This window comes from Saprospiraceae bacterium (assembly GCA_016712145.1).
GTDB lineage: Bacteria > Bacteroidota > Bacteroidia > Chitinophagales > Saprospiraceae > Vicinibacter.
In genome coordinates, this window is the sequence record JADJRO010000003.1 from 1 (window position 1) to 57671 (window position 57671).

At 36.6% G+C, this 57671-nt stretch carries 48 protein-coding genes (1 of these 48 running past the window's edge); 34 read left to right on the plus strand and 14 right to left on the minus strand.

Annotation, left to right across the window (positions count from 1 at the left end):
* Positions 1-64 precede the first annotated feature (64 nt).
* The 10 genes from IPK91_12530 to IPK91_12575 all read left to right on the plus strand — a co-directional run bounded on the left by IPK91_12530 (position 65) and on the right by IPK91_12575 (position 9017).
* Positions 65-421, plus strand: coding sequence for a hypothetical protein (locus IPK91_12530; GenBank protein ID MBK8298076.1), 357 nt, complete (start codon positions 65-67; stop codon positions 419-421).
* A 28-nt stretch (positions 422-449) separates the two neighbouring features.
* Positions 450-608, plus strand: coding sequence for a hypothetical protein (locus tag IPK91_12535; GenBank protein ID MBK8298077.1), 159 nt, complete (start codon positions 450-452; stop codon positions 606-608).
* Between the two features lie 571 nt (positions 609-1179).
* On the plus strand, positions 1180-2034 hold the full coding sequence (locus tag IPK91_12540; protein MBK8298078.1) for a hypothetical protein: 855 nt from the start codon (positions 1180-1182) through the stop codon (positions 2032-2034).
* Positions 2035-2044: 10 nt separating this feature from the next.
* A complete protein-coding gene (locus IPK91_12545; GenBank protein ID MBK8298079.1) occupies positions 2045-2311 on the plus strand; it encodes a T9SS type A sorting domain-containing protein in 267 nt (88 codons plus the stop codon).
* A 184-nt stretch (positions 2312-2495) separates the two neighbouring features.
* Positions 2496-4286, plus strand: a complete 1791-nt coding sequence (locus tag IPK91_12550; protein MBK8298080.1) for a sensor histidine kinase — start codon at positions 2496-2498, stop codon at positions 4284-4286.
* A gap of 1 nt (position 4287) precedes the next feature.
* Positions 4288-4995: a response regulator transcription factor gene (locus IPK91_12555; GenBank protein MBK8298081.1), complete on the plus strand. Its 708-nt coding sequence runs from the start codon at positions 4288-4290 to the stop codon at positions 4993-4995.
* 153 nt (positions 4996-5148) lie between these two features.
* The gene (locus tag IPK91_12560) at positions 5149-5580 is read left to right on the plus strand and encodes an SRPBCC domain-containing protein (protein MBK8298082.1); all 432 of its coding nucleotides are present in this window, start codon (positions 5149-5151) and stop codon (positions 5578-5580) included.
* A gap of 327 nt (positions 5581-5907) precedes the next feature.
* A complete protein-coding gene (locus IPK91_12565; GenBank protein MBK8298083.1) occupies positions 5908-6498 on the plus strand; it encodes a hypothetical protein in 591 nt (196 codons plus the stop codon).
* An 825-nt stretch (positions 6499-7323) separates the two neighbouring features.
* Positions 7324-8301 (plus strand): pirin family protein, encoded by a 978-nt coding sequence (locus tag IPK91_12570; GenBank protein MBK8298084.1) that lies wholly within the window; start codon positions 7324-7326, stop codon positions 8299-8301.
* A 236-nt stretch (positions 8302-8537) separates the two neighbouring features.
* On the plus strand, positions 8538-9017 hold the full coding sequence (locus IPK91_12575; protein MBK8298085.1) for a nuclear transport factor 2 family protein: 480 nt from the start codon (positions 8538-8540) through the stop codon (positions 9015-9017).
* 558 nt (positions 9018-9575) lie between these two features.
* On the opposite strand, the gene IPK91_12580 is transcribed toward IPK91_12575, so the two are convergent.
* Together IPK91_12580 and mqnC are read right to left on the minus strand one after the other, a co-directional pair.
* On the minus strand, positions 9576-10406 hold the full coding sequence (locus IPK91_12580; protein MBK8298086.1) for a purine-nucleoside phosphorylase: 831 nt from the start codon (positions 10404-10406) through the stop codon (positions 9576-9578).
* 11 nt (positions 10407-10417) lie between these two features.
* Positions 10418-11560 carry a dehypoxanthine futalosine cyclase gene (gene mqnC, locus IPK91_12585; protein MBK8298087.1) on the minus strand — a complete coding sequence of 381 codons (1143 nt, stop codon included), beginning with the start codon at positions 11558-11560 and terminating at the stop codon, positions 10418-10420.
* Between mqnC and IPK91_12590 the strand changes: the two genes are divergently transcribed.
* The 5 genes from IPK91_12590 (at position 11442) to IPK91_12610 (ending at position 16419) form a co-directional block, all read left to right on the plus strand.
* Positions 11442-11930, plus strand: a complete 489-nt coding sequence (locus tag IPK91_12590; GenBank protein ID MBK8298088.1) for a ribosome maturation factor — start codon at positions 11442-11444, stop codon at positions 11928-11930. The two genes, mqnC and IPK91_12590, sit on opposite strands and share 119 nt — an antisense overlap.
* A gap of 5 nt (positions 11931-11935) precedes the next feature.
* Complete coding sequence (gene nusA / locus IPK91_12595; GenBank protein ID MBK8298089.1) at positions 11936-13171, plus strand: transcription termination/antitermination protein NusA; 1236 nt, start codon at positions 11936-11938, stop codon at positions 13169-13171.
* A gap of 37 nt (positions 13172-13208) precedes the next feature.
* Positions 13209-13421, plus strand: a complete 213-nt coding sequence (locus tag IPK91_12600) for a hypothetical protein (protein MBK8298090.1) — start codon at positions 13209-13211, stop codon at positions 13419-13421.
* Between the two features lie 346 nt (positions 13422-13767).
* Positions 13768-15906, plus strand: coding sequence for a translation initiation factor IF-2 (gene infB, locus IPK91_12605; protein ID MBK8298091.1), 2139 nt, complete (start codon positions 13768-13770; stop codon positions 15904-15906).
* Positions 15907-16053: 147 nt separating this feature from the next.
* Positions 16054-16419 (plus strand): hypothetical protein, encoded by a 366-nt coding sequence (locus tag IPK91_12610; protein MBK8298092.1) that lies wholly within the window; start codon positions 16054-16056, stop codon positions 16417-16419.
* Positions 16420-16445: 26 nt separating this feature from the next.
* Here IPK91_12610 and IPK91_12615 read toward each other — a convergent pair whose 3' ends face one another.
* Both IPK91_12615 and IPK91_12620 read right to left on the minus strand, forming a co-directional pair.
* Positions 16446-17519: a class I fructose-bisphosphate aldolase gene (locus IPK91_12615; GenBank protein ID MBK8298093.1), complete on the minus strand. Its 1074-nt coding sequence runs from the start codon at positions 17517-17519 to the stop codon at positions 16446-16448.
* A gap of 27 nt (positions 17520-17546) precedes the next feature.
* Entirely contained in the window at positions 17547-17957 is a 411-nt protein-coding gene (locus IPK91_12620; protein MBK8298094.1) for a DUF4920 domain-containing protein, read from the minus strand.
* A gap of 281 nt (positions 17958-18238) precedes the next feature.
* Here IPK91_12620 and IPK91_12625 point away from each other — a divergent pair, with 281 nt between their 5' ends.
* The 15 genes from IPK91_12625 (at position 18239) to IPK91_12695 (ending at position 41352) form a co-directional block, all read left to right on the plus strand.
* The gene (locus IPK91_12625) at positions 18239-20041 is read left to right on the plus strand and encodes a caspase family protein (protein MBK8298095.1); all 1803 of its coding nucleotides are present in this window, start codon (positions 18239-18241) and stop codon (positions 20039-20041) included.
* Positions 20038-20229 carry a hypothetical protein gene (locus IPK91_12630; protein MBK8298096.1) on the plus strand — a complete coding sequence of 64 codons (192 nt, stop codon included), beginning with the start codon at positions 20038-20040 and terminating at the stop codon, positions 20227-20229. The genes IPK91_12625 and IPK91_12630 overlap by 4 nt, the downstream gene beginning before the upstream one ends.
* A gap of 173 nt (positions 20230-20402) precedes the next feature.
* A complete protein-coding gene (locus IPK91_12635; protein ID MBK8298097.1) occupies positions 20403-20759 on the plus strand; it encodes a four helix bundle protein in 357 nt (118 codons plus the stop codon).
* Positions 20760-21274: 515 nt separating this feature from the next.
* Complete coding sequence (gene rplM / locus IPK91_12640; GenBank protein MBK8298098.1) at positions 21275-21718, plus strand: 50S ribosomal protein L13; 444 nt, start codon at positions 21275-21277, stop codon at positions 21716-21718.
* A gap of 5 nt (positions 21719-21723) precedes the next feature.
* Entirely contained in the window at positions 21724-22113 is a 390-nt protein-coding gene (rpsI, locus tag IPK91_12645; GenBank protein MBK8298099.1) for a 30S ribosomal protein S9, read from the plus strand.
* Between the two features lie 27 nt (positions 22114-22140).
* Positions 22141-22854, plus strand: coding sequence for a 30S ribosomal protein S2 (rpsB, locus tag IPK91_12650; protein MBK8298100.1), 714 nt, complete (start codon positions 22141-22143; stop codon positions 22852-22854).
* Between the two features lie 28 nt (positions 22855-22882).
* A complete protein-coding gene (locus tag IPK91_12655) occupies positions 22883-23719 on the plus strand; it encodes an elongation factor Ts (protein ID MBK8298101.1) in 837 nt (278 codons plus the stop codon).
* A 322-nt stretch (positions 23720-24041) separates the two neighbouring features.
* Positions 24042-24749 (plus strand): UMP kinase, encoded by a 708-nt coding sequence (locus IPK91_12660; protein ID MBK8298102.1) that lies wholly within the window; start codon positions 24042-24044, stop codon positions 24747-24749.
* 149 nt (positions 24750-24898) lie between these two features.
* On the plus strand, positions 24899-25489 hold the full coding sequence (ruvA, locus tag IPK91_12665) for a Holliday junction branch migration protein RuvA (protein MBK8298103.1): 591 nt from the start codon (positions 24899-24901) through the stop codon (positions 25487-25489).
* 67 nt (positions 25490-25556) lie between these two features.
* Entirely contained in the window at positions 25557-32939 is a 7383-nt protein-coding gene (gene sprA / locus IPK91_12670) for a cell surface protein SprA (GenBank protein ID MBK8298104.1), read from the plus strand.
* A gap of 108 nt (positions 32940-33047) precedes the next feature.
* Positions 33048-33467, plus strand: coding sequence for a T9SS type A sorting domain-containing protein (locus tag IPK91_12675; protein ID MBK8298105.1), 420 nt, complete (start codon positions 33048-33050; stop codon positions 33465-33467).
* A gap of 304 nt (positions 33468-33771) precedes the next feature.
* A complete protein-coding gene (metH, locus tag IPK91_12680; protein ID MBK8298106.1) occupies positions 33772-37452 on the plus strand; it encodes a methionine synthase in 3681 nt (1226 codons plus the stop codon).
* Between the two features lie 45 nt (positions 37453-37497).
* Positions 37498-39063: a bifunctional metallophosphatase/5'-nucleotidase gene (locus IPK91_12685; protein MBK8298107.1), complete on the plus strand. Its 1566-nt coding sequence runs from the start codon at positions 37498-37500 to the stop codon at positions 39061-39063.
* A gap of 51 nt (positions 39064-39114) precedes the next feature.
* A complete protein-coding gene (locus tag IPK91_12690; protein ID MBK8298108.1) occupies positions 39115-39771 on the plus strand; it encodes a hypothetical protein in 657 nt (218 codons plus the stop codon).
* Positions 39772-39903: 132 nt separating this feature from the next.
* Positions 39904-41352: a hypothetical protein gene (locus IPK91_12695; GenBank protein ID MBK8298109.1), complete on the plus strand. Its 1449-nt coding sequence runs from the start codon at positions 39904-39906 to the stop codon at positions 41350-41352.
* 135 nt (positions 41353-41487) lie between these two features.
* Here the strand turns inward: IPK91_12695 and IPK91_12700 are convergent, their stop codons facing one another.
* From IPK91_12700 to IPK91_12745, 10 genes are all read right to left on the minus strand, one after another.
* A complete protein-coding gene (locus IPK91_12700; GenBank protein ID MBK8298110.1) occupies positions 41488-41964 on the minus strand; it encodes a nuclear transport factor 2 family protein in 477 nt (158 codons plus the stop codon).
* A gap of 81 nt (positions 41965-42045) precedes the next feature.
* Entirely contained in the window at positions 42046-42285 is a 240-nt protein-coding gene (locus IPK91_12705) for a hypothetical protein (GenBank protein MBK8298111.1), read from the minus strand.
* Between the two features lie 69 nt (positions 42286-42354).
* Positions 42355-43443 (minus strand): ketoacyl-ACP synthase III, encoded by a 1089-nt coding sequence (locus tag IPK91_12710; protein ID MBK8298112.1) that lies wholly within the window; start codon positions 43441-43443, stop codon positions 42355-42357.
* A 259-nt stretch (positions 43444-43702) separates the two neighbouring features.
* Positions 43703-44752, minus strand: a complete 1050-nt coding sequence (locus IPK91_12715) for an MBL fold metallo-hydrolase (GenBank protein ID MBK8298113.1) — start codon at positions 44750-44752, stop codon at positions 43703-43705.
* Positions 44753-44859: 107 nt separating this feature from the next.
* Entirely contained in the window at positions 44860-46566 is a 1707-nt protein-coding gene (locus IPK91_12720) for a serine hydrolase (GenBank protein MBK8298114.1), read from the minus strand.
* Positions 46567-46698: 132 nt separating this feature from the next.
* The gene (locus IPK91_12725) at positions 46699-48240 is read right to left on the minus strand and encodes a T9SS type A sorting domain-containing protein (GenBank protein MBK8298115.1); all 1542 of its coding nucleotides are present in this window, start codon (positions 48238-48240) and stop codon (positions 46699-46701) included.
* A 40-nt stretch (positions 48241-48280) separates the two neighbouring features.
* A complete protein-coding gene (locus IPK91_12730; GenBank protein ID MBK8298116.1) occupies positions 48281-49156 on the minus strand; it encodes a T9SS type A sorting domain-containing protein in 876 nt (291 codons plus the stop codon).
* A gap of 168 nt (positions 49157-49324) precedes the next feature.
* Entirely contained in the window at positions 49325-49996 is a 672-nt protein-coding gene (locus IPK91_12735) for a PorT family protein (protein MBK8298117.1), read from the minus strand.
* A gap of 48 nt (positions 49997-50044) precedes the next feature.
* Positions 50045-50380, minus strand: coding sequence for an SET domain-containing protein-lysine N-methyltransferase (locus IPK91_12740; GenBank protein MBK8298118.1), 336 nt, complete (start codon positions 50378-50380; stop codon positions 50045-50047).
* A 500-nt stretch (positions 50381-50880) separates the two neighbouring features.
* Positions 50881-54225: a gliding motility-associated C-terminal domain-containing protein gene (locus tag IPK91_12745; protein ID MBK8298119.1), complete on the minus strand. Its 3345-nt coding sequence runs from the start codon at positions 54223-54225 to the stop codon at positions 50881-50883.
* A 476-nt stretch (positions 54226-54701) separates the two neighbouring features.
* Between IPK91_12745 and IPK91_12750 the strand changes: the two genes are divergently transcribed.
* The 4 genes from IPK91_12750 to IPK91_12765 form a co-directional block, all read left to right on the plus strand.
* Positions 54702-55343, plus strand: a complete 642-nt coding sequence (locus tag IPK91_12750; protein ID MBK8298120.1) for a DUF2306 domain-containing protein — start codon at positions 54702-54704, stop codon at positions 55341-55343.
* A 22-nt stretch (positions 55344-55365) separates the two neighbouring features.
* Positions 55366-55845 (plus strand): retropepsin-like domain-containing protein, encoded by a 480-nt coding sequence (locus IPK91_12755; GenBank protein ID MBK8298121.1) that lies wholly within the window; start codon positions 55366-55368, stop codon positions 55843-55845.
* A gap of 257 nt (positions 55846-56102) precedes the next feature.
* The gene (locus IPK91_12760; protein ID MBK8298122.1) at positions 56103-57224 is read left to right on the plus strand and encodes a hypothetical protein; all 1122 of its coding nucleotides are present in this window, start codon (positions 56103-56105) and stop codon (positions 57222-57224) included.
* A gap of 268 nt (positions 57225-57492) precedes the next feature.
* Positions 57493-57671: the 5' end (the start) of a dihydrofolate reductase gene (locus IPK91_12765; protein ID MBK8298123.1), read on the plus strand. Its footprint extends 361 nt past the window's final position; only the first 179 of its 540 coding nucleotides appear in the window; the start codon lies at positions 57493-57495; its stop codon lies off the right edge, out of view.

The window sequence follows — 57671 nt, forward strand, 5'->3', positions numbered from 1 at the left end:
TAGTCCCAATAGCAATACCATTTCCGTGTCATTTGCACAATGTCCTCTGGAGATGTAACCGTTTATACGCAAGCAAGTAGATAATTTTAAGATCCTTTATCCAAATTGTATCCAAATCACAGGAAATCTAAATATCACCGATAATTCAAATATCACCAACTTGAATGGTTTTAGCAATCTGGAAAATGTCACTGGTCAGATCAATATTGTGAGAAACAGCCCTAGTGAATTTGGATGGCTTGCAAAATTTAAAAATCGGTGGGAGGTAATTTTTTGGATTGTGGATAATTCAACAATTACTAAAATTAATTCATTCAATAAATTAACTTCTGCTGGTCAAATGTACATTGGAGATCATAAAGAATTAACTGAAATATCAGGATATACTTCCATGAACTCTCTGCCAACCATCCGGTATTGAAAATAATCCCAAGTTAAATCTAATCAATTTGACAAATACCTTGACCCAAATTAATGGAATCGTAAACGTGATCAATAATCCAATATTGCAAACCATCACAGCATTTGGAAATGTGCCCATCATCAACGGGGCATTAACCATTGAGAATAATGCCTTGCTTTCCAATCTTCTTGCTTTTCTCAACTAAGCAGTGTAAGCGAAATTCTTATTAAAAACAATGCTTCCCTTACATGTGGATGCATTGAATAAATTAACTGCTTTGAACGGCAGCCTGAATCATAGGAAATAAATAAATTGAACTCCATTTCAGGGCTTTCAAACATTCCCTTCAGTAATATTAAAGGCAGTGGACTCATTGTTCAAAACAATCCTTTGCTCGCGGTTTGCAACCTCCCTAATATCTGCACCTACCTGGACAGTCCTGGACTGAGATCTATTTCAGGGAATGCAGCGGGTTGTAATTCTGAGCAAGCTGTCCAAAGCGCATGCGATGCATCGGAAGCTCCGGAGATTCCTGTTGCCTTACCAGCCACGAACATAAACGCTTCAGGCTTTACAGCCAATTGGCAGAGCTCAGCAAGGGCGACATCTTGCCATAGATGTTTCTGCCAGCGCTTCATGCAGCACCATATTGACGGCGTACAACAACCTGAATGTTGAAATAATGTGAATGCCTTGATTACTGGTTTGACCAATAATCAGACCTATTATTACCGCATAAGGCCGTCAACATCAATGGTGCCAGTGCCAACAGCAATGTGATTGCCGTCACACTATCTTCCACCTGTTATGTCACCATTCCGGATGTAAATTTTAAAACGTATTTGCTAAGTAATCCTTTGATCAATACAAATGGCAATCAGGAAATTGAATGTTCAGAGGCCGAAGTTTTTTCACAAGGGATCACTTGTCGAAATTTGCAAATTTCTGATATGACTGGATTGGAGGCATTTGTTAATATCAAAAGTTTAGACTGTAGCAAGAACCTAATTAAGAATTTAGATCAATTGGATAAAAACCCTAAATTGTTGTATTTATTTTGCAGCGAAAATAATTTGGATCGTTTGATAATTTCATCCAATCCAGATCTTGAATCACTTGACTGTAGCAACAATCCTATATTGTCGCTGGATATAAGCAGAAATAAAAAACTATTAGCACTTTGGTCATATTCTGCAAAACTTAAATCTCTTAACCTAGCCAATGGAATAAATCTTGATATGGAGGTGATCGAAGTTCAAAATAATCCAGATTTAGTTTGTATTCAAGTCGATGATGAAAACTATAGTCAGGTTAATTGGAGAAGTGACCCCTTTAATTTTGACTCGCAACATATTTTTAGTGAAAATTGCGCCCCATGCTCTGATCCAATGATCTCGTTTATTTCCAATTTTTTGGTATCAGGAACGGCTTGTACAGATGATAGTATCCGATTAATTGAATACGGTGCTTTCCAGGATTCCATTCAAGACATTGAATTTTTATGGGATTTTGGAAACAATCGCAGTTCAACTGAACGAGACCCAATTATTATTTACACACAACCAGGAAAATATTCAATTGTACTTAAATTAAAAGTTCAAACTGTGAAGCCACTATCAATAAACAAATAGAAATTCTGAATTGTGCTGTTCTGATGGATCCAAGGCAAGGTATTCAAATGTCTTTCCAAACCCAAGTTTTGGCCCGGTACAATGGAATATAAATTTGCCCTGGGAAAGTAATCTTTCTTTTAAGTTGCTGGATTTAAATGGCAAGGTACTTTTTACCAGTTTTTATCCTCAAATTAAATTAGTTGCCGATGAAATTCCACAGCTAAAGACGGGTATTTATTTGGTAGAACTAATATATCATGGGGGTACTGAAAGACATAAAATCATCATTTATTAATCATACTATAATAAAGAGTGGTTTAATTCAATAAATCGACTTTTGAAATCAATTCGTTTAAAAATATATAAAATTGATAGTATATTGTTTCTATTTAGTAGAAAACATGATGCATGCCATGCATTTTCATCAGTATTATCTTGTTATGAATACAATTTACTTCGCTTAGCAATTTGCAAACCAAGTGAAACTAATTAAACATTGGAGCATAAGTATTTTTATTTTAGGGTGGCTATTGATAGGTCAGACTAAAATATGGGGAAGAAATTGCGACATTTCATGGCTCCATAGTGCCAATGTGGAATTAAACAAAATGTTGCTTTCCTATTCGCCAATAAGTGCTTTAAACTATGCAGATTCAATAAATAAAATAATCAAAAATCAAAATTTAGAGGATTGTCCAGATGCACTTTGGATTTTGTATAACCGGAGTGAAGTATTGGAATTACATAATCGATTTCAAGAGGCACTGAAGGAATATTATTTTTTAAGTACACAAGCCAAATTGCTAAAAGACTTTGAATTAATGGCCAGTTGCCATATTTCAATTGCCAGATGCATGGAGACCATAGGAAGGAAAACGGATTGTCTAAGGCATCTCCAAATTTCTAAAAATATAATTGAGAGCAATAAACTGTGGTCGTTAAATAGTTTTCTCTGGGTTAGATATTCTAGCTACCATAGAATTTATGAGTCTTTAGATTCGAGTTTCTATTATGCCAACTTAGCAGCGCAGAATAGTGAAATCTACAAGAACATTCGCCAGGCTGCCGATGCAAATATGTTAATTGGCATGGTGACTCCTAAAAAAGATAGTGCTGCACAATATTTTTGGAAAGCCAAGAACTATTTTATATCAAACAATAATTATGATGGAGCATCGTATATGGCTATGAGTATTTACAATTGTCAGCAAAAGTATCACTTACAGCAACCTTCAGGTAATTGGTTAGATACAATGGCTAATTATTTAAGCAAAATCCAAGAATACAATCCTTCATACCACATGCTGATGTCGATTTTTTATGAAGCGAAGAGTGCTATCTTTGAAAACAATCATCAGTCAGATTCAGCTTACTCAAATTCTAAATTAGCAAATAAGTATTTAAAATTATCCAAAACAGATATAAATCATGCTGAAATTTCTCAATCCGAAATCGATTTTTTGGTAAGTGAGGAAAAGAAAAAAGCAGATAGTCTATTAAGGCAATCCAACTTGCAAAAAATTGCTATCGCTATATTGGGATTATGTTTACTGATTATTGCAGGAATGTTTTATAGCAATCATTTAAAAAGAAGGAAGATCGAACAGCAAAAACATTTCATTCAAAATCAAAACCATGAACTAAATAGATCATTGGAACGCCAAAACATGTTGCTTTCAGAAGTCCATCATCGTGTTAAAAATAACCTTCAATTAGTTATAAGCCTGCTTGCCTTGCATTATAATAAAATAAAAAATAACAGCGAATTTCAATTTCTCGAAGAAATTGCAAACAAAATACGTAGCATTGCCTTAATACATGAACACTTATATAATTCCGGTGAATTTGAAAGGATCGAGTTAGGCTCTTATATTAAAGAGCTTCTTGAACACTATTTGGCATTGCATACCAGCGCGCATAAATTTGAGTATCATTTGGAAACAGATGCCCCTATCTATCTTAATTTAGAAACGACGATGCCTATTGGAATTATTTGTACAGAACTTATTAGCAATTCTCTAAAATATGCCCGAAGAGAAGACGTAACTTTGCTACTTGAATTTAAACTTAATGCTTTTGAAAATAAATTTATTTTGAAGTATCAGGACAATGGAGTAGTTCCTTCTGTAAAGAGCAGTAATAAAGAGGGAATGGGGACCATGTTAATCGAAAGTATGGTTAGACAATTGCAAGCACAAAGTTCTTCCTCTGCTTTTGGAACTTCATCATTTAATTTAATTTTTCAAGAGAAAAAAGTCTCCATAGTTTAATATGAAGCGGTTAAATATACTGATCGTTGAGGATGAGATTCTAATTGCAGAAACTATCAAATTGTACTTGCAGGAGATGAATCATAGCGTCTGTGCTATTTGCATTTCTTATGAAGAGGCTTTAGCTGCTTTTCACTTGCATTCACCCGATTTGGTATTGTTAGACATAAGATTGTTTGGCGATAAATCCGGAATCGATGTGGCAAATTATCTGAAGTCCGTTGAACCAAAATCACCTTATATATTTCTTACCTCCCAGCACGACAAAAGAATATTGGAATTAGCATTAAATACAATCCCTTACGGTTACATTGCAAAACCACTTCAAAAGGAAACGCTTTGGACAAGCATTGAAACGGCTTATCAATTATTTCAAGTTCATCATGCAGATCTTGAAAAATTGGAGATTTCAGATGGAAAGGAAAATTATAAGATAAATGTAAATGAAATACTATTTATACAAGCTGACCATGTTTATACACACATCTTTCTAGTAAAAGATAAGAAAATAATTATTCGAAAAGGGATTCAATATTTACAGGACTCATTAAGTTCTATTCTATTTGTCAGATGCCATCGAAGTTTTTTGGTGAACACTAAATTTATAAAAAAATGGAATCGAGAACTTATTGAAATGAACAATGGTGCCATTATACCAATTAGCAGAACCTATAGAGAGTTTATAGTTCGCAAACTTAAAGAGGATTAGGGTATTCTATTTCCTGTTAGCCCTCTGCAGGAAATCCTAAAGGATAAATTCGTACAGATGCAGTTTTTTCTATTGGATTTCAATTTATTTTGTAGAATTGCTGCCAATCTCAAAATTGTTAATTGAAATTTCATCGGTATTTTAGCATTTATTATGGCGAGCATTTATCATAATTTTCCCATCCTTGCAACTCCTGAGCTTGTGTTTGAAGCCATTTCAACGCCAAAAGGCTTGGATGCCTGGTGGAGTAAACATTGTATTGGAAATCCATCAATCGGAGCAAGCTATTCATTTGACTTTGGTCCCGAGTATCAGTGGATTGCAGTGGTTACAAGTTACACATTTATCAAAGCATTTGAATTGGAGTTTGTGCAATCTGATTTGGATTGGAATGGGAGCAAGGTCGGTTTTTTGATTGAGCCAGATGGCAATTATACCCAATTAAAATTTTACCACACGGGATGGCCAACAGCAAATGAGCATTTTAAGATATCAAATTATTGCTGGGCCATGTATCTGAGACTTTTAAAGCGCTATTTGGAATTTGGAGAGCGCGTAGCTTATGAAGAACGACTTAATGTTTAATGCAAGCGATCTGAAATTAGTGCAGGGCGGATCCCTGGTTTAAAAGTTATCAGCTGGTTCTTGACCATGTTAATTATTAAATATATTGGATATTAAAGTGCCGGAAGCCATTTAAACTTAATTTTTCTTGCCGGTGAATTCAACCTTTGAAAAATCACATGGAGTATTTCAAACAAGCCGTTCTGGTAAGAATCCGATCATACGTCATTACACTTTGAGTGTAAAGCTGCATAGATTGACATCTATCATTTTTGTTGTTGATTGAAATCCATATCAGGAAACAAGTATTATCATACTTTTCAATATTGTTAAACATAAAATAGTAGCATGAAAAGTTTGTTTTTATTACTGGCGGTATTTATAGTTGTTGCATGCAATAAGGATACGACGAATCAAGAAGTAGATACTGAATATTGGGAAATTGTGAGTACCAGAGTTTATGATACCCTTCCCCCTGGATCAGAGAATTACGGTGTCATTATTGAGGAAGGTGCAATAAAAGCACGATATGCATTAAATAATGATGAATGGGAGTTTTTATGTAACTATACCAGCCCACCTAAAAAGATTCGGCCAACGGATAAAATTCCAATCAATATGGAAGTTACCATATTGGTAAATTCCGGAGATCAATACTCGGCAAATGGTGAATTTTCACTTTTATTCGACCGTCCGGAAGTAGAACCATGCTTCGTAATTGCTGCATCGTTTTTAAAAACAGCAGATGGAGTCAATAGCAGGATTGGACTCACACACAGATTGGGAGTTCCACCTTCTCCAAGTTCAAAAATGATTGTGTATTTAGATGGAAAAGCATTGCCTACAGGTACGCCAGGTGCGCAAATTGCATTTTTAGCTTCTGTGTACAATGGCCGGTGTAGTTTGTATAAGTATATTTATGAATGGAAAGGTAAATAGCCGGAGCAGTGTTTTTATTTAGCAATTCAGGGTTTTATCTTTTCCATTAAATTTAGGAAAGAAATTTCACGCAGAGACGCAAAGTAATAAAGCAAGTTTTTTGCTTGTGAATTTTTTCATTTAGCAATTTCGATTCACTTTCAATTTCAATCGAAGCGAACAGTTTCCGAAGGCGTCCTCACCGAAGGCAAAGGGATTTAAATTTTAGAGTAATGATTTTTAAACTAAAATGGAGATGAAATATTGATTAAAATCAACTTAGTGTTTCACAAATCCTCGGCGAGGACGCCTTCGAAAATTGTGTTAGATATCCTCTGCGAAGCCGCCTTCAGAAACCGGAGTTTAAAATTATTACTTAATGTTGCCAATTGTGGAAGCATCGGGATTGTCTATTGACTAATTTTAACAATTTTTATTAGCAAAAGTTATCCTAATAAGTATAGAGAAAAATTAAGTTGCAAGGCTTAGAGAAAATGTCTTTTAAAATTACATTAATTCAGAATATGCTTGAATGTAGGTTATTTTTAGTATGCCTAACTTGTAATAGCGCTTCCGATGACACGAAATGAATGCGATACACAATGAAAAGGATACTTGCCTTTATAAATTAATTTGTAATCAAATGTATTTCTGAAGGATCTAAACTAAATGAAAATATTACAATAATTGATACAATAAAATTAATAAAAGACCTATTTTATTTTAACAATATGGGATTAATTTGGATGCCAAAATGGATTTGACACCATAAAAAATATTTATTGTAAATTTGCTTAGAAAGTACCACAAGTCTTTAAGGCTTTATTTAATAATAAAAATGAAATTATGGATCGCAAAGACTTTCTCAGGAAGGGAATTTTAGGCAGCATTGTAGCTTATTTTACGCTTTCATGCAACAATATACTTAGCGCCAATAAGAAAGTTGCAAGCAGCAAATATCGAGGCGTGGAAGGAGTTTTGTCTCCTACAAATACACACATGGTGGGCAATGGATTTAAAGTAATGAACTACTTTCCGAATGGAAAGGGATTTGAAGAGCGTATGAGCCCTTTTTTTCTATTGGATTTTAATGCCGAAGTAAATTTTCCGCCTTCTGAAATCTCAAAAGGAGTGGGAGTACATCCACACAGGGGCATAGAAACGATAACCTTTGCATATAAAGGCTCCGTGGAACACCATGACAGCAAAGGAAATCATGGAATAATAAATCCGGGCGATGTCCAATGGATGACTGCAGGAGGTGGTGTATTGCATAAAGAATATCACGAACAAACGTTTAATCGCACAGGTGGTGCATTCGAAATGCTTCAGTTATGGATCAACCTGCCCAAAATGCATAAAATGACCCCGGCAAAATACCAAAGTATTTTGCATGAGAACAAGCCTAAGAAGGATTTACCCAATGAAATGGGATCCATTCATATCGTTGCCGGAGAATTTGATAATTTAAAAGGCATAGCCAGTGTATTTTCGCCCGTACATCTTTATGATATTCATTTGAAAAAAGGAGGAGATTTTTCGTTCAATTTACCTGAAAATTTCAATTCCGGGGTTTTAGTTGTTGACGGTTCGATTGTGATAAACGATTTTGAAGCCCCTGAAAATCACTATGTCCAGTTAAAAAACGAATCCGGTGAAATAAATATTAAAGCATCCAAGGATTCCATTTTATTGGTTTTAAGCGGTGAGCCTTTAAATGAACCCTATGTAAGTTATGGTCCATTTGTGATGAACACCGAAGAAGAAATAAAACAAGCTATTGAAGATTATAACAATGGAAAATTTGGTTTTTTAGCGGATTGAATTTTATCCAAATAGGCCAACAGAGTTACTATTTATAATATAATTATGTATAGGCTTACTTTGCGCGATTCCTTTTTTAAGGGAGTATTTACAAATTGATAATGTCAATTCAAGAAAGCACCTGCATATTTTTTTTTGTAATCTTTCTAAAAGCTAATCTTGATAAAAGGAAAAGTAAAGCTTATTTTTAGTAAGTCATTTTGGTTTTTTTATTTTTTTATAAAAAATTTTACGTTATGACAGAAAACCATGAACTGATCAAAGTATTTTATCAGGCTTTTCAAAATCGGGATTTTCAAACGATGCAAAATTGTTATTCAGATCATGCAGTATTTAATGACGAAGTGTTTGTAGACCTTGATGCGAAACACGTAAGAGCAATGTGGGAAATGTTTTGTGTGCAAGGAAGGAATTTGCAAATTGAATTTTCAGATATTATTGCCGATGAACAAAAAGGGAGTGCATCATGGAAAGCCAACTATACCTTTTCAAAAACTGGCCAAAACGTTACAAATCATATTCAAGCTAATTTTTGCTTTTCAAACGGAAAAATTGTAAAACATACTGACAGGTTTAATTTTTACAATTGGACAAAGCAGGCATTAGGTATTACAGGATTTTTATTAGGCTGGACTTCCTTCTTGAAGAACAAAGTAAGAAAAGAAGGTTTAAATAGTCTCACGAATTATATGAATACCAATCACACAAAAATATGAAGTTTTATAGCAAGTTATTTTCTTTGGTTTATTCCTAGAGTGCTTAATTTAATTTTAGAATAGAGATTTTTTAACTATAAATGGAGTTGAAATATTGGTTAAAATCGACTTCGTATTCCACAAATCCTCGGCGAGGACGCCTTCGGAAACTTGTGTTATTTTAAATTAAATTAGGAAATGAATTATTGGTAAAATCAACTTAATGCTCCACAAATCCTCGGCGAGGACGCCTTCGGAAACTTGTGTTATTTTAAATTAAATTAGGAAATGAATTATTGGTAAAATCAACTTAATGCTCCACAAATCCTCGGCGAGGACGCCTTCGGAAACTTGTGTTATTTTAAACTAAATCAGGAAATGAACTATTGGTAAAATCAACTTAATACTCCAAGAATCCTCGGCGAGGACGCTTTCGGAAACTTGTTTTAGAAATCCTCGGTATGGATACCCTCTGACACTTGTAACATAAATCTTTGATGGGATGTTTTTGGAATCGTGTAACACAAATTTTCGCTGAGGGCGACACGGAAACTGGAGTTTAAACGTTAATCCATCAACTTATCCGCTCTTTTCTTCCAGCAACTTCTCCAACACTTCAAACAAACTCACCGAGGCATTTTGAATAGCTTCTATCACGGATTCCATGGTCGTTTTAACAAAATGTCCCACTTCAGGAGTCGAATTGGTTACTACAGAAACTGCGAGTATTTGCATTTGACATTGATGTGCCACGATGACTTCGGGGACCGTTGACATGCCAACGATGTCGGCACCTAAAATACGGATCATGCGGTATTCTGCGGGCGTTTCAAGACTGGGTCCTTGCAAGCCAAAATAGATGCCGGTTTTAAAAGGAATGCCCGATTGGATGCATGCTTGTTCGGCATTTTTTAATAAGGTTTTATCATAGACGCTGGATAAATCCGGAAATCGATCCCCAAAACGAGGATCATGCAATCCGCGCAAAGGATTGGATGGATGAAAATTAATATGATCTTCTATAAAAACGATGTCACCAGATTGAAAATTGGGATTTACAGTACCGGAAGCATTGGTGATCCATAATTTTTTTACTCCTAAATGATGGAGCACACGAATTGGAAATGTAATTTCTTGAGCACTATACCCTTCATAATAATGCAATCGACCTGATAAAATAAAAATCAGTTTCCCTTTCCATTTGGCTAATATTAATTTTCCAATATGTGTTTCAACGGTGGTTGGAACAAAAAACGGAATGACTTTATAAGATAATTCCCGGATGATTTCTATTCGGTCGGTCAGAGAACCCAAACCAGTACCAAGTATGATGGCATGATCCGGAAACTGATCAAACTTTTTTGAAATAAAAGCAGCACTCTGCTCAACCTGTTGAAATAATTCAGTCATGGGTTTCGAAATTAATCCACCAACATTTTTTGATGATCCAATTGCTGATCCTGGATTGCTTCAGGGACTGCAATAAAGTCGTATTGTTGGTTGCGAAGTTTAGGAATAAAGCCAGCTTCACGAATTGCATGTTGAATGCCACTTGCAGTAAAACGATGGGCAGCTCCGGCTGCTGAAACTACATTTTCTTCGATCATTATACTTCCAAAATCATTGGCACCGGCATGCAGACAGACTTGTGCGGTTTGTTTGCCAACGGTAAGCCAGGAGGCTTGAATATTAATAATATTGGGTAGCATGATCCTTGACAAAGCAAGCATCCGGATGTATTCATCCGAGGTACAGGCATTGTAAGCCCGTTTAAGTCGCTTGAGCATCGTCCCTTCATCCTGAAATGGCCAGGGAATAAAAGCCAGAAAACCTTTTGATCCGGCGGGGCGTTGCTCCTGGACATTGCGAATGGAGACCAGGTGTTCCATACGTTCGAGCAAGGTTTCAACGTGACCAAACATCATCGTTGCAGAGGTAGTGAGATCCAGTTTATGGGCTGTGCGCATGATTTCCAACCATTCCTCCGCTCCACATTTGCCCTTGCTCACCAATCGTCTGACCCGATCCGATAAAATTTCTGCACCGGCTCCCGGAAGCGAATCCAAACCTGCTTCTTTTAAGGATTTAAGCACTTCGAAATGTGTGGATTTTTCCAGTTTTGTAATATGAGCTACTTCAGGTGGACCGAGTGCGTGTAATTTTAAATTTGGGTATAAGGACTTTAATTCCCGGAATAAATTGCAATAATATTCGAGTCCCAGTTGCGGGTGGTGACCCCCTTGTAATAAAAGCTGTTCTCCCCCAAACCGGAAGGTTTCTTCTATTTTTTGCTTGTATTCTTCAATCGTAGTGATATAGGATTCGGCATGACCCGGAGGCCTGTAAAAATTGCAAAATTTGCAATTAGCCACACAGACATTGGTGGTATTTGAGTTTCGATCAATGATCCAGGAGACCGTATTTCCGGGAACTTTTTTAAACCGGATGGCGTTTGCAACGTACATCAATTCACCCAAACCTGCCTCTTTAAACAGGTACAAACCCTCCTCGGCATTCAGAAATTCGAGTTTTTTAGTTGGCATAGAGCAAACAAAAAAATCCATCCGGATATTTATAGATTCGGATAGTGGAATTAATTTTGAAAAATGTCAAAAAATCAGCCGTTATCTGGAATCCCATTTCGACGAAAAAAACTGGTTTGGGATTGATTACTTGTTGGAAGTTTCTTCTCCAGGTATCGACAGACCCCTGCTCTTTCCTAGACAATACAAAAAAAATATTGGTAGAGAATTGCAGTTGATTTTAAAAGACGGAACAGAAAGCCAGGCAACCATTAAAGAAGTTGCAGACGATCATGTGATTGTGACGCGCGAAGAAATTCGCAAAGAAGGAAAGAAGAAAGTAAAGGAAACTATTGAAACGCATTTACCTTACGATATCATTAAAGAAGCAAAAATTGTAATCAAAATTTAAGCAAGATGAAACTTGTAGAAACTTTTGCAGAATTTAAAGCCGGAAAAAATATAGACCGCCCTACACTCATGCGGGTGTTGGAAGATGTATTCCGCTCCCTAATCCGGAAAAAATACGGTTCAGATGAAAATTTCAATGTCATCGTAAATACTCAAAAAGGGGATTTGGAAATTTGGCGTATTCGCAAAATTGTACCCGATGGCGAGGTAACCGATGATCTCAAAGAAATTGCTATTTCTGAAGCGCTTTCAATTGATGAGGATTATGAAGTAGGCCTTGAATGTTACGAGCAGTTGGAACTGGATGATTTTGGCAGACGGGCCATCATGGCAGCACGACAAACGCTTGTTTCACGAGTCATGGAATTGGAAAAAGACGATGTATACAAGCGATACAGTGAACGGGAAGGTGAAATGGTTATTGGTGAAGTCAACCAGGTATTGAAAAAAGAATTTTTAATAATTGACGACGCAACCAGTAACGAATTAATCTTACCTAAAACGGAAACCATCCGTGGAGATCATTTTAGAAAAGGAGATATCGTACGTTCTGTAATTAAAAAAGTAGAATTGCGCAACAGCTTACCCGTAATTACACTTTCCAGAACAGACAGTAATTTCTTGCAGCGATTGATGGAACAGGAAGTACCAGAAATTGAAGATGGCTTGATTGTTATTCGAAAAATCGTTCGGATCCCTGGTGAACGCGCAAAAGTTGCCGTTGAATCATTTGATGACCGAATTGATCCGGTTGGAGCTTGTGTTGGTATGAAAGGAAGCAGAATCCACGGTATCGTGCGAGAATTGAGAAATGAAAACATTGACATTGTCAATTTTACCAATAATCAAACGCTGTATATCCAACGTTCGTTGACTCCTGCTAAAATCACGACCATAGAACTGGATGACGCTACGAAAAAAGCAAATGTATATTTGAAAGCAGATCAACTTTCACTGGCCATTGGTAAAGGAGGCGCAAATATTAAATTGGCATCTAAATTAACCGGCTATGAAATTGATGTATATCGGGATCAGGAAGAAGGGGAATTGGATGATGTGGATCTGGATGAATTTACAGATGAAATTGAAGAATGGGTTATTGAAGCATTTAAAAAGATTGGATGCGATACGGCCAGAAGTGTATTAAATTTAAGTATTGAAGAATTGGTACGTAGAACTGATTTGGAAGAAGAAACCGTACAGGAGGTAATTAAAATTCTGGACGAGGAATTTAAAGATTGATTTTTATATTAAGCCTGAGGGCTTGCAACTATATTGAATGAAGTTATTAGTTAAAGTAGCAACGGAGTTAAACGTCGGACTGCATACAGTCGTTGAACACTTGCAGAAAAAGGGGTTTGAGATTGATCAAAAACGTACTGCAAAAGTTACCGATGAAATGTATGCCGAGCTGTTAAAGGAATTTCAAGGATCTATAAAGAGAAGGAAGCTGCTGACCTTCTTCAAAAAACAATGCCGGCTGCTCCTGTAGTAACTAAGGATAAGCCAAAAATAAATTTATTTGGAGAACCAACACCAGCACCTCCACCTCCTGCACCAAAGGAGAAAGTTGAAACTAAAAAAGAAGTCGTTCCGGAAGTAAAACCGGAAGAAGTTATCAGTGCAAAAGTTGATGAAGAAAATAAACCTAAAATAAAGGTTGTTGGAAAAATTGACCTGGAAAAACCGGAGTCCAAGACTAAGAAAAAAACTAAAAAGGAAGAAGTTGTCGAAGCCCCACCTGTAAAAGTGGAGCCCGCTGCACCAGAAGTTCCGGCCGAAGAAGAAATTACCCGAATTGAAGCTCCTCAGTTAAAAGGGCTAAAAATTTTGGTAAAATTGATACCAATAAATTTAAAGAACCCTCTAAGAAAAAAGAAGAAGCTAAAAAACCAGCGGCTTCGTCCACACCCGGATCTTCCCAACCTAAAACAACGGCTGAATCAGAAGCTGATAAAAAGAAACGCAAACGCAAACGCAAAAAAGTTAATACCAACGAGTTTCAATCTGATGATCGTCGGGGAGGAGTGCGTCGTCCGGAGGAAACTGTAAAAGAGGTTACACAAAAAGAAATTGAAGATCAAATTAAGGCTACCATGGCCCGCCTTAATTTAGGAGGTAAAAACAGGCGTTCTAAAATCAGAAGAGACAAGCGTGTGGTGATGCGTGAAAAAGAAGAATTGAAACAATCTGCTGAAGATCATGCCGTATTGCAATTAACCGAGTTTGTCACTGTTTCTGAATTGGCAAGCTTGATGAATATTCCAGTAACGGATATTATCATGACCTGCATGAACATGGGCATTATCGTTTCTATAAACCAACGATTGGATGCTGAAGTAATTGAAATACTTTCAGAAGAATTTGGACATAAAATAGAATTTATCAGTGCAGAAGAAATTGATGAAGACACGGAAGAGGAAGAAGAAGATCCAAATGCATTGGTAGAACGAGCACCCATCGTTACAGTAATGGGTCACGTGGATCATGGGAAAACATCTTTATTAGATTACATCCGAAGTGCAAATGTAGCATCCGGTGAAGCGGGCGGAATTACCCAACACATCGGTGCATACGAAGTCGTTGTCGGTAAGGATAAAAAACACATCACATTTTTAGATACACCAGGTCACGAAGCGTTTACTGCGATGCGTGCGCGGGGTGCGAAAGTGACAGACGTTGCTGTGATTATTGTAGCAGCAGATGACCGGATCATGCCACAAACCAAGGAAGCAATCAGCCATGCACAAGCAGCGAATGTTCCAATGGTTTTTGCTATCAACAAGGTAGACAAAGCAGGTGCCGATGCAGAGCGAATTAAAAATGAATTGTCTCAAATGAATTTATTGGTTGAAGAATGGGGCGGTAAATACCAGTCTCAGGATATTTCAGCTAAAACCGGACAAGGCATCGAACAATTACTTGAAAAAATATTGCTGGAAGCGGAAGTACTCAATTTAAAAGCCAATCCAAGTCGGATGGCAACTGGAACTGTTATCGAAGCATCCTTAGATAAAGGACGTGGTTATGTAACCAAATTATTAGTCCAAAACGGTAGTTTAAATAATGGTGATATTATCCTTGCAGGTGATCATGCCGGTAGAGTAAAAGCCATGTTTAATGAACGCGGACAAAAATTAAAAACGGCAGGCCCTTCCACACCGGTTATGGTATTGGGTTTGCAAGGTGCACCAACCGCCGGGGAAAAGTTTAAGGAGATGGAGGATGAGGCAGAAGCACGCTTGTTGGCGAGCAAACGCTCTCAGATCAATCGTGAACAAACCAACAGAGCCTCTAAACGGATTTCTTTGGATGAGGTTGGAAGACGTTTGGCTTTAGGTAATTTCAAAGAACTCAAATTAATTATCAAAGGGGATGTCGATGGTTCTGTTGAAGCCCTTGCAGATAGTTTGATTAAACTTTCTGTAGAATCCATTAAGGTAAGTGTAATCCATAAAGCGGTCGGACAAATTGTAGATTCTGATATTTTATTGGCTTCTGCATCCGATGCCATTATCATAGGCTTTCAGGTTCGACCTTCACCCAGTGCCCGGGCATTGGCAGAGAAAGAAGGCGTTGAAATTAAAATGTATTCCATCATCTATGAAGCCATCGATGAAATTCGTGCTGCTATGGAAGGCATGTTAGAACCTACCAAAGTGGAAAAAATTGTTGGTCAGGCAGAAATCCGGGAAGTTTTCAAGGTATCAAAAATTGGAACCATTGCAGGATGTATGGTCATTGATGGAAAAATTGCTCGTAACAATCCAATTCGGGTCATACGCAATGGCATCGTCGTGTTTCCTAATCGCGAAGGCGCAACCGGAGAGTTGGCCTCACTCAAACGATTTAAGGATGATGCCAAAGATGTTAAAGAGAATATGGAATGCGGTATCTCCGTTAAAAACTTTAATGACATTAAAGTCGGAGATATCATTGAAGCCATCGAGATCACAGAAGTTAAGCAAAAATTATAGGAAGAGTCTATAGACTATAGCTTAATAGTTTTTAGTTTAATTGTATTACAACAAAATAATATAAAGCTCTAACAGCCTAACAGCCTAAAAGTCTAAAAGCCTAAAAGTCTAACAGTCTAACAGCCTAACTGCATAATACGCTCTAACATGACAAAATATTTAAATCTTGTGGCATGTTTTCTGATTTTATTCTTTTGTGCATGCATCCCTACCTTTAAACCCCATCAGGTAATTATTCAGGATGATTTTGTTGAAATTAAATTTGGCAGAAAGATGTCCCGGGAATTGTTGGACTCTATACGAAATGCTGTATCAGCAAAAGGGATTGATTTAAGTTATCAGGACATCATTTACGATGGCAATAAATTGACACGATTGGAAATACAAGTAATTGCTGGTAATAAGGTAGGACATGGTACTACCAATTTTGTTTTTAAAGGCAAACCCTTTGGATTTCGAGTTGACAACAGACCTACCGCCCAAGTTTTTTTAAAGGTTGGGGAGTTGGAATAAAGGGCTTTCTAAAATTATATCAAGATTTAGGCAACAGTCACACCACCATCCAAATACACATTCTGAATTGCATTCAGAATTTCTACTCCTTCGCTCATAGGTTTTTGAAATGCTTTACGACCGGAAATCAATCCCATGCCACCGGCGCGTTTATTGATAACTGCAGTGGTTACTGCTTCTTGTAGATCTGAACTTCCCTTGGATTCTCCCCCGCTGTTGATTAAACCAACCCGGCCCATATAACAATTGGCTACCTGGTATCGACATAAATCTATGGGGTGGTCGCTGCTTAATTCGGTGTACATTTTTGGATTGAGCTTACCATAAGAGGATCCTCCCATATTTAAGGCAGTATATCCTCCATTGTTGGTAGGTAATTTTTGTTTAATAATATCTGCCTGGATCGTAACTCCCAAATGATTTGCTTGTCCGGTGAGATCCGCGGCATTGTGATAGTCTACCCCATCTTTTTTGAAAGATGCATTGCGCAGGTAACACCAAAGAACGGTTACCATGCCCAATTGATGGGCTTCTTCAAATGCATTGGCTATTTCAACAAGTTGACGTGTACTTTGATCGGAGCCAAAATAAATCGTGGCACCGATGCCTACAGCTCCCATGTTCCAGGCATCCCGTACATTCCCAAATAAAATCTGGTCCGCTTTATTTGGATACGTCAGCAATTCGTTGTGATTTGCTTTTACTATAAATGGAATTTTATGTGCGTATTTTCTGGAAACGGATGCCAGAACGCCAAAAGTGGATGCAACTGCATTGCAGCCTCCTTCAATAGCCAGTTTGACAATATTTTCCGGATCAAAATACATGGGATTTGGAGCAAACGAAGCACCGGCACTGTGCTCGATGCCCTGATCTACAGGTAGGATGGAAACATATCCACTGGATCCCAAACGACCCTGGTTTAAAATCGATTGCATGCTTTTCAATACCTGGTTGCTGCGATTGCTTACAGTCCATACCTGGTCCAGATGCTGCTTGGATGGTAGATGCAATTGTTCTTTAGAAATAGTCTTGCATTGGTGATCTAAATAAAAGGACGCTTTATCACCTAAAATTTCTGCAGTGGATTTATTTGACATAAATTTAAAAACGTTGGTACGGTCAAATTATTTTTTACGTTCGATAACGGCAACCCCATTCGCCATAAATTTCATTTCTTCTTTAGGGGCTGTGATTTTTGCAATTTCTGCTGCGGATTTGCCTTCATCTTCGGCATAATGTTTTAATTCATCGACCCCTGTAATTTCTTTATAGGCTTTGCCTTGAATGGTCACTTTGGAACCACTTAGATCTTTAGGCACAAAAAATCCATAGTCTCTGAATTTTACAAAAAATCCCGTCGTATCATCTGGATTTTGACTTAAAATCATCCAGCATCCTTTCATTTGACAAACTCCGGTAACATAACCGGTCACAGAAGTGATTGTACTGTCCGTAGTTTTTAAACCCATCAGGGTTTCATCAACCGATTTTGCGTCAGCTGTTTGAATCGTATCCCCATAATACTCCATGCTCATGGCTGGATTCACTGCAGCTGGAGTTTCTGTTGGTTTGTTTTCTGTTTTACAAGCCGTTAAACCCAAGATGGCCGTGGCTAATACATAATATTTCATATTAACATTTATTTTGATGTGCAAAGATACTAATCCCTGGTGCTTTCCAGTTTGGAATTGATAGCCCATTCACCTTACATTTGGAAATACGGCCATTATAGTATATATTTGTTTAATGCGTTATTTAAATTTGACCAGATAGCAGGACGTTTACCTTTGATTTTACACCTACAAAATTTCAGCACATGAAATATGGATTCATTCTATTCCTGCTCATCAGCATTCCATTCGAACTCTTTTGCCAAACCTGTATCAAGGGAGATTGTAAAAATGGTTTTGGCTCTTGCTATTACAGCAATGGCGGGCGATACACCGGTGAATTCCAGTTGGCAAAACGCACTGGAAAAGGAATCTATTATTATGCCAATCAAAATAAATACCTGGGGGAATGGCGCAATGATTTACGGGAAGGGGAAGGCAAACTCATCTTCCGGAATGGGGATGTATACAGCGGAAATTTTAAAGCTGATAAAATGGAAGGCTATGGCGTCATGGAGTTTGGTTCTAAAGACCGATATGATGGCAACTGGAAACTCAATAAACCAAGTGGAAAAGGGACCTACTATTTTGCCGCAGGAGACCGGTATGAAGGTGATTTTGTTGATGCCCGCTTTGAAGGGGAAGGAACCATGTTTTACAGAAATGGTGCTAAATACGTTGGACAATGGAAACAAAGTAAAAAACATGGCTACGGAGAATTTATCACCAAAGAAGGGAAAAGCATTGTAGCCCAATGGGAAGCTGACAAGTCATTAAAAGTTTTGGATGAATCGCCAGCAATTGCCAAGGATGAAGTCATTGTCCAGCAAAAACCAGAGGAAACTAAAAAAGATGAAATTAGCCAGACACCTGTCATTAAAGACACAGTATTAGAATCCAAAATCAATCAACAGGAAGCTGAAAAGCCGATCGTTCAAAATGAAGCCAAGCCTCAAAATCCGGTCTGTGACCCGGAAGAAAAATTGCCAAACTGCAATACCAGTTATTGCGCGGATGGAAAAGGCATATTCTATTACAGTGACGGATCCAAATATGTTGGACAATTTGAATTGGGGGAGCCACATGGGAAAGGAATTTGTTTTTATGCTAACGGCGATCGTTACGACGGATATTGGGATAAACATGCTCCACATGGAGAAGGAACCATGTATTTCGTTTCAGGATTGACGTATGTTGCATTATGGGATCATGGCAAAGTTCAAAAACAATTGTCCCGAAAGCAAGAATTTCGATTAAATCCAAACATAGAAATAGATCAGAATCCGGAAGTAAAAATATGGGCGGTAGTGGTAGGGATTGCGCGGTACGAACACATGCCCAGTTTAAAATATTCCGATGACGATGCGTATCGAATTTATGCCTTTTTAAAAAGTCCGGAAGGAGGTGCACTTAAAGACGAGCAGATTCGGGTTTTGATCGATGAAGATGCGACCCGTTTAAAAATTTTACAAGCACTGAATGAGGTGTTTTTAAAAGCGGATGACAATGATGTAGTGATGTTGTATTATTCAGGCCACGGACTGGAAGGAACCTTTATTCCAATCGATTACGATGGTACCAATAATTTGATTTCTCATGAAGAAATCAAAGATTTGCTGAGTCGTTCCAAAGCAAAGCATAAAATCTGCTATTTCGATGCCTGTTATTCAGGCAGTTTGCTGGCTGCTAAAGGACCCTATTCAAATTCTCTTTTATTTTTTTATGATGAACTGGATCGTACACCTGGAGGAACTGCATTTTTAATGTCATCAAAAAATAAAGAGTTTTCATTAGAAGATGGAGGATTACGGCAAGGCATTTTTTCACATTTTCTAATCAAAGGTTTGAAAGGGCAAGCGGATGTTGATGTGAATAAAACCATTACCATCAAGGAATTATTTGAATACGTTTATAAAAATGTTCGTGAATACACGGGCAATGTGCAATCACCCATGATTGCTGGCGATTACGATGAGCACATGCCGGTTGGATTTGTGAGGGCGGATTGAGGGGGGGACCGGGAAGAGGGACCATTGACCATGGGACCAAAGGACCATTTACCAAAGGGCTAAGAAGAGGGACCATTGACCATGGGACCAAAGGACTAAAAAGAGGGACCATTGACCATGGGACCAAAGGACCATTGACCGAGGGACCATTTACCAAAGGACTAAGAAGAGGGACCATTGACCATTGACCAAAGGACTAAGAAGAAGGACCATTGACCATGGGACCAAAGGACTAAGAAGAGGGACCATTGACCATGGGACCAAAGGACTATGAAGAGGGACCATTTTGACTTCTAAAAAATAATTGAATTTAATTTTTCAATTTATTGTTATTGGGTTGTTTTGTTGAAACACACTAGAGATGCCATTTAAATTTGAGAAACTTGATATATGGAAACTTTCTATAGAATATTCTTATAGTATTTATTTAATGTCTTTAAAGTTTCCAAAAGCCGAAAATTTCAATTTATCAATCCAATTTAAAAGGGCAGCTAATTCAATTTCTTTGAATATTTCAGAAGGGTCTATTGGTCAATCAAATAGAGAGCAATGTAAATTTATTAATTATTCAATTCGTTCGTTAGCAGAATGTGTAAATTGTTTATATCTAGCATTAAAGTTAGAATATATTTCAAAACCGGAATTTGATGAATTGTATAAAAATTCTGAAATTTTATTTGTCAAACTTCAAAATTTTAAAAAAGCAATTTCTGAATAATAATGGAATAGTAAAGTCATTGTTTTTACTTGCCCATTTGTCAATTGATAGCAGTCAGAGCTCGTGTACAATTATAAATGTGCCTTAGTCTATGGTCCATCGTCTATGGTCCATCGTCCATCGTCCATGGTCTATGGTCTATGGTCTATGGTCCACGGTCTATGGTCTATGGTCCATCGTCTATGGTCCATGGTCCATGGTCTATGGTCTTTGGTCCATCGTCTATGGTCCATGGTCCATGGTCTATGGTCTTTGGTCCATGGTCTATGGTCTATGGTCTATGGTCCACGGTCTATGGTCCTTCAGACAATAGTCTTTTCTAATTCCAATCTCAAAGCATGTAATTCTACCTTCCCAAAAGCTTGACTTTAAAATAAATCCCAAATTTTCCCTGTTTTTCAGTGAGTTATGAAAAAATTCGTGAAAAAAAGCAGTGAAAAGTGTGGAAAATTGACTGAAGATCTTACATTTGTGCCCGCTTTGAAAAAAGCCAGTACTAATTTAAATTCAATAAAGTGAATACACGTAGTTACGAAACGAAACACAGACGCCCGGAAGACGTCCAGCGGAAGTGGTTTGTAATTGATGCAGAGACCCTCGTTGTGGGGCGCCTTTCATCCCAGATTGCCTCCATTCTTAGAGGAAAGCATCGGGTAGATTTTACCCCTCATGTTGATTGTGGAGATTGTGTAATCGTTGTAAATGCATCCAAGGTGCGTTTTACAGGCAAGAAACTTGATGATAAAGTTTACTTAACCTATAGCGGATATCCAGGAGGTCAAAAAAGCATTACCCCAAGGCAAATGCTCGAAAAACATCCGACCCGAGTGATTGAAACAGCCGTTCGTAAAATGCTCCCTAAAAATAAATTGGGGGATGCCATGTTCAAAAAATTATTTGTTTACGAAGGTCCGGAGCATTATCATGCTGCTCAAAAACCTGAACCTTATACAATCTAAGCGATATGGAAATGATCAATGCAATAGGTAGAAGGAAAGCTGCGGTAGCCCGCGTGTACCTTACAAAAGGAACCACCAATGAGGTAATCATTAATGGCAGGGCATTAAATGAATATTTTCCAATTAAGGACATTGCACAAAAAGTAATGGATCCGATGCAAACCGTTCAATCCGAACAAAGCTATACTGTAAAAGCGGTAGTAGATGGAGGTGGATTGAAAGGGCAAGCAGAAGCATTGCGATTGGCAATATCACGAGCACTTTGTAAAATTGATGCAGAGTTTCGGGCACCATTAAAAGAAAAGAAATTTTTGACACGAGATGCCCGTGAAGTAGAACGTAAAAAATTCGGTTTACGTAAAGTATGTTGTAGTATGCAGTTTAGTAAACGTTAATTTCTTAATTTATCATTACAGAGAAAAATGGAAAAACCTAGTTATAATCAACTCCTTGATGCGAATGTACATTTTGGCCACTTACGTAAAAAGTGGAATCCTAAAATGCGTCAATATATTTTTAAAGAACACAAAGGCGTACATTTAATTGATTTAAATAGAACCGCGGAGTGTTTAGAAAAAGCCGGACAAGCATTAAAACAAATAGCCAAATCCGGAAAGAAAATTATGTTTGTCGCAACTAAAAAACAAGCCAGAGACATTGTTTCTGAAGCTGCAAGAAGTGTCAACATGCCCTTTGTAACCGAACGTTGGTTAGGTGGAATGATGACAAACTTTACAACCATTCGTCGTTCTGTTAAAAAAATGAACAACATCGAGCGAATGCTGGCAGATGGAAATGTTACCAACATTACAAAGAAGGAACGTTTGACATTAAGCCGGGAACGTGATAAAATGGAACGCGTATTGGGTGGAGTTGCTAATTTAAACAGATTGCCATCAGCCGTATTTATTGTAGATATTTTAAATGAGCATTTGGCAGTGGATGAAGCAGATCGTCTGGGCATTCGTACGTTTGCCATGGTAGATACCAACAGTGATCCAAATTTGGTTGATTTCCCAATACCAGCAAATGACGATTCTTCTAAATCTATTGAAATTATTACGCGCTATATGGTTGAAGCAATAAAGGAAGGATTGGAAGAACGCAATGCAGAAGTTAAAGAAGAAGCGAATTAATAAATAGTATACTTAATAAAAAGACAATATGAGTTTTACCTTATCAGCAGCGGATGTTAAAAATTTAAGAGATACGACCGGAGCCGGAATGATGGATTGCAAAGCAGCACTCACTGAAGCTGAAGGCGATTTTGAAAAAGCAATAGAAATTCTTCGTAAGAAAGGACAAAAATTATCTATTAAACGTGCGGATCGCGAAGCCAAAGAAGGAGTTGTAATTGCAAAAGTAAATGATTCAAAAACAAAAGGCGTTGTAGTAAAGGTGAGTTCTGAAACTGACTTTGTATCAAAAAATGAAGACTTTATAAACACCACTAAAAAAATTGCTGACATCGCATTGGCTACCTTTCCTTCAAGTCTTGAAGCCTTGCTTCAACAAAATTATGAAGGAAGTACCAGCATCGGCGATAAAGTAACCGATATGGTTGCAGCAATTGGTGAAAAAATCGAATTGTCTAACTATGAAACCCTTGAAGCAGCTCAGGTAGAATTTTATATTCACATGGGTAACAAAGCCGGTGTTTTGGTTGGTTTAAACAAGAGTGGGGATCAATTTACAGAGGCTGGCAAAGACGTTGCCATGCAAATTGCAGCCATGAAACCTATTGCATTGGATAAAACAGACGTTGACAGTGCAGTCATTGCAAAAGAAATAGAAATCGGAAAAGAACAAGCTCGTGCAGAAGGTAAACCTGAAGCCATGCTTGAAAAAATAGCACTCGGTAAATTGGAAAAATTCTACAAAGAAAGTACCCTGCTGCATCAACAATTTGTAAAAGACGGATCCCACACCATCTCGTCTTACCTGAAGTCAATTGATAAAGATTTGACTGTAACAGGGTTTAAACACGTTAAACTCGGATAGGAAGAAATTTGAAGTCTATTATAGTCTATAGTTTATAGTCTATAGTCTGTAGTCTGTAGTCTGGAGGAATGGTGCAATCTTGCAATGCCCGCCCGCCTGAGCCGAATAATTTCAAATTAATAAATAATCATCAGTCGGATCGGGCAAGCTGATTCTGACAAGAGGAGGAAAGTCTCTAGCCTCTAGCCTCTAACCTCTAGGCCTCTAGCCTCTAGCCTCTAACCTCTAACCTCTAGCCTCTAACCTCTAACCTCTAGCCTCTAGCCTATTCCTCTATCCTTCCTATTATAAATATTCTCTATATTTACTCAAACATTCAAACATGCCAAAGTATAAACGAATCCTGTTGAAACTGAGCGGGGAAGCACTGATGGGGGATCAGGCATACGGGATAGAACCACAAATGTTAAAATATTATGCAAGTCAGATTAAAATGGCGGTAAGCCATCAGATTGAATTGGCTGTGGTTATTGGTGGTGGAAATATTTTTCGGGGAATGGATGGGGAAGGATCCGGAATTGAACGGGTACAAGGTGATTATATGGGCATGTTGGCCACCTGTATCAATGGAATGGCTTTACAAAGTGCACTTGAATTAATAGGAGTTTATACCCGATTGATTACCGCCATTGAAATGCGCCAAATTGCAGAACCTTACATACGACGACGAGCGGTACGTCATCTTGAAAAAGGACGTGTAATCATTTTTGCAGCAGGTACCGGAAATCCCTATTTTACTACAGACTCCGCAGCAGCCTTGCGAGCAAGTGAATTGAATGTGGATGTCATATTAAAAGGGACCCGAGTGGATGGAATTTATGATAAGGACCCTATGAAACACACGGACGCTATAAAATTTGAACGGCTTGGATTTGATGAAGTGATCTCTCGTGGTTTGCAAGTGATGGACATGACAGCTTTTACTATGTGTAAAGAAAATCATATGCCCATTGTAGTATTTGATATCAACCAATCCAGCAATTTCGAACGGATTATTTTAGGAGAACATGTAGGTACGCTGGTCAGCTAAAAACCTTGCTCCCTTCAAGACAAATTTTTTTCTTCAAGAACCTTGGGTTTAAACCCAAGGTTCTTGAAGAAAAAAAAGTTCTTAAACTGCCTTTATTTTAGGCTCATATTAAATATTTTTAATATATAATTTACTACCTTTGCGCATTCATGATCTATTCAGTCAGCGGTAGTATTTCTGTTAAACATCCTAATTATGTCGTTATTGAAACGCAGGGTATCGGATATCAGATTTTTATTAGTCTACACACCTACAGTCAACTGGAGGGATTGCAACAAGTGAAAATGTTGACCCATTTGATTATTAAAGAAGATGGGCATCATTTGTTTGGATTTATAACAGAAGAAGAGCGACAATTATTTATTTTATTAATATCAGTAAATGGGGTGGGTCCTAATACTGCCAGGTTGATCCTGTCGTCTTTAGATCCATCGGGAATAAAATCAGCAATCCATTTAAAAGATGATGCGGTATTTCGTAAAATCAAAGGGGTCGGCCCCAAAACGGCCCAGCGGATCATCATTGATTTATTTGATAAATTAGGAAAGGACCTGATTGTAGGGACTTCACATCCGGTTCAGGCCGGAAATCAGGTAAAATCTGAGGCCATTTCAGCACTTTTGGCCTTAGGTTTTAACCGGAACGCAATCGATCAGGCTTTTAAACTAATTCCCGAAGCCTCTCAGGCAGATATCGCCATTGAAGTTCTGATAAAATTGGCTTTAAAAAAATTATCCTGAAGTCTTGTAAAACATACCTTTGCGCCAATTTCTTCGTTATAGTCTGGCGGTTTTTTCTATAAAATACTTGAAATCTCTTATGTTAAGTGCGGAACGTACACTCATCTTATTGTTTTTCCTGATTTTTTTACAGTGCCAGCTTTTGGCAGGTGGTCACGCTGTACCTAACTGGGATGAAGTCGTTTATTCGACTTCAGCAGATACCGTTCCACTAAAGGATCGTTCAGGAAATTTTGTCCAGAATCCTAAAGACAATCCATTTGATCTGAAAGATCCAAAAGTAGTTGAACAAAAAATTGAATACGATCCGGAATCTGGAGAATACAAAGTGACTGAAAAAATTGGTGACGAACATTACCGTCCTTCCAGCAATCTCAGTTTTACAGAATTCATGAATTTTAAAGCACGGCAACTGGATCGGGAATACATGAAAAATCTTGCAGGGATCAGTACGACAAGACGCAATACAGAAGGAATTATTGATCCAATCACGAAATTGAATTTAAAGAAAAATCTGGCAGACAAATTATTTGGTGGATTTGGAATTGATATCAAGCCACAAGGTTCGATTGGATTTACTTTAGGAGCGAATTATTCGTTTACGGATAACCCTCAGATTCCTGAAAGACAAAAGAGACAATTAACACCCGATTTTGATATGGATATCCGGATGGATGTAACCGGAAACATTGGCGATAAATTAAAATTAAATACAAATTACGATACCAAAGCTGCATTTGATTTTGAGAATAAATTAAAGTTGGCTTACGATTCAGAAAAATTTTCTGAAGATGACATCATTAAAAAAATTGAAGCGGGAAATGTGAGTTTGCCATTACGAACCAATTTAATTCAAGGCAGTCAAAATTTATTTGGTTTTAAAACAGATTGGCAATTTGGTTATCTCCGTTTAACCGGTTTGGTTTCTCAACAAAAATCTAAACAAGAAAGCATTCAAACAAAAGGCGGAGGTGTCTATCAGGAATATGAAGTTCGCCCGGATCAATATGATGAAAATCGACATTTCTTTTTAAGTCATTACAATCGCAACAGTTACGAAACGGCACTGGCAAATTTACCGGAGATCAACAGCCAATTCAAAATTAAAAACATAGAAGTCTGGTTAACAGAGGATGCACAAAACAGCCGGGAAACAGAATTAAGAGATATTGTCGCATTAAATGATTTGGGAGTTTCTGAATTGGAACTTTTTGATATGGATCCAACGCAAGCGCAGACTTATTTACCGGGTCGTGCAGTGTCTCGTGATAAAGGAGGTGCATTTGTTCCATCCAATACTTCCAATACCCTGCTCGATCGGATTCTTTCTAATGATGAAGCACGAGATTTAAATAAAGTAGTGCGTTATCTTTCAGATCCTGCTGGTTTAAATTTAAAACAAGGACGCGATTTTGAAAAAGTACGCGCAAAACGTTTAAGTCCTAATGAATATAATTACAATGCTGAATTGGTTTTTATTTCATTGCGAGTCAGACCACGGCCCAATCAGGTTTTAGCAGTGTCTTATCAATATTTACAAAATGGTAGAGAAATTGATCCACGGACCGGTGCAGTTTATAAAGTAGGGGAAATGAGTTCTGATGTTAAATCAGATTCATTGAGTTATAAAGTCATTTTTGTAAAGATGTTAAAATCATCCGGACAACGGACGGATTTACCTTCCTACAAATTAATGATGAAGAATGTTTATCCAACCGGTGGGTTCAATTTAAATCAGGAAGATTTTACCATGGATATATTTTATGAAGACCAGGATGGTATTTCAAAAAGATATATTCAGGAAATCGAAGGATATCCATTATTGAATTTATTCAATTTGGATTTTTTAAATAAGACCAATGATCCACAACCAGATGGAGTTTTTGATTTTGTCAGCGGACAAACTGTAATTCCTGCCAGTGGTGCTGTCATTTTTCCAGTACTTGAACCATTTGGTGCTTCATTAAAAAAATTATTGGCTAAAGTCATCACAGATCCCAATCAACTGGATGCGGTCTTTAATAAATATAAGTATACCGAGCTGTATGATACCTCAATTACTGCAGCACGTCGGGAATTAAAATCAAATCAGTTTTTAATAAAAGGAACTTACAAAAGTGGAAAATCAAATGAAATTCCACTAAATACGTTCAACCTGGATCCCAATGCCCGAATCATTGTTAGTGCGGGTTCTCTTACTTTAAATGAGGGTTCTGATTATATCGTTGACCGCAATTTGGGTAAAGTAACCATCCTCAATGAGGCCTTATTACAATCGGGAGTGCCCATCAGCGTGAAGTTTGAAGACAATGCTTTATTTAGTTTTCAGACTAAAACCATGATCGGATTGCGCGCAGAATATTCCAAGCGAAAAGATTTATCTTTTGGTGCAACCTATATGCACTTATTTGAAAAGCCATTTACAGAAAAAGTAAATATTGGTGAAGATCCAATCAACAATCGAATCGTTGGATTGGATTTTAATGTCAAACAAAAAGCACCCTGGTTAACGAGGGCTTTGGATAAATTGCCTTTGTATTCAACCAAAGAACCTTCTACCTGGACGGCACAAGCTGAAGCGGCTGCTTTGATACCAGGCCACTCTAAAGCCATCAATCAACAAGGAAGTGAAGGGGGCGTCGTTTACATCGATGATTTTGAAGGGAGTTCATCCGGAATTGGATTGGGCTTTAATGTATCACAATGGATTTTAGCAAGTGCACCCCAGGGATTAAGTGACCCTGCATTTTTTGGAACCGGCATTTATGATAATCCTATCAGCAATGCCAATCGCGCTTTGTTGAGTTGGTATCGGATTGATGATTATGCACGGGTGGATAGCCGGAATCTTTCGAATTCATACACCCGATTGGTAGATGAGACTGAAATTTTTCCAACGAAACAAAGGCCTTTGGGATTTAGTACGGAGTTGACCTTTGATATGACCTATTATCCAAGAGAAAAAGGACCCTATAATTTTGATGTCGCAGGTGGACTTACTGCTACGGATCCAAAGCAGGGTAGCATTACCACAGGAGGGATTGATCCAGACAATAATTTATTGCAACCGGAAACCCGATGGGGCGGTTTAATGACCCGTTTAAATACGGTAGATTTTGAAGCCAATAATGTGGAATATATCGATTTCTGGATGCTCAATCCGTTTTTGGAAAAAGCAGACCCCAATGATCCTGTAACCGGAAATGGAAGAATCTATTTACAGTTAGGTACATTTTCTGAAGATATTTTAAAAGACGGTAAGCAACAATTTGAACATGGATTGCCCACTAAAACAATTCCTCTTAGAACCGATGTCAGTGTATTTGGAAATATTTCAAGAGTGCCTCCGATTACCAGCAGTTTTGATGTCAATGATAGAGAACAACAAGATTTAGGGTACGACGGATTAAATAGTGAGTCGGATCAATTGGCAAAAGAAGAATTGACTTTTTTTAAAGATTATCTCGATAAACAAAAAGCCTATCTCAATCCCCAGGCATTGCAGAAAGTAGTGTTAGATCCATCCAATGACAATTATGTATCGTATCGATCCAATACTTTTACCGGAAACGAAACGGTTTTGGATAAATACAAACGGTACAATATGCCAGAAGGGAATGGACAAATTGAAACGGGGAATGCACAATCAACAGCTTATACAGGTTATCCTGATCAGGAAGATTTGAATTACGATAAATCCCTCAATGAAATTGAATCGTATTACAATTATGAAATACCCTTAACACGTACAGCAGACAATAAAATTTATTTTGATCCGTCGGATCCTAAAAATTATGTTACCGATACCGTAATTGTAAGACCACCAAATTCAAATAATGTGGAAGAAGTCTGGTATCGTTTTCGCATTCCGGTAAAATCAGGTACTGCTGTGGGTGAGATCAAAGATTTTCGTTCTATTCAATCCATGCGAATGCTGTATACCGGTTTTGATCAGACGGTTACTTTTCGTTTTATCAAATTTCAATTGGGTAGAAACTCCTGGAGGAAGTACAAAGATTTTTGTGCCGTAGGACAAGATGATGGCAATAAAAGTTTAATTCTTGATAAAGTAGATATTGAAGAAAACTCCGGCAAAACACCGTTTAATTATACGACACCTCCTGGAATTCAGCGGGAGCGTTTTTACAGCACCCAATATGCCGACATTCAACAAAATGAGTCCTCCTTATTGCTTCGAAAAGAAGGTTTATTGGCTGGCTGCGAAAATTCCATCTATAAAATTATTGATTTGGATATTCGTAAATACAAACGCATCAAAATGTTTGTGCATGGAGAATCCATTAAATCGAAAAACACAGACAGTGTGTGTGTATTCATGCGCTTAGGAAAAGATTTTACTAACAACTACTACGAATACGAAATCCCTTTGCGATATTCCAATGAAGCTTTTTTTAATATCCGGGATTCCATATGGCCCAAAGACGATGAATTTGATTTTCCATTGCAATTGTTATTGGATTTAAAAAACAAACGAAATAATGATCCCAATGCATCCTTAAACAGCTTGTATGAAATTCCAGATCCAGAAAAACCAGGAAACCGAGTCCGAATTATTGGAAATCCAACCATTGGATTGGTGCGTGGCGTTCAATTGGGATTTAAAAACAAAGGAGGAGAAGATATCGAAGATTTGGAAGTATGGTTGAATGAATTGCGATTGACCGGTTTGGAAGAAAAAGGAGGATTGGCAGCACAAGCTCGTGCTGAATTGCAATTGGCAGATTTAGGCAATTTAAGTTTGGCAGGAAATTATTCAAGTGTAGGCTGGGGAGGCATCGATCAAAAGCTTGATCAACGTGCCAGAGACAATACCAAACAGTTTGATGGAACCATGAATATTTCTCTGGATAAATTTTTACCGGAAAAAGTGGGTGTTCGTTTGCCTTTAGCACTCCAACTATCAAAGACCATTCGGACACCGGAGTATGATCCCAATAACACCGATTTAAAACTGAAGGATCAAATAAAAGCTGCATCCAGTAAACAGAAAAAAGATTCGATTAAAGATTTAGCAGTTGATTATTCAGACATCAAAAGTTTTGCTTTAAACAACATTCGAAGGGAACGAAGAGGCACCAGCAAACCCAAGCCCTGGAATATTGAAAACTTTTCTGTGAGTTATGCGCAGTCTGTTTCAAACAAACACAATCCGGTTATTGCAGAAGATAAATTGAAATCACAGCAAGGTGGGGTGGATTATAATTTTTCACTGACTCCAAAATACATTGAGCCATTGAAAAAAGTTATTAAGAATCCCAATTTAAAATTCTTATCGGAAATTAATTTCAATTTTATTCCAAATTCATTTTCTGTTAGAAATGCTCTGGATCGAAAAGCTTCCACAAGAGTGTATCGATTTGCAGCACCTAAATACAGTACCTGGGAAGATCGAAAATTTTCATGGAACAGAGATTATACGTTGACCTGGGATTTTACAAGATCCCTTAAGTTTAATTTTAGTGCACGCAATGAAGCAGCAGTAGATGAAATCACTTTCAATCCGCTACGTCAAGCGCATGTAAACCCGATAACCGGACAGGCAGTAGATGCATCTCAACGCGGTAAATTTGTGCGGGAGAATCTTGCTAATTTTGGACGAAACAAAGATTACAAGCATAATTTTACTTTGGCGTATGCAGTGCCGACAAGACTTTTTCCGTATTTGGATTTTGTAACCATTCGTACGCAATACACAGCCAATTACAATTGGGCAGCAGGTTCATTAAACAGCATTGATTCGTTGGGTTCTGTAATCAGCAATGGCCAAACCATCAGTTTGACCAATGAGTTTAATTTCACAACCTTGTACGGTAAGTCCAAATTTCTAAAAAAATATTCAGGAGAAGGGGTTTCTTCCGGAAGATTCAGACCGGCAAACAAATCTCGTGAAAATGCAAAACCCGAGGAGACCGAAAAGGGTTCAAAAAATAAAAAGGAAAAATCCGAAAGAGTTAATCCATTGATCAAAGTTGCTGTAACACCATTGATCATGTTAAAACGAGTGCAATTAAATTTTAGTCAAAACAAGGCTACTACCATTCCAGGATTTATGGAACGACCTGAAATTTTAGGAATGAATGGAGGATTTGCAGCTCCAGGCTGGGATTTTATTACTGGAAAGCAACCTGATTTTGGAAAAAATGGTTGGTTGGATCGCATCGCTGAAAAAGGTTGGATCTCTGCTAACTGTTATTTTAATAAAGAAATGCTTCAGAAGAAATCAAATACGATTGGAGCTAAATTAAAAATTGAGCCTGTTCGCGATTTTAATATTGACTTAAACATTGATCGAAATTTTACCAGGGATCATGCTGAAACTTTTAAACTAGATTCGGTATTTGGAACGATGGATATGGCATTTCAGCATTTCACGCCTTTTGAAAATGGACAATACACAATATCGTATGTTTCGTTGCAAACCATTTTTGAAAAAGACATTGACAAGGTATTCAAACGATTCAGTGATAACCGACCCATTATCTCAAAACGCGTTGCCGATCGTTATGGAATAAAAAATGTCAGTCCGTTTAATCCGGAATATTCTGATGGATTTCAAGGGGATCACATCGACGTCGTAACACCTGCATTTTTAGCAGCCTATACCGGGCAAGATCCAAACTCATTTAATTTGGATTTGTTTAAAACCATTCCATTGCCAAACTGGCAGGTTAATTACAGTGGTTTGTCCCGATTGCCTAAATTGAAAGATATCTTTCAGGATTTATCCATCCGGCATGGTTATAAAAATACGCTCACGATCAATTCATTTAGAACCAATTTGGATTACCGTACCAATACCAATGAATTGCCAATAAGTCGCCGAGGCAATGAGTTGAAAGCGTCCTATCATTCAAAATACGAAGTTCCTGAAATGGTAATCAACGAACAATTTGCACCTCTAATTGGAGTCAATGTAAAAACCAAATCCGGAATCGAATTGGGCTTGGATTTAAATAAAAACAGAAATTTAAAATTGCAGAATGGCATTGAAGGACAGCTCTTGGAAACAAAGGCTACTAATTATACCATTAAAGCGGGATATACCATTAAAGATTATTATATCAGCTGGATCCCAGGCATGAAAGCACTCAACAAAGGGGTCAAGATTCCGAAGAAAAAGAAAAAGTCTAAAAAAACGGAAGAACAACAGGCAGCAAATGCACCAAAAGGCAATGACCTGGAGTCTACTTTTGATTTTGGAATTAATGATAACATTACAAAAATTCACAGATTGGATAATAATATTCCAAGTCAAACTACGGCTGGAGCAAAACAGATAAGTTTTACACCCGCTGTTAAATATAGCCTGAATAAAAATTTGAATGTGCGCTTATTCTGCGATTACCGAAAGACGATACCGTATATTCAAAATCAATTTAAGGATGTTCGGATTAATGGTGGCTTGACCATCTTGTATACCTTGAATTAGCATAGACTGCTAATTTCTTGATGGGTTTAATTTAGAAAAATATAATTTTTCCTGGCTTATTTTTCTTAAACTTTAGTATTACTGAAAGGTCTTACTTAAAAGTTTATTATGAAAAAGCTAATCTTTAATTTCGGTATTTGTTTCAATTTATTACTGGCTTTTAATTTAAAAGCAGAAATCAATCCGGAACCAGGCATTGCAATGATTCCATTTTGGTTTGCAGATCATGATCATTTTATTTTGCAGGAAGCAAAATTGATGCAATCGAAATCAATGATTAAAGAACATATCAAATTTGGAGTTGCTCAAGTATCAATTTACCCGGTGCCAGCAACAGATTTTATAAAGATCAAGACCGATGATTTCAACCAGTATCAGTTATTTGATGAAAAAGGAGTTGTGTACCGAAAAGGTTGGATTGATGAATGTGAAACCATAGAACGCAATGCGCTTCCAACTGGTGTTTACTTTTTAAAATTGTCAAATATTTTAGGAGAAGTGTATTATCACAGAGTAATTTTTAATTAAGAGAATAATTGCTGTTTAAATAGGCTATGAGAATCCTTTAAATTGTAGCAACCCGTTTTCATGCCAAATTCCTAAACCATGGGTTTAAACCCATGGTTTAGGAACTTGGTATGAAAACTAATCAAACGATCACTCGGAGTGACTTCATTTAGTAAGGTTTCAATTGCTTAAAAACTTAAATGATATCAAAACGAGACATTGAATTAAGACCCTAAATTTGTATTCATTTGAATATTAAATCTATTTCAAGTATTCTGAATAAGCTTTGGTTATATGCATTCAGTGTATATACCTTTGCAAGTTCATGAACATCTTTTCCACACTTGAAACTTTAGCTTCAAAGAAAATCCTGATTTTGGATGGTGCTATGGGATCTTTGATCCAACAATACCAATTACAGGAAGCAGATTTTCGAAATGAACGCTTGGCGGATCACCCCAATGATTTAAAGGGCAATAATGATTTATTGTCTATTACTCGTCCTGATGTAATTAAGCAGATCCATTTGGATTATTTAAAATCAGGCTCAGATATCATTGAAACCAATACATTTAGCGCAAATGCCTTGTCGCAAGCAGACTATGCATTGGAAAGTTGGGTGTATGATATCAATTTTCAGTCTGCTAAAATTGCTAAAGAAGCTGTACTCGAATTTCAAAAGACAGATCCATCAAGCCCTCGTTTTGTTGCAGGCGCCTTAGGGCCAACCAATCGGACGGCAAGTTTAAGTCCAGATGTGAATCGTCCTGCATTCCGCGCAGTAAATTTTGATCAGTTAAAAGAAGCGTATTATACACAAGCCAAAGGATTGCTTGAAGGGGGTGTTGATATTTTTTTAGTTGAGACCATTTTTGATACACTGAATGGCAAAGCAGCATTATATGCTATCGATGAATTGTTTGAAGAAATTGGTTATGCGATTCCATTGATGGTATCCGGGACCATAACCGATGCAAGTGGACGTACCTTGTCAGGTCAAACGGTAGAAGCTTTTCTGGCTTCAATGTCTCACTTGCCCATGTTTTCAATCGGTTTAAATTGTGCATTGGGAGCAAAAGAACTCAGGCCTTATCTTGAAACCTTGAGTAAACGAGCCGATTGTCGGGTGAGTGCGTATCCTAATGCCGGTTTGCCAAATGAATTGGGTGGTTATGATCAATCGGCTGCTGAAATGCAAGCATTTATGTTGGATTTTGCAGAGCAGGGCTATGTAAATATTATTGGTGGATGTTGTGGAACTACTCCAGAACATATCCGTTTAATGGCCCAAGCGGTTCAATCAATTGAACCCAGAAAAATTCCCTGTGGTTCCGCTTATACTACATTATCTGGATTGGAGTTGCTGGAGTTTCGCCCTGAACTAAATTTTGTAAATGTTGGTGAACGAACCAATGTCACAGGTTCAAAGAAATTTGCACAGCTTATACTCAATAATCAATTTGATGAAGCCATTTCAGTAGCGCGCCAACAAGTTGAGTCGGGGGCACAGATTATTGACATCAATATGGATGAGGGCTTATTGGATGGGGAAAAAGCCATGACGGAATACATCAATATGATTAGTTCGGAACCGGATATTATCAGAGTTCCGGTAATGGTAGATTCTTCAAAGTGGCATGTGATTGAAGCCGGATTGAAATGTTTGCAAGGCAAGTCCGTTGTCAATTCCATTTCTTTAAAAGAAGGGGAAGAAAAATTTATTGAACAAGCAAAAAAAGTAAGACGCTATGGTGCTGCGGTGGTCGTTATGGCATTTGATGAAGCAGGTCAGGCGGATACCATTGAGCGCAAAGTAAGTATTTGTAAACGTGCTTATGATTTGTTGATAAATAAAGTTGGCTTTAAATCGCGAGACATCATTTTTGATCCAAATATTTTTGCAGTTGCAACGGGTATAGAAGAACACAATGTATATGCGATTAATTTTATCGAGGCAACCAAGCAAATCAAACAACTATGTCCTGGCGTTAAAATCAGTGGAGGCGTAAGCAATCTCTCATTTTCATTTCGTGGAAATGAAACCGTTCGGCATGCAATGCATACTGCATTTTTATATCATGCGATTCATGCAGGGATGGATATGGGTATCGTCAATGCAGGGCAAATGGAGGTGTACGATGAAATCCCTAAGGAACTGCTAGAGCTGGTTGAGGATGTATTATTTAATCGTCGCAGCGATGCAACAGAACGATTGACAGACTTTGCAGAACAAGTTAAAATAAAAGTTAAAAGTAAAATACCCATAATTCAAGATGAATGGAGAACGAAGTCGGTTGAAGACCGTTTGAAACATGCTTTGGTTAAAGGGATTACAGATTTTATTATTGAAGATACGGAAGAAGCCAGATTAAAATTTACAAAACCATTGCATGTCATTGAAGGACCTTTGATGGCCGGAATGAATGAAGTGGGTGATTTATTTGGTTCTGGTAAAATGTTTTTACCCCAGGTCGTTAAAAGCGCACGGGTAATGAAACAATCCGTTGCTTACTTAACTCCTTTTTTAGAGCAGGATAAAACTGAAGCTGCAAAAGCAAAAGGTAAAATTGTACTTGCTACTGTAAAAGGGGATGTGCATGATATTGGCAAAAATATAGTAGGAGTTGTATTGGCATGCAATAATTACGAAATCAGCGATATGGGTGTCATGGTTTCATGTGAAAAAATATTGCAACACGCGAAAGATATTAATGCAGATGTAATTGGATTAAGTGGTTTAATTACACCTTCCCTGGATGAAATGGTCCATGTAGCAATGGAAATGAAGAAAAACAAGATTACACTACCTCTATTAATTGGTGGGGCTACTACTTCAAAATTACATACGGCCTTAAAAATTGAACCACAATACGATTTTCCTGTGGTCCATGTGCTCGATGCATCAAGAGCTGTCTCAGTGGTTAGTAATTTATTGACCGATAACACGGAAGTTAGAAATCAATTTTTAAGTAATTTAAAAGAGGACTACGAGCGAGTTCGGATTCAAAGACAACAACGCCAGAAATTTAAAGAATTGTTGAGTTTAACAGAAGCTCAGGCCAATAAATTTAAAATAGATTGGGATCATACCTACTTTAATCCACCGCAGCAAACAGGCATTCGTGTTTTCGAATCGGTGGATACCGAACTTTTGAAATCCTTTATTGATTGGACTCCATTTTTCCAAACCTGGGAACTAGCTGGAAAATATCCAGCAATTTTGACAGATCCAATTGTTGGGAATGAAGCAAGCAAATTATTTGAGGATGCACTTGGATTGCTTGATGAATTAATAACTAAAAAATTATTGACAGCGAAGGCGGTAATTGGAATTTTTCCGGCGCATTCATCTGGAGATGATATTATACTCTATGAGGATGAATCGTGCGCTGTCGAAAAACTCAGACTGCATCATTTGCGACAGCAAATTAAAAAAACAGCGGGTCAAGCTAACTTTTGTTTGTCCGATTATATTTCACCTGTTGGTTCAGCCCATTGCGATTTCATAGGCGCATTCGCTGTTTCTGCAGGATTTGGTGTTGATGAACTGGTGAAGCAGTATGAACAAGTACATGATGACTACCATGCTATTTTAGTCAAAGCTCTTGCGGATCGATTGGCAGAGGCATTGGCAGAATACATGCATCAGTTAGTGCGTACGGAGATCTGGGCTTATGCGCCATCAGAACATTTTACCAATGACGAGTTGATTAAAGAAAGTTATACCGGCATCCGTCCGGCTCCGGGATATCCTGCATGTCCGGATCATACTGAAAAACAAACACTTTGGAATCTACTGGAAGTCGAACGTTTTATTGGATTGCAATTAACAGAAAGTATGGCAATGTTTCCGACAGCTGCTGTGAGTGGTTGGTATTTTTCACATCCGGATGCTAAGTATTTTGCAATAAGTGAAATTGGAGATGACCAATTACAGGATTATGCTAAACGAAAAGGATGGGATGAAGCAATTGCAACGAAATGGTTAAGTCCATTATTACCTTAATAGGGTTTATTTGAATTTACAATTTGTATATATATGAACCGATACATGAATTTTCGAATTTTTATTTTATTCATAGCAATTGGATTTCTATCATCCTGCGCCATTTTTCAAAAGAAGAATGCTTTAAACAACCAAGCATTTCCACCAGATGAAACGGTGTCATTAATTATTCTTCAGGTAAATGATTTTTATGAAATCGCTGCATTGGATAACGGTCAAGTAGGAGGTGCTGCAAGAATTGCAAGCGTCAGAAAAAAACTGCTGCAGGAAAATCCGAATGTATTAACTGTAATGGCTGGTGATTTTTTAAGCCCTTCATTAATAGGTACACTTAAGTGGGAAGGAGAGCGTATCAAAGGAAAGCAAATGGTTGATGTTATGAATTTGGTTGGATTTGATTTGGTAACTTTTGGAAATCATGAATTTGATATCGATGAGGCGTCTCTTCAAAAGCGAATTAATGAGTCAAGTTTTGAATGGGTTTCAAGCAATGTCCAGCAGGTAGTCAATGAAACGAAGCAACCATTTTACAAAGAGGTTAACGGACATAAAACAGCCATTCCTGAAATCCGAATATTACCATTTTCTAATAAAAATGGAGCCATATTAAAAATTGGAATTGTTGCACCATGTTTACCTGCGAATAAAGTAAATTTTGTTAATTATAAGGATGTCTTTCAAAGTGTTTCAATGGCTTTGACTTCATTGTCAAATACTACCGATCTGCAAATCGCATTGAGCCATTTAAATATGGAGGATGATATAAAAATGGCAAAATTAAATCCAGCATTGGACTTAATTATGGGCGGTCATGAACATGAAAACATGAAGCACCAAATAGGACCTACGGTATTGACTAAGGCCGATGCAAATGCTAAATCTGTGTATGTCCATAGAATTTCATACAATGTGACATCAAAAAAATCCAGTATTATATCAAGTTTGGTAAAGTTAGATGAAAGCATAGTACCAGATGCTGAAGTTGCTCAATTGGTCAGCAAATGGAAGGGTATAGAAAATAAAGTAATCAGGGAAATGGGATTTGATCCGGATGAAGAGTTGGTTAGCTTGCATGAACCCTATGATGCAAGAGAATTAACCTTGCGAAATAAGCCGGCTGCTTTTTGTGAAATGATCAGTAAAGCCATGTTGGTTTCCACAAAGAAGAAAGCAGATGCAGCCATCATGAATTCCGGAAGTGTGCGGGTGGATGATATGCTGAGTGGAAAATTAAGTCAGTATGATATTTTAAGAGCATTGCCTTATGGTGGAAGTATAGTAGAACTGGATATTACCGGAGCGCTATTAAAAAAAGTGTTAGATATCGGCTGGGCCAATCAGGGTTCGGGTGGATATCTTCAATGGGCTCAAATCGGCAGAACCAAGAATGCTGAGTGGTTGATACATGGAGAAGTTCTTAATAGTCAAAAGAGCTATCATATAGCAGTCAATGATTTTTTATTGACCGGCTTAGAAAAAAATCTCGATTTTCTTACACCAAAGAATCCAGAAATTACAAATGTTAGCCAAATCAGCACCTACCTTGCAACGGATTTGCGCAAGGATGTTCGACTAGCAGTCATTGATTATTTAAAAAAAGGAGGCCGCTAAGGAATTCGGAAATTAGGAGGAGACTTATTACTTTTGTCAAAACGAATACAAATGGAAAACTCAAAATTTAATTATCGGTTTACCGCAGTCTTGCTGTTTTTGTCTGCCATTATGGTCAATGCCGGCTACTTGATGCGACCGGTTCAATTGCAGGATGCGTTTAATCTTGCTTCCTTACTGACTGCACATGACAACCAAACACTTTTTATTTGGTCCTTTAGAGTCCTTGTTTTTGGAGTCTTTTTAGGTATCATGGGATTATTTTCTTTAGGCAGTTTATTGCGAATTTCACCCTCTCATCCGATTGTCAACCCAGGAATTATCGTTTGTTGCCTTGCATTGTTTGTAGGTACAACAGCAGAAGCTTATTTTATGCATATGGGAGCATGGGCTGGATGGAAAGCTTCAACACTTGCAGCAGCTGAACAGGAACCTTTTGTTAAAACATTAGAAGTTACTTATGAGTGGGTTTTATGTCTTAGAAGAATGGGATATATGTTTTTCTGCCTTGGATTTTTACCAATGGGCATTGGAATTTTAAGAGATACATTTTTACCAAAAGGATTAGGATATTTTGCAATTATTTTTGGCGCTGCCGGGATTACAATTATGTTGATTTGGGATTCCAGCACGGCGTTTTATGAATACGTTCGCTATGCATATACTTTATTTTTTGCTATAATAGCAGGATTGCTTTGGCGAAAATAAAAAATTTACAATGGAAGTATTCCTATTAGATTATACTTTCACAATTTGCACATCATCTATTTAGATTTTTTGTATCCTAATTTGGTGTTCGCAAGTAGTTGATTGACTATTAAATTATAGTTTTTTAATTAGATGAAATTCAAGTTTCTTTCTGTTTGTTTTTTATTTAATTTATTAGCTATAGAGGCTCAGGTTCATATTGGACCAGGTCAGACCTATTCAAGCATTCAATTGGCAGTAAATAATAATGCTGTAAAACCAGGAGATACGGTTTATTTGCATGCAGGAAACTATGCAGCGTATCAGTTAATTTCAAATCTAAATGGGAATTCAACAAATTGGATTACGATTACCAGATTTCATAATGATTCTATCGAGATTTCAGGCGGATGGCAATTTGTAAGTTGTACATATCTGCATTTTACAAATTTGAACTTTAGAGCCAACGTAAATTTTCCAGGTAGATTATTTAGCATTGATAATGGGGGATCATGTGCAACACAATCTAAATTTATTCGGGTAGATCATTGTTCCTTTTCAAATGTTACTGCTAGCTCCGCCACCGTAGCTTTTAAATTTGCAGGAGTGGATCTGTTTGAAGTGAGTAACAATACATTTAAAGATATTCCGGCTTGTGAAGCCATGTCATTCAATACCTGTCATCAAGGTTTGATTCGAGGCAATCGATTTGAAAATTGTTTAAGTGGTGGGCACATAAAAGGGGGTTCATCAGATATCACGATGATGCAGAATTTATTTATTAATGCATCCAAAGCTCCATGGGTTGCTTATGAATTAGGCGGAGACACTGGAGCTGCTTTTTATTGTCCTGGTGATACCTTTGAAGTTAGAGATATCAATTTTTTCTCTAATATTATAGTTAATTCATATAGAGGGTTGGCACTTTCGTCTGCTAAACATTGTAAGGTAATTAATAATACATTTTACAATTGCGAGCAGGCAACGATGCGTTTTTTAACAACGAGCTCCTTATATCCTGCATTATCGGATAATTTTGTTGAGAATAATATTTTTTCTTTTGGTTCAACAGCGTATTTTAATGGCGGAGTCCAATTTAAAACTGCTGTAAATTTTAGTAACAATATTTATTACAGTATTTTAAGTGCAGTTTTCAATGGACCGTATTGGGATACTCCGGAATTGGATTTAATTAAAGATCGGAATCCAAAAAATTTCGGGGCAACTACGGCGATGTTTGTAGATGGATTCAAACATGATTTTAATTTAATTAAACAAAGCCCAGCAATTGCTTCAGGAAAGCATCAATCAGATCCGGTGTTCGATTTTTTTGGCAAACCATTTTCTGGAGCTGCACGATCGATTGGTGCCATTGAATATGATGAAATTACAATAGAAGGTAAACTGGGGCCTACTTTGATACAAATTTATCCAAATCCTGTAGTAGATCGAGTTTATATTAAAGGGATTGAAGGGTCGGAATTTGTGCGGGTAGAAATTATAGATTTACAGGGTAATCTGGCATTCGAAACATCAGCGATTGCTACATTTTTACAACAGGGCATCTTATTATTAAAATCTAAATCGGATTACTTATATTAGAACAAAGCAATATGAAATTTGCATTGGACTAAAAAGAAAACCCTGCCACATAAATATGCAAGCAGGGTTTTTACTTGTTAAATTATTTATTTCAAGTTATTTCAATGATAATTTATGAAATTTGAAATAAGCAATTTATTTTTCAGGAGCAGAACTTACATTCATATCCCGTACACAGACGTATTTACCATCTCGTTTTTGAAAATAAGACATGTAATGTCCTTTTTTTACTTCAGCCCCGGCAGGATTCATAACGGTCCATGAACCGATTTCTATAGCTGTGTTTCCTTCTGCAAACAGATCAACCACTTTATACACATTGTAATTTCCTGTGGTGTCTTTAGCAATTCCTTTTGCAATTTTATCTTTAATGGCAGCTTTCCCAGATGCAGGCTCTTCGTTTCGACTATAACTTACAGCGTCATCACTGTAATACGCCACCACCGCATCAGCATCTTTTGCTTTTTCAGCAGCAGCAAATGCATCTTCCATTTTTTGAATTTCAACTTTTAATTGATTCATATCAATTGCTTTTGGTGGTTCAACCGGTGCAGCGCATGAAGTTAAAAGTAAGGTAAGCATACCTAATAAGGCATAAATTTGATTTTTCATAAATATTGATTTGTTTAAAGTTTTGTGCAATATAAGTATATTTTGATCCAATAGTGCATTTATGCTGATTTCTTCAATTGTTTAATGAAGTTTTAAATATTGAATCAAACCATGGAGTGAAACCAAAGTCCAGCAAGCTTCCAGTATAATAAATGGAAAATAATTTAGTAATATTGAAGCAAAACAGGCTAAGCCCGCACCTCCAATATTTAGTAATAAATAGCTTAGACTTTCTTTTTGAATTATGCCTTTCAGGTTCATAAAAAAGGCAGCAAGCAATAAACTTACACCTATGAATCCAATCCAATCTGTCAGGTTCATTAAATTTAAATTAAATTACATTTCAAAAAAAAAGAAACTATTCAAATCGTGTATCCAAACCCATACGGATTACATTCGATAACAAACTGCGTTAATATTCATTCCTGCCCCTACGGATGCAAATAATACCAAATCCCCTTTTTCTAAAGAAAATCCTTCAAGTTTTTCTTTACGCACTGTATCAAATAAAGTTGGAACCGTAGCAACGGAACTGTTTCCCAGTTTGTGAATATTCATTGGGATCGTATTGGTAGGGGTTTGGTTGATGCCATACAATTTATATAAGTTTTTAATAATGGCCTCATCCATTTTTTCATTTGCCTGATGAATAAAAATCATTTTAACATCCTGGATTTTGGCATTTGCTTTATCCAGACATTCTTTCATTGCGGCGGGTACATAAGTCAGAGCAAATTCATAAATCTTACGACCTTTCATTTTAATAAAACGTTGACGTGGGTCTGAATTTGGAAAATAAGATTCTCCTAAATTTAAAAAATAAACTTCTTCCATGCAATGGGATGCGCTTGCAGAACTCAACATACCACTTCCATTTATTGCATCTACTTCCCGATATTCTACAACACAAGCACCTGCACCATCTGAATAAATCATGCTGTCACGGTCATACACATCGATGACTCTGCTCAAAGTTTCTGCACCTATGACTAAACATTTATTCGCTAATCGAGCCTTTAAAAAGGCATCAGCCTGAATCATCCCTTGAATCCATCCTGGACAGCCAAACAATACATCATATGCAACGCAATGTGGATTTTTTATTTTGAGATTATGTTTGATTCGAGCAGCCAGTGAGGGAACCATGTCAGATTGATTCGTATGCTTAATTACATTGCCAAAATTTTGAGCAACAATAATCTGATCCAACGATTCAGGATCAATGCCACTATCATCTAATGCTTCTATAGCTGCATACGTTCCAATGTCGGAAGTATTCATTCCGGTTGGTGCATAGCGTCGTTCTTCAATGCCTGTAATTTGTCTGAATTTTTCAACCACGATTGCAGGATCTGTTTCGATTCTGTTTTTATTTTCATCAAAAAAATCATGTACGGTAAAATCCCGATTCGTTTTAATAATAGGCGGAATAAAACACCCGGTACCGGTAATCACAGTTTTATAAACTAAATTATTCATGAAAATTTGTATAATTTGGGAAACGTGGTAATTGTTTGCATGTTTGGGCAAATTATGGCCAAGCTTGGTTCCATACTGCCACTTGACAAGACCAAATATATAGCTAAATTCGCAAAATTTCGATAAAATACGGATGGGTTAGTTTTAGTACATTTTTTCAGGCATCCGGTAAAGGATCGATGTCTTCTATTTTATTGATGTCACGCTTTCATCCTTTCTAATGAGTTTTCTGTATTTGCTTATTTCTTTTATTTGAATATTAATCTTTGAATAGTATAATACTTTTTCCACCTTGCAGAATTTTTAATTCCTTTTTATCATTTTTTGTTTTACGCTTGATAAATTTTAAAGTTTTAGAAGTATTATCAATAGGTCTTGGCATCAGAACCAACAAATCAGAAAGCGGTTTGAAAAAATTATCCCAATGAATGGGAATGATTAGTTTCGGATTAAGTTTTCCAACAGTTTCTTTATAATAGGTCTTTTTGAATTTTTTTGATTCATTTCCAATGCCACCAATTCCTAGTAGCAACACATCAACAGTTATACAATCTAATCCACCGAAAAGAAAATTTGCAGATGGCTTAATATATATCGAATGATCTTTGTGTTTTATTAATAAATCAAAGCTTCCACCTTCCTTGTATTTTTTAGCACATGCGGGTTGTTTAAATTCGCAGTCAATGGTTTGACCAATGTCATTGTTATACCAGGCGGGTGGGGAATGTAGGGCAGGAATTACAGTGATCCGAAAATCACCCAATACGACTTCTTCACAGGTGTTAAAAAGATTTAATTTTGATTCACAAATTCCAGCACCTCTTGCTATAGTTAGAGTAGAAGAAGAACCATACACAGGTGCTTTGGTTTTTTCTGCAACATAGCCAATATCAAATGCGTGATCGTAATGGGAATGGCTTACAAAAATGCCATTGATTCGATCCATTTTGTAATGATTGCAAATGCTATCCACTACATTTTTTTTAGTAGATAGTTTTGAAAAAATAACTGACCACAGACCATGTCTTGAAAAATATGGATCTGTAAGTATTTGAGTGGCTCCATCATCAATGAGCAAAGCTGAGGTCCCTAAAAATGTAATTTTAATGCTATCTTTTGAAGAATTAGTTGTATCGTTAAAAAAATAATTGGTATTGCAAAAATTTGTTTCTAATGGACTACTAGAACCACAGCCAGTAACGATGGCAAGGCTTGATAGTATTACAATTCCCCATTTCAATTCCAAATAACAATTCAATAGTGCTTGGGATAATTGGACGCTTTTAGATGAGTTGAAGACTTGCTTCACCGATTGAGTTTTAATTCTACTAATACAATTAATTCTTTGAATTGGGTCATGATATTTATTTAACGAATCAAATTTAATTTATTTTTTTAAATAAAGGTACAATTCACCTATTCCATTCGCATTCCAGGTATAACGCGCCCTCCTTGGTATAATGTAAGTTTTTCTACCTTTCCATTAACTGCAGTAAAATGAATTTGTGCTTCAACCGCCTTAAGGTAAAATTCTGTGGCGGACTTTGCAAATAATTCAAATTTACTTTGTCCGGTGGCTTGTGCAAATAGTTGATTTCCTTCATTGGAAATGGTGATTGTAAATGCCGGAGAAAGTTGATAGGTTCCGACATAAGAAGCCAATACTGCATTGTCTACAAAATTATTTTTTGGTTCATGTTTCACGCCCATTTTGCTTAGCATTTCAACTGCATTGCTATTGCCTGGATTTAAGTCCAGTGATTTTTTATAATTTTCAATTGCTGCTTGTTGTTGGCCATCTTTCATAAGAGCTTCTGCATAACTATCATAGACATTGGAAGAATTTGGAAATTCTTGCATGTTTATTTTAAATAGAACGATTGCTTCTTTTATTTTACCGGCATTCAAAAGGCTATACCCATTGGTGTTTATTTCCGACTCGTTGAATTCATAGTTATTTGCACCGTTATTTTTCAAAGCTTCATATCTTTTCAAGGTAGATTCTGCTCCACTTGTGACAAGCGTTTTGTTTAGTTCACTTGCAGCTGATTTTTTTACTTCGATTAATTTAGCTGCAGTGTTTAGTAGATGATATCCAATGTCATCAGCCCCTCTGTCAGAATTTGTCAATACAACGACTCCTTTTCCAGTTTGTACATTAAATCCGGCAAATGTACGATAGCCACCAGTACCTCCACTGTGGGCAATCACATCACCTTCAGCACCTTCAAATATGTGCCAGGCCAATCCAACACGTGTACCATTGTCGGCTTTAGCATGTCGAGCTGTATGAGATAATTGCATGGCGGGATACAGTTTGGATTTCAGAATCCCTGCATTTGTTCCTATATAAATAAGCATATCATGAAGTGAGCTACGTATAGCCCCTGCACCTGCCAATGTGGGCAAGTCCCAATTTGCTACCGGAACGCCTTGGCTATGTCCTATTGCAAGATGTTTCTTCATATTTGGATCTAAGCTTATTTTAGTTTCCTTCATTCTTAATGGCTTTGCGATATTTTGGATCATTAATTCTTCAAATAATTTTCCGGATTTAATTGATAGTATTTGACCTAGTAAGCCTTGTGCCAAATTTGAATATTCATAGCTCGAGCCAATTTCGCGACTTAGTTTATAATTATTTAAGAATGCATATAGCTGTTCGATGGAATAATCTGCATAAGGGTTTGCAGGATCGGCTGGGCTGAAATTTGATGGCATTCGTGGCAATGCTGAAGTGTGATCTGATAATTGTCCGATGGTAATTTGTTGCCCATTTCGCACGGGTAATTTAACAACATCAGGAAGATAATTTTGTGCAGGATCTTCTAAGTTTAGTTTTTTATTAAGAACCATCTGTGCCAGTAAAATGCCGGTGAATGTTTTTGAAATCGATCCAATTTCATAAATGGAATGTTCATCAACGGCTTCTCCACCAATCGTTTTAGTTCCATACAAATAATATTGGGGTCCATTTTTGTCAATGATTCCAACCACAATGCTTGGACTGTGGCCATTGGTAATGCGATCTTGAATGCTTTTGTCAACATCAGCAGGGAGGGTATTCTGCGCAATTCCCAGGAGTGAGCAGGAAGCAATTAAAATCAGGAATAGGTATTTCATGTTAATTATTTTTATGATTTTATTTATAAAAATGTACTTAATAAAATGCTTGTTTAAAATATTAAAACGCATTAAAAGGTAAAATTAATTGATTTTGTGATATTGAGCAGCAAGTTAAATTTTGATCTATTTTCAATTATCAGAAATAATTAATTTTTTTATCAAGCTCATTTCGTTATCTTGTTTTAATTGGATGAAGTAAAATCCACTTGGTAGTTTGTCTCGAGAAATAGCAACGATATTTCCATAAACATTCGTGATTGTTTTTACAGAATTTCCGAGTGAATTGTAAAGTGTGATCGTTGCATTTATTAAAGTGGAACTTGATAGGAGCATGGTCTCAGTTGAAAACGGATTTGGTTGAACTGTTAATTCAATGGCTTTAGTTTCAAAAGCTTTTAAATCAGTAGTGATTGTATTATTGAATCTTACAAGTGCAAAATCAAAATTGATGCCAGTATGACTCCTCCCAGCTAAAACAATTTTACCGTCTTGTTGTAAAGCAATTGATGTTGCTATATCATCCATAGTACCGATAGGAGTTGAAATCACACCATTTGTACCAAAATTGCGATCTAATGTGCCTTCAACGGTGTAGCGAGCTAATGTAAAATCAGAATTGGTATTGTTAAGCAGACTATAGCCGCCAATTAGAATTTTACCATCACTTTGTAAGGCTAGTGAATAATCATTTTGATAGGACGCGCCGAAAAAGGTAGCAATCGTCCCACTTGTTCCAAATGTATTATCCAGGCTTCCATTAGGCATGTATCTTGCCAAAAGTAACTGACCGGAGTAGCTGTATCCACCGACAATAATTTTTCCATCAGCTTGAATGGCAATTGATTCAGCATAATCATTTGTATTTTTTATGATAGCCGTTGTTAGTATTCCACCTGTTCCAAACGTGTTGTCCAAACTTCCATTTATATTGTAGCGCGCTACAACAAAGTCATAGGAAAAACTTGGATTGGTATAGCTATAACCTGCAACGACAATTTTTCCGTCGTCTTGAATAGCTACTGCACGTATTAGGTCGTTAGCTGTTCCGACAGATGTAATTACTTTTCCATCGATGTCAAAGGAAGTATCCAATGCCCCATTGACATGATAGCGAATCAAAGCAAAATCACCATTGGAACCATTATCGGTATATCCCCCTTGAATTATTTTTCCGTCATTTTGAATGGCGAGTGCAAGGCCTTGATCGCCAGCATTCAAAATTGCTGTGATTGCAGTTCCATTAATTCCAAATGTATTGTCTATAGAGCCATTGATATGGTAACGTGTCAATGCAAAATCATAACTGGGAAAAATACCGCAGTATCCACCTATTAAATATTTTCCATCTAGTTGGATAATAAAATCACTACCGGAAGCATTCGCACATCCAATATTTGTAGTTACGATACCTCCTGTGCCAAATGCATTGTCGAGAGATCCATTTGTATTGTATCGTGCTATAGCTAAATTATTTCCGCTATTTCCGGCTACTACAATTTTACCATCACTTTGGATACGTATGGTGTTGCCGTGATCATTACCAGATCCGATCGAAGTAGTTACGATTCCATCATTGTCAAATGTAGGATCAAGCGAACCATCTTGAGAATAGACACTAGCTGACATTGAAAAACTGGTACTAAATATAATTAGTTTAGAAAAAAAATTCATTTTATTTAAGTTGAATTTTATGGAATAGCCCATTCAATTTTTATTTGTTATTAAGTAAAATCACAAGCTTCCTGATATAAATGGAATTTTTATTTTGAAACCTGATAAGATAAGTACCGGCCTGAAAATTGGTCAAATCAATTGCATTGTTTTCAATTTTTGATTTTAACTCAATTCCACATGGATTGTAAACCGTTATTTTGTAAAAAGGGCCCCCAACAAGGTTAAAGACGCCATTACTTGGATTTGGATAAATGGTGACGGGATTTGAATGTACCTCTATAGAATTTGAAAGAATGTTGCATGACGAACTATCAATTGAATACGTGAATCCATCTCCTTCAAAACATCTCAGAAAGCCTCCCGGCGGCGGGTCAACAAAATCAGGTCTGGGAAACAAATACCGATTGTTTCCGATACCTTCTATGTTGATTCCATCCATTCTACAGGATAAAGAACCTGTAGTCCTTACAAATTGAATTTTTCTAATACTTCCTGAAATGTTGATGAAGCCGATTGAATCAATAACAGTTTGTGTATAATTCTTATCTTCCAAGCAATAACTCGAGAGCGTATCCATTTTAGTTAAGTTAAAATCATAGAGGATTTTAAATTCTTTTGATTTGGTATCGTATAGTGTGACTTGATTATTTAAATAACAAAGGATATGTGTTGAAACAAATTGAGAAGAGTCTAATTTTCCATTAGCTATATGATAAAAGCGCTCAGCGTAAACACCACAGGATTTATTTTCGATTAGGGTATCTTTTAATTTCTGAATTTTAATCATGGAAGGATTATCCCATGAGTGAATGGTTTCCTGTCCGTAAATCCACTTAACTGAACCTTGCCAATGTTGGCTCATCAATGGGAAAGATCCTATTAGGAATGAAATTATTTTAAAAAATCGTACCATTTATTTTGAGGTAACTCAAATCATTTTATCTAAAAACGACTAAAACAATAAAAGCGCTGTATAATATGTTACTGTAATTAGCATTTTAATTAATCAAATATCCACTTTTTAGGGATTATTAGAGATATTTTATAGCAAGTCTAGAGACTATTTTAATAGACACTATTTTTATTTGACAAACCTGTATGCCAATGAAATTCCAATCACCTTGTTTTTGATTGTGGCACCCTCGTCTCTATATGCAGAAATATTGGCCAATCCAAGATTGTAATTCAGTCCAAGCTGAATTGATTTTAATTCTATTCCGGCAGCAACGGTCAAACCCAAATCCAATCGACGCAGATGGTCGTCTTCTTCATTGGAACCCCATGAAATATCTTCTTCCTCTTTTTCAGTTTGACCGTTAAGCGTTAATTCAGATTTTGATTTGCCATAGATTCCAAATCCGATGTAAGGTCCTAAGCTTCCGTAAAATTTTATTTTTCCCGCTGGAATGCTTAACTTAGCTTTTATCGGAATTTCTAAATAATATAACATGGTGGACGCTTTTAGTTTAATGGGTTCACTCAGAAAGGAATCTTCCGCCATTTCTCTATGTCCTTTAGTGGATAAAAGCAATCCTGTTTCAAATGAAACTAAGTTACTCAATGGAAATTCTGCAATGGCACCCACATGAATTCCAGTTTTCCATTTGTAATCTTCGCTGTACGTTTCATGGTCATCTTTTACAAAGAAATTTGATAAATTTAATCCTGCTTTTACACCAAGTGTTTGAGTGTAAGAGCTTGTAGAACTAACTATTAAAATCGCAAGAATCTGAAATCTAATTTGTTTTTTCATTGAAGTGGTTCCGTTTAATTTAAACATTAAATTTAATCATAAAATGGATTAACTGTGTTTTTTCCAGTATTTTTTACCGTAACTACAGAAAATTTCATCTCCAGCAGGAATATCTTTTAAGGCCATCAGACAAACTTTGTCTTTGTCAGTAAGTGTAATTACAGCATTATTTTTGAACTTTGATTTTGATTTGCCATTGGCGTCATTTGCATATTTAGCAAAGCATTTGGAATTTAAAGAATCCATGATACTCCCATTCAGCATATTGATGAAGTACCTGTCTTTTCCATTTTTAACACGCTGTTTTACTTCAACCTCGCTAAGTATTTTTCCTTTGTATATTGCAATGATTTCGTCTTTGTAAATATCGATGGCCGTAAACAATCCATAACCCGCATCTTGAATTTGAGAATGGGCTTTGTATAAATAGTCAGATTCAGCTGCCTCAATCTTATTGTCACTATTTGAAGATGTCAATTGTATTTATTTAAATGTGTTGTAAAATTATGGACAGGGGTTTACAATACTGCAATGCTGCAATGTTACAATCCTGAAATGTTAGAATATTTTGGTTTAATAAACTTACTGACATAATACTTAGTCATGCTGTTAATTAAATAATTATCGGCCTTTGAACAATAAGACTTCTAAAATTGGCAATTGTTCTAATAAGTTAAAATAATAGAACTTTAAACTGTCTTTTTTCAGCTAGTCTTTGAAGAAATTAATTCCAAAGAAGTCGCATTATTAATAACCATCAACTAATTAATTTCACGCAAAGACGCAAAGACGCAAAGACGCAAAGGAAAGCAAAAGTTCCGACTACCAACTACCAACTATCAACTATCAACTATCACCTAACAACTATCACCTATCAACTACGCTTACCTTATCAAACTCAAATCACCTTTAAACTCCTGAAGTGCCCCGTTAGTTAGTTTAACTCTTGCATAATATACATAAACGCCAGGATTCATTTTCTGATTCTTGAAACTCCCATTCCAGCCAGTTTCAGCGCGATTTGGAAGACTCGCTTCAGTACTAAAAAGTAATTCGCCCCAGCGGCTGTAAATTTGAAGTAATTCTATATGGATGTCTTCGCTTCCTATGATATAGAAATAATCATTAATGTTGTCTCCATTTGGAGTAAAACTATTGGGAACGAAAACCTTGCTTTCTTTCCGAACTCGAATGAATATGGAATCTAATGACTGGCAATTGCGTTCATCCGTACTCAATGTGTACACCCAAGTATCTTGATTGGTCGTCCATTTAATTTCATCACAATTCGTGCAACTTGTAAGTTGATTTGGAATCCACTGTATAATTTGGGGTTTGCGATTGTAATTCAATTTTAAACTGAATTCTGTATTGGCATTAACTTCCAGATCATTTCCTAAATCGGTAATCAATGCAGGCGGGTTGTTAAGCTCAAATTGTAAGGTATCTGTCACGCAGCCCGAACTGTCTTTCACGTAAATAAGATAGCTGCCGGGTTTTAATTTATTTAAATTTGATTGGTTGCTTGAAGTTTGGTTGTTTATGTTTACCTCAAAGCTGGTTCCAAAATCTTGTATATTGGTAATTTGGAGTTGACCATCATCCGCATTAAAACAACTAATCGAATCAATGGATATTTTCAATTTTAAGGGAGCGTAATCTGTTTGGATGTATACCAGAGAATCGCAACCCTGATGGTTAATCAATAGCATACTATCCAAGCCTGCTTTTGTTGGAAAGCAACTGCTTTTAAATTGATAACTTGTATCAGAGGCCACAAATTTTGTTTCAATTATTAGCACACTATCACAGAAGGTTCCTGAGATTCTAAACGTATCAATTCCTTGTTGATTGGTGATACAGGTTTTCTGAATTCGATAAGCGGTATCTGCTTTAACAAAATCTGTTTTCGTAATGATAAAACTATCGCAGCCGTTTCTATTTATTAAGTTTGTTGTTGTAATTCCTGCTTCATTTAATTTACAAGTAAATTTTTGAATCCATGTGCTGTCGGATTTCAACAACGCAGTATGAGTTTGTATAACGCTGTCGCAACCAAATTGATTTTTGAAGGTTTGTACACGATTTCCTGTATCTGCCGGAAGGCAACTGTATTTTATTAGATTGATTTGTTGAGTTGGATCTAATGTAATTTCCTCTTGTACGATGCTGTCGCAACCAAATTGGTTTTTAAATAATTTTTTTTGCATGCCTGCTTGAGATGGATCACAGGTATGTGATTGGATAAAAATGCTGTCCTTAGATAATGGAAGATGTTCTGTGATTACTAAACTGTCACATAAACTTGTTGTGAAAAGCAATGTATCTATATAGGTAGCAACTAAGCCACATTCATACGATTGAACATGTGATATTGTTTGTGGTGAAAAATCAGTTTGAATGGTTACAATGCTATCACAAGCAAATTGATTTTTTAAATTTAAAATAATTATTCCTTTTTGTGTGCTATCACAACTGGTTTTCATTAAATGGATCGAATCTTTTCGTAAAGGCAGGTGTTCAGTAATGATGATTGAATCGCAATAGACTCCCTGAAGGGTCAATGTATCAAGGGTTCGGCTGGTATAATTACATGAAAAATCCTGTACCTGATTTACTTGAACTGCATGCAAGGTGTATGAATTGATAACAATTGAATCGCATCCAAACACATTGATAAAGTACAAACTATCCGATAGTTTTTGTTGTGGATCACAGGTATTAAAGAAAAATCGGCTTGTATCTGGAAATACTTTGAGGGTGTTGACAATAACTATGCTATCACAGCCAGCGATTTGAAATTTCATAGTATCCGAAATGGATTTCGGAATACTACAAGAAGTTCTGTTTACTAAAAAAGTATCGCTGCTTTTGCGATTGATAAATGTGGCATTTGTGCTGTCAAGATTTCCACATCTGTCTTTTACATAAAAGGTAACGTCTAGTGGTGATTTAGTAGAATCGCCTTTAAAATTGTGAGTCCACAAAACGGTATCACAATCATCAATAGCTTCAGCGTATGCATGATAATACAACCACAATTTAAGCGAGTCGCGCCAGGCTGCATCGCAATTTAAATTTCGGCTTTCAGCTTTTTTATTAATTTTAGGAGCACTGGTATCAATTACAATAAAATTTCCGAATACAGTGGTTTCTTGACCGCAAGGATCTTGTGCAATGAATTCTACCAAGATGGTGTCGCAGGATTTTTGAGGGAGGTGATCGTAGGTATTTCGCCAGGTAATTTTACCACAAGCATCAAAAGCCGTTGCATTGCCATTGTTTTTAATCCAATCGGCAAATTGTTTTTGTATATCACCAGAGCAACTGACTCGGGCATCAACGGGTGCCTTTTTTATTTCAGGAGGTGTTTTATCAGCAATGAGAATGATTTGATCTTCATGTGTCACATTCCCACAATCATCGCGGATATCCCAATTGCGCGTGATTTTTTTTGTGCAAGGATCAATTAATTCCAGGGTTTCTTTAAAAGTGAAATCCGGATTTAAATCGCAATTGTCGTTTACATTGAGAACGGGTACTTTGGGAATGTCTTTATCACATTCAACCTCCACATCATCTGGCGGATTATTTACAATGGGACCTTCCTGATCGCCAGGACACTCAAAAATACGGATGTCATCAATTATGGTGCCGCCCCATTCACTGCCTCCAATGCTGCTGAATTCCATCTTGGCAGTAGCTGCCATTGCCATAAATTCAAAAGTCACTTTAAACCAAAAAACACTACCATCAACGGAAACGGTCCAATTTTCATTCAACCAAGCTCCACCAGCAATTTTTAAGGTTCCGGTGGATGTATAGCCACTCCCGTTTTGCGCGGTCCAGAATTCAATGCGGTACATATTTCCTGGAGTGAGGCCAGTAAGATTGTATTCAATCGCTCCAAATCCAGGAGAACCGTGTAAATCAATAAAATTGGAGCGGCCATTTGGGTTGCCTAAAGTCAGATTTCCAAAAAAGGCATCTTTATAATCAATAGTAGCCCGCGTACAGGTCCATCCACCAAAAAAATCACCCGCAGAATATAATATAAGACCACCGGGAGGGGGCAAAGGTGGATCTTCAAAATCAAGGTTGGGAAAGAAAATTTCCGTGTATTGCCCACAGCAACAATTCCCTCCAGAAGGAACATTTACGAAATGGTTTTGCTGAGCAGTTGCAAGTGAGTAAACTATAAGTAATAAAAATATATAATAAAATTTCAACTGCTCGATTTTAATTTACGAAGATAGTTGTTTCACAGAAAAGCTGCAATTTAAATTGCTCAAATTTAAAAAGGGCTCATTGGACTTGTATTTTAAGCAAAATTGAATTTAAAACCCTCTCACAAAAGGGGCTATCGAAAATAGTTGAACCTTTTGTCCAATCTTCTTTCTGGATTCAAGAATTTTGATATTTAGAATTGGCAAAAAAGGAAGTCAGTTTAAAATCTCTATTAGCTCTGAAATGGATATTTGGAATTCAGCTCTCAACTTGTATAGGTAATTGACGGTCTAGAATAATTCTAAATGAAATCAAACAGTTTAATAGCCATGCGATTCAAATGTGTGAATTTTGCAATTTTAAATTTAATATTGATTGAAATTAATTGAACGTATCTTAGCCAATTCCAAATTAAAAACGAATTTTACATTGGGCTGTTCGGTTTTTATTATGCAAATAGAATTTATAAGGAAAGGAAATGACACTATTTAAAATTCTGTTGGCAATTCATATTTTTTGTGGAGGGACCAGTCTATTGATTGGATTCTTTATTTTGCTTTCCAGGAAAGGAAACAGAAGACATAAATTTGCAGGAACCATTTACTTTTATTCCATGTTACTTACTGCCCTTTTGGCAGTTGTCTTAGCGTATTTACATCCTAATTATTTTTTATTTATTATCGGAATTTTTACAAGTTACATGTTGTTGACGGGGAAAAGTTATTTGAGAAAAAGATCCCAATTTGATGTTAAATACATTGACTGGCTCCTGAGTTTAACCATGTTGCTTTTCGGTGCCGTTTTAATTGCCTTTGGATGTTACAACATGATCCTGGGAAATTATTTCGGAATCGTTCATTTAGTTTTTGGAGGGTTTAGCTGGTTATTTGTTTACCAGGACTATATAAATTTTAAAGGCAGATCAAGCGTTCAGAATTATTGGCTGGTAACCCATCTTCAAAGAATGGTAGGAAGTTACATTGCTTCCGTTACCGCTTTTATTGTAGTTAACAATACGTTGTTGCCAGGAATCGTCGCTTGGATCTTGCCAACGGTTCTGTTGGTTCCACTAATTATTATATGGTCACGAAAATATGAAAATAATCCTAATTTTCAATAAATTGAATTAAAAAGCGATAAAAATGAATTCAAAAACACAAAGCACAGAAAATATATCATCCTTACTCATTTCGATGGGATATCTTGTTGTTCCAATTGCTCAGAATATTGCAGGCCAATTGATAATAAATGTAAAAATAAATGATGTAGATGGTGTTTATATTCTTGATTCAGGAGCCGGACAAACGGTAGTAGACACGAAGCAATGTGAAAATTTAAAATTAAAACTTAATACGGATGATGCTACCTATTCAGGTGGAGGACTTGGTGTGCACGGTATTGAAACCATACCTTCATATAACAATAAAATTGAAATTAATGGATTCAAAATTGATACCTTGCCCATTGCTGTAATGCCGTTAGCGTCTGCATGGGAGTCGCTTGCGGTCATAGGAGCGCAAGAAGATCTCTATGGCATAATGGGTGTTGATTTATTAAGAGCAGGCAAGGCCATTCTTGATTTCAATACAATGACACTTTATTTAAGGCAAGCGAATTCTTAATTCAATTGGGATTATTAAACGTTTTCTTGCTGAGGAAGAACGCGTAATTAATATACAGTCGATTTAAAAGAATCCTGAAGTCTTAAAATTTAACTGACGCGAATTGTGATGCAAATATTTTGAATAGACTGCTAAGTATATGAACTGAAATGCGCTTTAGGAGTTCATTGCCATTCATAACGCATTTTATTTATGCAAATATTAGATTCGATAAATCTAAGGTACTATCATTGTCAGAACCAATAATTAATCTTTAAATGAAATTAATTTTACCACTATTTTTGTGCTTTTTAAATATTTTTAATTCATGCAATAGGCAAGTAAATAACTTATCTGAAATTCAAATTGATCGATTCGGTAAATTGAATTTAGGAGACACCGTTTTAGACTTGGGCAAAAGTATTTGGATCGTTTTTCAAGCTTCTAACGGGAACTATTGGTTCGGAAGTGACACCAGCGGCGTCTATAAGTATGATGGAAAAACGATTATCAATTATAAAACGGATGATGGTTTGTGCAGCAATCGCATTCGGGGTATTCAAGAAGATAAGCATGGGAACATTTACTTTTCAACCTTGGAAGGAATTTCCAAATTTAATGGTCTTCATTTTACAACACTGACTACAATAAGAAGTCAATATCCAAATGATGGTTGGGAACTGAATCCGGATGACCTATGGTTTAGTTTACTGGGTAAAAACGGAGAAAAAGGTCCTTATCGTTATGATGGTATATTTTTGTATCAATTGGAATTTCCGAAACATTATCTTGCAGATGCTTATTTTAAACGCTTTCCAAATAACAGTTGGAGCCCTTATGAAGTTTACTATATTTATAAAGATCGTAAAGGAATTATGTGGTTCGGAACTTCTAATTTTGGTATTTGTCGTTATGATGGTAACGCTCTTAGTTGGCTATATGAGGATCATCTGACAAATGTTCCCAATGGGGGTTCGTTTGGCATTCGCTCGATTATAGAAGATGTAAAGGGAGCTTATTGGTTTTGTAATACCCGGTATCGATATAAAATTTCAGCGGATACCATTCATGAGAACGGATACCTATTTATCAAATATCAAAAGGATATAGGCATTAAGGGTTTAAAATCGGAAGATGGCACAAAATCTATTTATTTTATGTCTGCTGTTGAAGATAAAGGCAGTAACTTATGGTTGGCAACTTATAATGATGGTGTTTTTAAATACAATGGAAAAGATGTAATGCATTACGCAATTAAGGAAGGTGCAAAGGAGATAAAAGTATTTTCCATTTATTGTGATCGAAGCGGAGACCTTTGGCTTGGTACTCATGAAGCAGGAGCATTCAAATTTAACGGCACAGCATTTGAAAAATTTAGACCAGGAGCAAATGTAAGATAAGTCTATATACTTGAAGTTTTAATTAGATTTAATTATGCAGCATTGTAAGAGTAGATTTGGACCTGCATTTATCAGTTGAATTTCTTCTTTTTGATTAGTTGTCCGAGTTTATATTTTTTAATGTCGGATTGCATTCTAGGTACTTAAATACCAATTTCATATAATACTCAGGTCCTGCTTATTATGATGGCACGAAACAAGAATTATTTTTGTGTATATTTGAGTATGTGATAAGAATTTCTTCAGATTCTATAAAAACAATTCAGAAATGAAATCGGATAGGAAGGTAATACTTTACATTGCATCCAGTTTAGATGGCTTTATTGCAAAACAAAATGACGACTTATCGTTTTTATCAATTGTTGAAAAAGCTGGCGAAGACTATGGATACAATGACTTTATTGATAGTATAGATAGTGTACTCGTTGGACGAAAAACCTACGACTG

Excerpts from the sequence above, each read along its gene's own strand:
- IPK91_12555 (MBK8298081.1), top strand. The coding sequence starts at position 4,288 with ATGAAGCGGTTAAATATACTGATCGTTGAGGATGAGATTCTAATTGCA.
- IPK91_12560 (MBK8298082.1), top strand. The coding sequence starts at position 5,149 with ATGGCGAGCATTTATCATAATTTTCCCATCCTTGCAACTCCTGAGCTT.
- IPK91_12565 (MBK8298083.1), top strand. The coding sequence starts at position 5,908 with ATGAAAAGTTTGTTTTTATTACTGGCGGTATTTATAGTTGTTGCATGC.
- IPK91_12570 (MBK8298084.1), top strand. The coding sequence starts at position 7,324 with ATGGATCGCAAAGACTTTCTCAGGAAGGGAATTTTAGGCAGCATTGTA.
- IPK91_12575 (MBK8298085.1), top strand. The coding sequence starts at position 8,538 with ATGACAGAAAACCATGAACTGATCAAAGTATTTTATCAGGCTTTTCAA.
- IPK91_12580 (MBK8298086.1), bottom strand. The coding sequence starts at position 10,406 with ATGACTGAATTATTTCAACAGGTTGAGCAGAGTGCTGCTTTTATTTCA.
- IPK91_12590 (MBK8298088.1), top strand. The coding sequence starts at position 11,442 with ATGGCGTTTGCAACGTACATCAATTCACCCAAACCTGCCTCTTTAAAC.
- mqnC (MBK8298087.1), bottom strand. The coding sequence starts at position 11,560 with ATGGATTTTTTTGTTTGCTCTATGCCAACTAAAAAACTCGAATTTCTG.
- nusA (MBK8298089.1), top strand. The coding sequence starts at position 11,936 with ATGAAACTTGTAGAAACTTTTGCAGAATTTAAAGCCGGAAAAAATATA.
- IPK91_12600 (MBK8298090.1), top strand. The coding sequence starts at position 13,209 with ATGAAGTTATTAGTTAAAGTAGCAACGGAGTTAAACGTCGGACTGCAT.
- IPK91_12610 (MBK8298092.1), top strand. The coding sequence starts at position 16,054 with ATGACAAAATATTTAAATCTTGTGGCATGTTTTCTGATTTTATTCTTT.
- IPK91_12615 (MBK8298093.1), bottom strand. The coding sequence starts at position 17,519 with ATGTCAAATAAATCCACTGCAGAAATTTTAGGTGATAAAGCGTCCTTT.
- IPK91_12620 (MBK8298094.1), bottom strand. The coding sequence starts at position 17,957 with ATGAGCATGGAGTATTATGGGGATACGATTCAAACAGCTGACGCAAAA.
- IPK91_12625 (MBK8298095.1), top strand. The coding sequence starts at position 18,239 with ATGAAATATGGATTCATTCTATTCCTGCTCATCAGCATTCCATTCGAA.
- IPK91_12635 (MBK8298097.1), top strand. The coding sequence starts at position 20,403 with ATGCCATTTAAATTTGAGAAACTTGATATATGGAAACTTTCTATAGAA.
- rpsI (MBK8298099.1), top strand. The coding sequence starts at position 21,724 with ATGGAAATGATCAATGCAATAGGTAGAAGGAAAGCTGCGGTAGCCCGC.
- rpsB (MBK8298100.1), top strand. The coding sequence starts at position 22,141 with ATGGAAAAACCTAGTTATAATCAACTCCTTGATGCGAATGTACATTTT.
- IPK91_12655 (MBK8298101.1), top strand. The coding sequence starts at position 22,883 with ATGAGTTTTACCTTATCAGCAGCGGATGTTAAAAATTTAAGAGATACG.
- IPK91_12660 (MBK8298102.1), top strand. The coding sequence starts at position 24,042 with ATGCCAAAGTATAAACGAATCCTGTTGAAACTGAGCGGGGAAGCACTG.
- ruvA (MBK8298103.1), top strand. The coding sequence starts at position 24,899 with ATGATCTATTCAGTCAGCGGTAGTATTTCTGTTAAACATCCTAATTAT.
- IPK91_12675 (MBK8298105.1), top strand. The coding sequence starts at position 33,048 with ATGAAAAAGCTAATCTTTAATTTCGGTATTTGTTTCAATTTATTACTG.
- metH (MBK8298106.1), top strand. The coding sequence starts at position 33,772 with ATGAACATCTTTTCCACACTTGAAACTTTAGCTTCAAAGAAAATCCTG.
- IPK91_12685 (MBK8298107.1), top strand. The coding sequence starts at position 37,498 with ATGAATTTTCGAATTTTTATTTTATTCATAGCAATTGGATTTCTATCA.
- IPK91_12690 (MBK8298108.1), top strand. The coding sequence starts at position 39,115 with ATGGAAAACTCAAAATTTAATTATCGGTTTACCGCAGTCTTGCTGTTT.
- IPK91_12695 (MBK8298109.1), top strand. The coding sequence starts at position 39,904 with ATGAAATTCAAGTTTCTTTCTGTTTGTTTTTTATTTAATTTATTAGCT.
- IPK91_12700 (MBK8298110.1), bottom strand. The coding sequence starts at position 41,964 with ATGAAAAATCAAATTTATGCCTTATTAGGTATGCTTACCTTACTTTTA.
- IPK91_12705 (MBK8298111.1), bottom strand. The coding sequence starts at position 42,285 with ATGAACCTGACAGATTGGATTGGATTCATAGGTGTAAGTTTATTGCTT.
- IPK91_12710 (MBK8298112.1), bottom strand. The coding sequence starts at position 43,443 with ATGAATAATTTAGTTTATAAAACTGTGATTACCGGTACCGGGTGTTTT.
- IPK91_12720 (MBK8298114.1), bottom strand. The coding sequence starts at position 46,566 with ATGAAATACCTATTCCTGATTTTAATTGCTTCCTGCTCACTCCTGGGA.
- IPK91_12725 (MBK8298115.1), bottom strand. The coding sequence starts at position 48,240 with ATGAATTTTTTTTCTAAACTAATTATATTTAGTACCAGTTTTTCAATG.
- IPK91_12730 (MBK8298116.1), bottom strand. The coding sequence starts at position 49,156 with ATGGTACGATTTTTTAAAATAATTTCATTCCTAATAGGATCTTTCCCA.
- IPK91_12735 (MBK8298117.1), bottom strand. The coding sequence starts at position 49,996 with ATGAAAAAACAAATTAGATTTCAGATTCTTGCGATTTTAATAGTTAGT.
- IPK91_12750 (MBK8298120.1), top strand. The coding sequence starts at position 54,702 with ATGACACTATTTAAAATTCTGTTGGCAATTCATATTTTTTGTGGAGGG.
- IPK91_12755 (MBK8298121.1), top strand. The coding sequence starts at position 55,366 with ATGAATTCAAAAACACAAAGCACAGAAAATATATCATCCTTACTCATT.
- IPK91_12760 (MBK8298122.1), top strand. The coding sequence starts at position 56,103 with ATGAAATTAATTTTACCACTATTTTTGTGCTTTTTAAATATTTTTAAT.